This is a genomic window from Novosphingobium sp., from assembly GCF_049240505.1.
Classification (GTDB): domain Bacteria; phylum Pseudomonadota; class Alphaproteobacteria; order Sphingomonadales; family Sphingomonadaceae; genus Novosphingobium.
The window spans coordinates 1-40427 of the sequence record NZ_JBMLSM010000143.1 but is presented as its reverse complement, the minus strand read 5'-3'; the positions used below and the strand labels follow the sequence as shown (position 1 = coordinate 40427).

35 protein-coding genes and 1 pseudogene are annotated in these 40427 nt (G+C 62.7%); 11 read left to right on the top strand and 25 right to left on the bottom strand.

The genetic code is table 11. From position 1 onward, the window contains the following. Positions 1–792, bottom strand: a 792-nt coding sequence (locus tag ACOVQ0_RS12180) for a proline dehydrogenase family protein (protein WP_421884812.1), incomplete at its 3' end; no start/stop codon positions are given. Between the two features lie 95 nt (positions 793–887). Between ACOVQ0_RS12180 and ACOVQ0_RS12175 the strand changes: the two genes are divergently transcribed. Then, complete coding sequence (locus tag ACOVQ0_RS12175) at positions 888–1352, top strand: Lrp/AsnC family transcriptional regulator (protein WP_421884810.1); 465 nt, start codon at positions 888–890, stop codon at positions 1350–1352. Between the two features lie 9 nt (positions 1353–1361). Here ACOVQ0_RS12175 and ACOVQ0_RS12170 read toward each other — a convergent pair whose 3' ends face one another. Further along, positions 1362–2546: an acyl-CoA dehydrogenase gene (locus ACOVQ0_RS12170; RefSeq protein ID WP_421884808.1), complete on the bottom strand. Its 1185-nt coding sequence runs from the start codon at positions 2544–2546 to the stop codon at positions 1362–1364. 133 nt (positions 2547–2679) lie between these two features. Between ACOVQ0_RS12170 and ACOVQ0_RS12165 the strand changes: the two genes are divergently transcribed. Both ACOVQ0_RS12165 and ACOVQ0_RS12160 read left to right on the top strand, forming a co-directional pair. Continuing rightward, positions 2680–3147, top strand: a complete 468-nt coding sequence (locus tag ACOVQ0_RS12165) for a (2Fe-2S)-binding protein (RefSeq protein ID WP_421884806.1) — start codon at positions 2680–2682, stop codon at positions 3145–3147. Next, a complete protein-coding gene (locus tag ACOVQ0_RS12160; RefSeq protein ID WP_421884804.1) occupies positions 3137–5320 on the top strand; it encodes a molybdopterin cofactor-binding domain-containing protein in 2184 nt (727 codons plus the stop codon). Before ACOVQ0_RS12165 ends, ACOVQ0_RS12160 begins: the two co-directional genes overlap by 11 nt. A gap of 419 nt (positions 5321–5739) precedes the next feature. Here the strand turns inward: ACOVQ0_RS12160 and ACOVQ0_RS12155 are convergent, their stop codons facing one another. The 3 genes from ACOVQ0_RS12155 to ACOVQ0_RS12145 form a co-directional block, all read right to left on the bottom strand. Continuing rightward, a complete protein-coding gene (locus ACOVQ0_RS12155; protein WP_421884802.1) occupies positions 5740–6744 on the bottom strand; it encodes a LysR family transcriptional regulator in 1005 nt (334 codons plus the stop codon). A gap of 15 nt (positions 6745–6759) precedes the next feature. Further along, the gene (locus tag ACOVQ0_RS12150) at positions 6760–7677 is read right to left on the bottom strand and encodes an NAD-dependent epimerase/dehydratase family protein (RefSeq protein WP_421884800.1); all 918 of its coding nucleotides are present in this window, start codon (positions 7675–7677) and stop codon (positions 6760–6762) included. Positions 7678–7746: 69 nt separating this feature from the next. After that, on the bottom strand, positions 7747–10047 hold the full coding sequence (locus tag ACOVQ0_RS12145) for a TonB-dependent receptor (RefSeq protein ID WP_421884798.1): 2301 nt from the start codon (positions 10045–10047) through the stop codon (positions 7747–7749). Positions 10048–10392: 345 nt separating this feature from the next. Here ACOVQ0_RS12145 and ACOVQ0_RS12140 point away from each other — a divergent pair, with 345 nt between their 5' ends. Next, on the top strand, positions 10393–11532 hold the full coding sequence (locus ACOVQ0_RS12140; protein WP_421884796.1) for an FAD-dependent monooxygenase: 1140 nt from the start codon (positions 10393–10395) through the stop codon (positions 11530–11532). A gap of 256 nt (positions 11533–11788) precedes the next feature. Here ACOVQ0_RS12140 and ACOVQ0_RS12135 read toward each other — a convergent pair whose 3' ends face one another. The 12 genes from ACOVQ0_RS12135 to ACOVQ0_RS12080 all read right to left on the bottom strand — a co-directional run bounded on the left by ACOVQ0_RS12135 (position 11789) and on the right by ACOVQ0_RS12080 (position 24455). Then, positions 11789–13135 carry a PQQ-binding-like beta-propeller repeat protein gene (locus ACOVQ0_RS12135; RefSeq protein WP_421884794.1) on the bottom strand — a complete coding sequence of 449 codons (1347 nt, stop codon included), beginning with the start codon at positions 13133–13135 and terminating at the stop codon, positions 11789–11791. 414 nt (positions 13136–13549) lie between these two features. After that, positions 13550–14263: an SDR family NAD(P)-dependent oxidoreductase gene (locus tag ACOVQ0_RS12130; RefSeq protein WP_421884792.1), complete on the bottom strand. Its 714-nt coding sequence runs from the start codon at positions 14261–14263 to the stop codon at positions 13550–13552. Continuing rightward, complete coding sequence (locus ACOVQ0_RS12125; protein ID WP_421884790.1) at positions 14256–15446, bottom strand: MFS transporter; 1191 nt, start codon at positions 15444–15446, stop codon at positions 14256–14258. Before ACOVQ0_RS12125 ends, ACOVQ0_RS12130 begins: the two co-directional genes overlap by 8 nt. A 189-nt stretch (positions 15447–15635) precedes the next feature. Next, positions 15636–16787 carry a class I SAM-dependent methyltransferase gene (locus ACOVQ0_RS12120; protein ID WP_421884788.1) on the bottom strand — a complete coding sequence of 384 codons (1152 nt, stop codon included), beginning with the start codon at positions 16785–16787 and terminating at the stop codon, positions 15636–15638. Next, on the bottom strand, positions 16784–17110 hold the full coding sequence (locus tag ACOVQ0_RS12115) for a hypothetical protein (protein WP_421884786.1): 327 nt from the start codon (positions 17108–17110) through the stop codon (positions 16784–16786). The genes ACOVQ0_RS12120 and ACOVQ0_RS12115 overlap by 4 nt, the downstream gene beginning before the upstream one ends. Continuing rightward, on the bottom strand, positions 17110–17592 hold the full coding sequence (locus tag ACOVQ0_RS12110) for a (2Fe-2S)-binding protein (protein WP_421884784.1): 483 nt from the start codon (positions 17590–17592) through the stop codon (positions 17110–17112). Before ACOVQ0_RS12110 ends, ACOVQ0_RS12115 begins: the two co-directional genes overlap by 1 nt. An 11-nt stretch (positions 17593–17603) precedes the next feature. Beyond that, complete coding sequence (locus tag ACOVQ0_RS12105; protein ID WP_421884782.1) at positions 17604–19805, bottom strand: molybdopterin cofactor-binding domain-containing protein; 2202 nt, start codon at positions 19803–19805, stop codon at positions 17604–17606. After that, the gene (locus ACOVQ0_RS12100; protein ID WP_421884781.1) at positions 19802–20782 is read right to left on the bottom strand and encodes a formylglycine-generating enzyme family protein; all 981 of its coding nucleotides are present in this window, start codon (positions 20780–20782) and stop codon (positions 19802–19804) included. Before ACOVQ0_RS12100 ends, ACOVQ0_RS12105 begins: the two co-directional genes overlap by 4 nt. Further along, the gene (locus ACOVQ0_RS12095; RefSeq protein ID WP_421884779.1) at positions 20779–21789 is read right to left on the bottom strand and encodes an alpha/beta hydrolase; all 1011 of its coding nucleotides are present in this window, start codon (positions 21787–21789) and stop codon (positions 20779–20781) included. Before ACOVQ0_RS12095 ends, ACOVQ0_RS12100 begins: the two co-directional genes overlap by 4 nt. Continuing rightward, positions 21786–22079 carry a DUF1330 domain-containing protein gene (locus ACOVQ0_RS12090; RefSeq protein ID WP_421884777.1) on the bottom strand — a complete coding sequence of 98 codons (294 nt, stop codon included), beginning with the start codon at positions 22077–22079 and terminating at the stop codon, positions 21786–21788. The genes ACOVQ0_RS12095 and ACOVQ0_RS12090 overlap by 4 nt, the downstream gene beginning before the upstream one ends. 313 nt (positions 22080–22392) lie before the next feature. Continuing rightward, positions 22393–23139 (bottom strand): maleate cis-trans isomerase family protein, encoded by a 747-nt coding sequence (locus ACOVQ0_RS12085; protein ID WP_421884775.1) that lies wholly within the window; start codon positions 23137–23139, stop codon positions 22393–22395. A gap of 107 nt (positions 23140–23246) precedes the next feature. Beyond that, positions 23247–24455 carry an FAD-dependent oxidoreductase gene (locus tag ACOVQ0_RS12080; protein ID WP_421884773.1) on the bottom strand — a complete coding sequence of 403 codons (1209 nt, stop codon included), beginning with the start codon at positions 24453–24455 and terminating at the stop codon, positions 23247–23249. 317 nt (positions 24456–24772) lie between these two features. Here ACOVQ0_RS12080 and ACOVQ0_RS12075 point away from each other — a divergent pair, with 317 nt between their 5' ends. Continuing rightward, on the top strand, positions 24773–25132 hold the full coding sequence (locus ACOVQ0_RS12075; protein WP_421884771.1) for an endonuclease domain-containing protein: 360 nt from the start codon (positions 24773–24775) through the stop codon (positions 25130–25132). On the opposite strand, the gene ACOVQ0_RS12070 is transcribed toward ACOVQ0_RS12075, so the two are convergent. Next, the gene (locus ACOVQ0_RS12070) at positions 25096–26601 is read right to left on the bottom strand and encodes an aldehyde dehydrogenase family protein (protein WP_421884769.1); all 1506 of its coding nucleotides are present in this window, start codon (positions 26599–26601) and stop codon (positions 25096–25098) included. The two genes, ACOVQ0_RS12075 and ACOVQ0_RS12070, sit on opposite strands and share 37 nt — an antisense overlap. A gap of 258 nt (positions 26602–26859) precedes the next feature. On the opposite strand from ACOVQ0_RS12070, the gene ACOVQ0_RS12065 reads away from it, so the two are divergent. From ACOVQ0_RS12065 to ACOVQ0_RS12045, 5 genes are all read left to right on the top strand, one after another. After that, a complete protein-coding gene (locus ACOVQ0_RS12065; RefSeq protein WP_421884767.1) occupies positions 26860–28908 on the top strand; it encodes a hydantoinase/oxoprolinase family protein in 2049 nt (682 codons plus the stop codon). A gap of 14 nt (positions 28909–28922) precedes the next feature. Then, on the top strand, positions 28923–30782 hold the full coding sequence (locus ACOVQ0_RS12060; protein ID WP_421884765.1) for a hydantoinase B/oxoprolinase family protein: 1860 nt from the start codon (positions 28923–28925) through the stop codon (positions 30780–30782). A 120-nt stretch (positions 30783–30902) separates the two neighbouring features. Further along, positions 30903–31766 (top strand): isocitrate lyase/PEP mutase family protein, encoded by an 864-nt coding sequence (locus ACOVQ0_RS12055; RefSeq protein ID WP_421884763.1) that lies wholly within the window; start codon positions 30903–30905, stop codon positions 31764–31766. After that, on the top strand, positions 31763–32884 hold the full coding sequence (locus ACOVQ0_RS12050) for a zinc-binding dehydrogenase (protein WP_421884761.1): 1122 nt from the start codon (positions 31763–31765) through the stop codon (positions 32882–32884). Before ACOVQ0_RS12055 ends, ACOVQ0_RS12050 begins: the two co-directional genes overlap by 4 nt. Positions 32885–33018: 134 nt before the next feature. Next, positions 33019–33810: an IclR family transcriptional regulator gene (locus tag ACOVQ0_RS12045; RefSeq protein ID WP_421884759.1), complete on the top strand. Its 792-nt coding sequence runs from the start codon at positions 33019–33021 to the stop codon at positions 33808–33810. On the opposite strand, the gene mazF is transcribed toward ACOVQ0_RS12045, so the two are convergent. The 7 genes from mazF to ACOVQ0_RS12010 all read right to left on the bottom strand — a co-directional run bounded on the left by mazF (position 33807) and on the right by ACOVQ0_RS12010 (position 39990). Beyond that, complete coding sequence (gene mazF, locus ACOVQ0_RS12040; RefSeq protein ID WP_421884757.1) at positions 33807–34136, bottom strand: endoribonuclease MazF; 330 nt, start codon at positions 34134–34136, stop codon at positions 33807–33809. The genes ACOVQ0_RS12045 and mazF overlap by 4 nt on opposite strands. Further along, the gene (locus tag ACOVQ0_RS12035; protein WP_421884755.1) at positions 34133–34375 is read right to left on the bottom strand and encodes an AbrB/MazE/SpoVT family DNA-binding domain-containing protein; all 243 of its coding nucleotides are present in this window, start codon (positions 34373–34375) and stop codon (positions 34133–34135) included. The genes mazF and ACOVQ0_RS12035 overlap by 4 nt, the downstream gene beginning before the upstream one ends. 68 nt (positions 34376–34443) lie before the next feature. Next, positions 34444–34785, bottom strand: coding sequence for a hypothetical protein (locus ACOVQ0_RS12030; protein ID WP_421884753.1), 342 nt, complete (start codon positions 34783–34785; stop codon positions 34444–34446). Between the two features lie 35 nt (positions 34786–34820). Next, positions 34821–36329: an aldehyde dehydrogenase family protein gene (locus ACOVQ0_RS12025; protein WP_421884751.1), complete on the bottom strand. Its 1509-nt coding sequence runs from the start codon at positions 36327–36329 to the stop codon at positions 34821–34823. Beyond that, on the bottom strand, positions 36326–37477 hold the full coding sequence (locus ACOVQ0_RS12020; protein WP_421884749.1) for an FAD-dependent monooxygenase: 1152 nt from the start codon (positions 37475–37477) through the stop codon (positions 36326–36328). The genes ACOVQ0_RS12025 and ACOVQ0_RS12020 overlap by 4 nt, the downstream gene beginning before the upstream one ends. Then, positions 37474–38400, bottom strand: coding sequence for a polysaccharide deacetylase (locus ACOVQ0_RS12015; RefSeq protein WP_421884747.1), 927 nt, complete (start codon positions 38398–38400; stop codon positions 37474–37476). The genes ACOVQ0_RS12020 and ACOVQ0_RS12015 overlap by 4 nt, the downstream gene beginning before the upstream one ends. 108 nt (positions 38401–38508) lie before the next feature. Then, on the bottom strand, positions 38509–39990 hold the full coding sequence (locus tag ACOVQ0_RS12010) for a flavin monoamine oxidase family protein (RefSeq protein WP_421884745.1): 1482 nt from the start codon (positions 39988–39990) through the stop codon (positions 38509–38511). 199 nt (positions 39991–40189) lie between these two features. Here ACOVQ0_RS12010 and ACOVQ0_RS12005 point away from each other — a divergent pair. Further along, positions 40190–40427: pseudogene (locus ACOVQ0_RS12005) on the top strand (hypothetical protein); the annotation flags it as partial.

Sequence of the window (40427 nt, the reverse complement as noted above, 5' to 3'; positions counted from 1 at the left end):
GGAATAGCGTGGGTGCAGCGCGGACAGTTTGATCGAGATGCCCGGCCCTTCGACAATGCCGCGCCCGGCAGAGGCCGCGCCGATGGCGTGGATGGCGTTTTCGTAGTCCCGGTAATAGCGGGCGGCGTCCTGCGCGGTGGTGGCCGCTTCGCCCAGCATATCGTAGCTGTAGCGGAAACCCTTGGCTTCAAGCTCCTTTGCGCGGCGCAGGGCTTCCTCGATTGTCTCGCCGGTCACGAACTGTTCGCCCATCATGCGCATGGCAAGGTCGACGCCGCGCCGGATTACCGGTTCGCCCGCGCGCGCCACAAGCCGCGTCAGCGCCGCGCCAAGGCCGCGATCATCCACGCTGCCCACCAGTTTGCCGGTGATCGCCAGCCCCCATGAAGCGGCGTTGACGAACAGCGAACGGCCATTGCCCAGATGCGCGGTCCAATCGCCATCGGCAATCTTGTCGCGGATCAGCGCATCGCGCGTGGGCATATCGGGGATACGCAGCAGCGCTTCGGCAAGGCACATCAGCGCCACGCCCTCTTCGCTCGACAGCGAATATTCCTGCACCAGCCCTTCCACGCCGCTGCCCCGGCTTTCGCCGCGCAGCGCGATAACGAGGCGGCTTGCCGTGCTGCGAATGGCCGCGCGCGTATCGGCAGGCAGGCTTGCGGCATCGATCAGCGGGGCGAGCGCTTCAGCCTCGTCCGTGCGGCAGGCAGCGGTGATTGCCTGCCGCAGCATGGTGGCGGTGCGGATCGGCGGCGCGAAGTGGGCGAAGGGTGCGGGCGTGGCGGTCATGATCTTGACATACCACGGTTCCACAGGTCATTCCGGTCTGAAGTTTCGCGAAATATAGGCAAATCGACTTTTCTATTGGCATTTGGGAGGCTGAATTGCCCGCAGATCATCGCTCAGCAGTTCATCTTGATGACTATGATCGCAAGATCATCGCCGCGCTGCAAATCGATGGCCGCATGGCGATGACGGCGCTGGCCGGAAAGGTCGGTCTTTCCAAAACGCCGTGTCAGGTGCGGCTGAAGCGTTTGCTGGATGCGGGCGTGATCACCGGGTTCGCCGCACTGGTCGATTTCGCAAAGCTGGGGCTTGATCATGTCGCCTTTGCGGAAGTGAAGCTGTCCGACACGCGCGACCGTGCGCTGGCCGAATTCAACGCAGGTGTCCGGCAAATTCCCGAGATCGAGGAATGCCACATGATCGCCAGCAGCTTCGACTACCTGCTCAAAGTCCGCACGCCGGACATCCGCCGCTATCGCACCGTGCTGGGGGAGAAAATCTCCGCCCTGCCCCATGTCGCCAACACATCCACCTTCGTGGCGATGGAAACGGTGAAGGAATAGCCGCCGCCGTCAGAACGCCGCGATCCCCGTGATCGCGCGGCCCAGGATCAGCGCGTGGACATCGTGCGTGCCTTCATAGGTGTTCACCGTTTCAAGGTTCACCATATGGCGGATCACCTGATATTCGCCCGAAATGCCGTTGCCGCCGTGCATGTCGCGCGCCATCCGCGCGATATCCAGCGCCTTGCCCACGTTGTTGCGCTTTACGATGGAGATCATTTCGGGCGCGAACTTGCCCGCATCCATCAGACGGGCCACCTGCAACGATGCGTGCAGGCCCAGCGTGATTTCGGTCAGCATGTCGGCCAGCTTCTTCTGGTAAAGCTGCGTCGCGGCCAGCGGGCGGCCAAACTGCTGCCGGTCCAGCCCATATTGCCGCGCCGCGTGATAGCAGAACTCCGCCGCGCCCAGCGCCCCCCACGAAATGCCATAGCGCGCACGGTTAAGGCAGCCGAACGGGCCTTTCAGCCCCTGCACATTGGGCAGGAGCGCATCTTCGGGCACGAACACGTCGTCCATCACGATCATGCCGGTGATCGAGGCGCGGAGGGATATCTTGTTTTCGATCTTCGGGGCGGAAAGGCCCTTCATCCCCTTCTCCAGCACGAAGCCGCGAATGCCGCCGCCGTGGGCATCGCTCTTGGCCCAGACCACGAAAACGTCTGCAATCGGCGCGTTGGAAATCCACGTCTTTGCGCCGTTGATGATATAACCGCCATCGACCTTGCGCGCGTGGGTGCGCATTCCGCCGGGGTCCGATCCGGCATCAGGTTCGGTCAGGCCGAAGCAGCCGATCCATTCGCCACTGGCCAGCTTGGGCAGGTATTTGCGGCGCTGCTCCTCGCTCCCGTATTCGTAAATCGGGAACATCACGAGGCTGGACTGCACGCTCATCATCGAGCGATAGCCCGAATCCACCCGCTCCACCTCGCGCGCAACAAGGCCGTAGGAGACATAGCCGGCGCCGGTGCAGCCATAATCTTCGGGCAGGGTCACGCCCAGCAGGCCTTGCGCGCCCATTTCGCGGAAGATTTCAGGGTCGGTGTGTTCACTGGCAAAGGCATCGATCACGCGCGGGGCCAGCCGATCCTGAGCAAAGGCGCGTGCGGCATCGCGGATCATGCGTTCGTCATCGGTCAGCAGGCTGTCCAGCCCCAGCGCGTCTTCCCAATCGAACGGAACCATGCCTGCCATTGTGGTAATCTCCTTTGAAACCTCTTTGGCATCCTGCACCCGGCACTTCAACCACGGCGAAAAGGCATTTGTCAGCGGCGTGTCATGCGCATAGTGCAGGCGGCGATAAATCGAAGCGTCCGGGGTGATCGCAATGCCGACAATGCTGAAAGTGAACGGAACCCCAAGGCAGGTGGACGTTCCCGGCGAAAAGCCGTTGCTGTGGGTTCTGCGTGAGGATCTCGGCTATCTCGGGCCGAAGTTCGGCTGCGGCGCGGGGCTGTGCGGGGCCTGCACGGTTCATCTCGATGGGCAGGCAATCCGGTCCTGCATCACCCCGATCAACGCCGTGGGCGAAGGCGCGATCACCACGATCGAAGGCGTTGCCGCAAGCGCCGTTGGCAAGCGCGTGAGCGAGGCCTGGGTGGATATCGACGTGCCGCAGTGCGGATACTGTCAGGCAGGCCAGATCATGAGCGCGGTGGCGCTGCTGGAAAGCAACCCGGCGCCCAACGATGCCGATATCGACGCGGCAATGGCAGGCAACCTGTGCCGCTGCGGAACCTATCACCGCATTCGCGACGCGATAAAGCAGGCCGCAGGAGGCAACAATGCACGCTGATCGTCGTCTTGCGTTGAAGGCTATGCTGGCGGCCGGTGGCACGCTCGCTTTCGATATCCAGATTGCGGCAGCGCAGGGCGCAAAGCCCGGCAGCGCGGCGTCGGCTCGGATCAGCGCCTATGTTGCCATCGCGGCGGACAACACGGTCACGATCACGTCCAAGAATCCGGAGATTGGACAGGGCGTAAAAGCCATGCTGCCGATGCTGATCGCCGAGGAACTGGACGTGGCGTGGAGCGCGGTCAAAGTAGAGCAGGCCGTGGCCGACCAGTCGCGCTTCGGTGAACAGTTCGCGGGCGGGTCCATGTCCACGCCGATGAACTGGATACCGATGCGGCAGGCGGGCGCAACCGCGCGCGCGATGATCGTGGCGGCAGCGGCAAAGCAGTGGGGCGTTCCCGCAGCGGACATCACCACCAGCGCGAGCGAAGTGATCCACGCCGCCAGCAAGCGCCGCGCGCCCTATGCCGCGCTGGCTGCTGCGGCAGCGAAGGAAGCGGTGCCCGATGTGGCGACGCTCAAGCTGAAAGACGCAAGTGCGTTCTCGATCATCGGCAAGCCGGTGCCGGGGCCGGACACCCCGGCCATCGTCGCGGGCAAGCCGTTGTTCGGCGTCGATACCGTCCTGCCAGGCATGGTCCACGCTGCACTGCTCACCGCACCAGTGCGCGGAGCCATGCTGAAAAGCCACGACGCGGCAAAGGCGCTGGCCCTGCCCGGCGTGCGCAAGGTGGTGCCGGTCCGCCAGCTTGGCCATGACGATGCGCCGGTCGATGCGCTGGCGGTGGTTGCCGATAGCTGGTGGACCGCCAGCGAAGCGCGCAAGCTGCTGGAAGTCCGGTGGGACAATGGTGGACGCGAAAAGCACTCCGACGCCACTTTCGCTACTGCCGCCAAGGCTGCCTTCGCGGGCAAGCCTGTGGCCTCGATCCGCAAGGAAGGCGATGCCACCGCAGCCATTGCCAAGGCGGCAAAGGTCGTCAGCGCGGAATATTCCTACCCGTTCCTCGCCCACGCTACGCTGGAGCCGCAGAACTGCACCGCGCAGTTCAAGGACGGCAAGGTTGAGCTATGGGCGCCAAGCCAGATGCCCAGCGAAGGCAAGGATATGGTGGCCAAGGCGCTGGGCCTTGATCCACAGGCGGTCACCGTGAACCTCACCCGCATCGGCGGTGGTTTCGGACGGCGCTTGCAAAGCGATTTCATGATCATCGCCGCCGCTATCGCGCGCGAGGTTCCGGGCGTGCCGGTGAAGCTGATCCTTGAACGCGAAGAGGATTTTCGCCTCGATTTCTTCCGCCCCGCTGGCTTTCACAAGCTGGAGGCTGGGCTGGATGCGCAGGGCAAGCTGACCGCGTTCCGTACGCACCTCGTCTCGTTCGGCGCAAAGGGGCAGCCGGGGCGCGGTGGCGAACTGCCCAATGATCTGGTTCCGGCCAATCTCGTGCCCAACGCCGATCTCGGCCTGACCGTGCTGGACAGCAACGTGCCCTTGGGCTGGCTGCGCGCGCCGGGTTCGAACGCGCTGGCCTTTGCCACGCAGGCCTTCCTTGATGAAGTGGCTACTGCTGCGGGCAAGACGCTGCCTGTGTTCATGCTTGATCTGTTGGGTGAACCCCGCGCGGTTACGCCACCCAAAATTCCCGGCGTGCCTGATATTTTCCAGCCTCCGCCGTTCGATACGGGCCGTGCCGCAGGCGTGATCCGCGAAGTGATGAAGACTGCCGCCTGGCAGGAAAAGCCCGCCAAGGGGCGCGGGTTCGGCTTCTATTTCAGCCACTTGGGTTACTTTGCGGTGGTGGCCGATGTGGCGCAGGTGGATGACACAGTGCGGGTCACAAGGATGTGGGTCGCGGGCGATATCGGCAGCACGGTCATCAATCCGCTGAATGCCGAACAGCAGATCAGAGGCTCGATGATCGAAGGCATCGGCCACGTCATCGGCGGGCTGAAAGTGCCGGTCGAAGGCGGACAGGTGCAGGTGGCAAACTTCGATGCCTATCCCCTGCCCCGGATCGACGTTGTGCCGCCGATCGAAATCGCAATGGTCCGCACCGACAACCCGCCGACCGGCCTTGGCGAACCGGCGCTGCCCCCAGCGGTGGCAGCGGTGGCCAATGCCGTCAGCAGCCTGACGGGCAAGCGCGTGCGGTCGCTACCGTATCAGGCGTGACGGCGATGGGCCGGGGTGGCCTGCCACTCTGACCCCTACCCTTGCTTGGCGTCACCCAGAACTTGTTTCAGGGTCCATCGTGCCGATCAATTCATTGGCCTGAAGCGAAAGACGGATTCTGAGGCAAGTCCAGCGACTGTCTTGTTGGTCGAGTGATTTGCCATGATTTTCGGTTGCTGATGCTGGCGTTGCAGGCGCTGAGGAAGCGTTGGTAGACCGCTTTGAGGACGGTGCGGTCCATGCGACTGTTTGGAGTCGATGATCTTGCGGCAGGACGATCAAGCTGAACTACGGGATCAACGTCCCAAGCATGAAACGACCGTCCCGCCCAAGCCCCCAAACACTCTGTATGCTGCGGGGATGAATGCAAGTTACAGGGATGACGGGGAAATCGAAAGCAGCCTCGTTTAATGCAACCATCACCGCTGCGGGTGGTTCATCCGGTATTCCACCTCGATCTCGCTGCGGCTGATATCGGCCTTGTCCAGCGGCACCACGTTGTCCGTGCCGGACTTGTAAGCAGCAGCGGCGGTGGCGAGCTTTTCCACCACCCAGCGCAGCGCGCGGTCGTTGGTGTTGGCGATGTTCCACTGGATCGATTCGCGGATCGGGGGGATGGCAAAGGGTATCTCGCGCATGACCAGCGGCTGCGTGCGCACCACCATTTCGGCCATGCGGCGGTGCATCGTGGCGATGCGGTTGGTGCCCACCACCAGGCCGGGGAGCGAAAGGAACGATGGGGCGACCACTTCGACCCGGCGCTGCTGCTTTTGCCGCCGCACGAACCAGTCTTCGAACGCAGGCACGCGCGCCTTGCCGAAACGGGCGGTCACATGGCCAAGGCTGAAATAGAGGTCGCGCGTCATCGGTGCGGCCAGCGCCGGATTGTTGCGATCGCCCACCACCACGTAATCGTCTTCGAACAGCAACTGACTGGGGTGATCGGATGAAATCGCATAATCGATGGTCAGCAGCAGATCGATATAGCCGCGCTCGATCGCCTCGATCGGGGTATCGTGCATGGGCTGAATTTCGAAGCGCATGTTGGGCGCGGCCTTTTCCAGATCGGCCAGCACGCCTGTGAGCAGCACTTCGGTGGAATAGTCCGACGCCATGATCCGCACCACGCGATCTGCGGTGGCGGGATCGAACGGCGGGGCGACCGAAACCGTGGTGCGGATCTGTTCGAGCACCGCGCGCACCGGCTCGATCAGTTCCTCGGCCCGCGCGGTCAGGATCATGCTGCGGCCTTTGACCACCAGCAGTTCATCGCCAAAGTATTCGCGCAAGCGGCCCAGCGCGCTCGACGTGGCGGACTGCGAAAGGCACAGCCGATCTGCCGCAAGGCTTACGCTGCGTTCCGTCAGCAGCGCGTCAAGCGCCACCAGCAGGTTGAGGTCCAATCGCCCGAACCGCATCGCCATTTCTCCCGCCGCCTCTCAAATAGTCGAGAGTGCGCTGGCGACCAGTGTAGCAAGATCGCCGTCATGTGCAAAACCGGCGCGTTGTGCCGCAGGCGTTTCCAGCGGCGGCTGCGCGGCAAAGGCCGCTTCCAGCGCGGCATCGGGCGCATAGCTGACAAGGCCCGCAGACACCCCACATTCGCGCGCGATCTGCGCGGCCAGATCGCCCATCGTCACACACAAGGCAGGCAGCGTCACCGCGCGCGTGGGCGGCAGCAGGGACGTGTCCAGCGTCAGCGCATGGATGAAATTGCGTGCGCACTGGCCCACCGATTGCGCCCAGATCGTGCCCGCCGCCGATACCGGGCAGGTAAACGCCTCGCCCGCTTTCAGCGCGTGGAACAGGTCTGACATGAAGGCCGATTTCATGCCCGATGGCCCCTTGGGCCGGGCGAGGATGCCGGGCAGGCGCACCGTCACGCCATCGATCAGCCCGCGATTGGAGAACATCGCCACCGCGTGCTCCATCATCGCCTTGTGCCCGCCATAGATCATCTTGGGGCTAAGCGGCGTGGCATCGTCCACCAGCGCGGGCAACGGATCGCCGAACACCGCGATGGAGCTGGCATAGACCACGCGCAGGCCGGGGTTCACCGCTGCCGCTTCCAGCAGCAGATCGTACATCGCATCCACGTTGATCCGCCGCGATGCCGCAGGGTCCGCCTCTGCCGCGCCGCCCGGCACGGTGGCGAGGTGGATCAGCGCGTCGCACCCACCGGCCAGCGCCGCACCGCGCACCGTGGCGTCGCCCAGATCGCCCGCGATGGCAGTTGCCCCCCCCGGTATGCCGCCCGCCACCGTATCGATGCCGACCACCGCGTCACCGCGCTCCAGCAACAGCGCCACGATCTCGCGCCCGACAAAACCGCCCGCTCCGGTCACGACTACACGCACGGCAGAACTCCTATGTTGCAAACGCAATTCGGGCGGCAATCCCGAAAGACCGCCGCCCGTATTTCAGCTTCAGAAGTTGAAGTCGACCGTCAGGCCCACCACGCGGGTGGTGATGCCTGCCGCCGGCCATGCGCGGATGCCGCCATCGGCAGAACCGGCAAAGTCGCTCGCCAGATAGGCGGTCGGTTCGCGTTCCTTGGTCAGGTTGCGGGCAAAGATCGATGCGCTCCACTTGCCATCGGCATCGCGGATACCGAACCCGGTGTTGATCAGTTCATGCGCCGGGTAACGGAACACGTCGCTGCCATACTGGCCCAGCAGGACCGCGCTCTTGTACACCAGGTTGGCGTTCACGAACGCTTCCAGATTGCCGCTCACCGGGGTCGAATATTCGGTCGAGATGGTGAACTTGTGCTTGGGAGCATTGATGAACTGCTTGCCCGAAAGCGATACGCCATCGTTGCCGACAAAGCCCGTGGGGAAGCGCACATCGTTGAACTGGTAGCCCGCGTTCACGGTCAGGCCGGGAACAACAGTGCCCATCGCGTTCAGTTCGAAGCCCTTCGACACAACCTTGTCGATGTTCTGCGTGACCGAGATCAGCGCGCCTGAAGCGTTGAAAACGCTCGATTGTGTCTGGAAGTTGGCCACCTTGTTCCAGAAGGCGTTGCCCGAAAGCTGCACGCGGCCAACCTGCACCTTGGCACCCAGTTCGATCGCATCGGCCTTTTCAGGCTTCAGCACCACGACGGGATCGGTCGCGATGGTCGGCACCACCACGGCGGGCGGCTTGTAACCACGGGCATAGGACACGAAGATCGTGGAATCCGGGGTCGGCTTGAAGCTCAGGCCAACGCGGCCCGAAACGTCGTTGTCCTTGATTTCCACCGTGCGGGTCGCCGTCAGCGTATCAACGCCCACGCCCGTGGTGTTGCGATAGTTCGAATAGCGCAGGCCGCCGAACAGATCGACCTGATCGGACACCGGAACCGTCACGTCGGTGAACAGCGCGAAGATGCGGTTGCTGGTGTCTTCATAGCTGAACGAGACGGGCACCGGGCAGAAGAAGCCGAGGTTGTGGCACACCGAAAAGCCGGTGCGGTTGCCCAGCGTCGGGTTGCCGAACGTGCTGCCATTGATCGGCGTCGTTTCCAGATCGAACTTCGAATAGAGCGCGCCAACCAACACGTTCAGACCATCGTTCTGGTAATCGAGGCGCAGTTCCTGGCTGAACTGCTTGGATTCGCTTTCGATATTCTCGTTGCGCGCACCCACCGTCAGACGACGCGAGAAGTTCACGGTGTCCGTTTCACGATCCAGCATACGATAAGCTGTGACCGAGGTGAGCGAAAGGTTGTCGTTCAGTTCAAAGTCCACCACGCCCGAAAAGCCCTGTGCGCTGTTGCGCATCGTGGCCTGCGTATCTTCGCAGTAATATTCGGCACGTTCGTTGATCACGGGAATGTCGCAACCGGCGGTGGCCGTGAAGGCACCGGTCGAAGCCGCGCTGTTGGGCCGGCCATTGGGCGCGATGGCGATGGCGAAGAAGTTCCAGCCGTTGACCTTCTGCTCGGTCATTTCAGCCGAAAGGTTGATCGTGACCGTTTCCGAAGGCTTCAGCAGCAGCTTGCCGCGCAGGCCATATTCCTTGGTGCGGTTGTCCAGATCGAGGAAGGTGTTGCGCTGCAACCCGGCTTCACGCTTGTACTGGCCCGCGATGCGCAGGGCCGCCTTTTCGCCCAGCGGCACGTTCACGCCGCCACGCACGGTCAGTTCGCTCACTTCCGAACCGGCGGTGCCCTTGTCGGCCACGTTCACGCCGCCCGAAATACCGAAGGCATCGGTCGAAGGAGCAACCGTGGTGATGTTGATCACGCCTGCCGATGCGCCCTGGCCGAACAGGGTGCCCTGCGGCCCGCGCAGCACTTCTACCTGCGCCAGATCGAACAGCAGCGGGAAGGTGAGGTTGCCCTGCGGCACCTGATCGACGACGAATGCGACCGAAGGCGAAACGCTGGCGTTGAACACGCCGGTGCCAAGGCCGCGCAGACGTGCGCCGCCGTTCACTTCGCCGCCAGAGGTCTGGCTGATTTCCAGCGATGCGGTGGTGCGCTGCAGATCGGTGATCGAATAGACCTGATCGCGCTGAAGCTGGGCCTGCGTTGCCACGGTAACGGGCAGCGGCACGTCGATGAGGTTTTCCTCGCGCTTGCGGGCGGTCACGATGATCGCGGCATCGCCGCCGTTATCGGCCTGAGCCTGCTCTTCGGCGGCAGTGTCTGCTGCAAATGCCTGTGCGGAAAGGCCGAGCGTGGCCACGGCCACGGCACTGGCAGACGCCACAAGGCCAAGGGTTTTTCCGAACTTCATTCTCATTCCTCCCCAAAATCGTTCGCCTGCAACTGCCGGTCGAAACTGTTCTGCTCATGCGCGTCGTGCCTCACGATGCTGCATGAACCCGATAGATCCGGCGCGATTGCGCTGGCGCTGGATCACAGCGTGCAAATTGCTGGGCCAACAAAAAAAGAAAACGCGGATTCTCTCTATGTCTCCATAGCGTTGACCTATGGAACCGGCCCGCCGGACCAGCCCCTCGCTCGTCGCGGTCCATCTCCATTAGTCGGCCCAGCCTTCGAACTCCCGCCGTTTGTATGGATGGGTTCCTATCCATCGTTCGGATTTGTGCGTGGCGTTCCAATCGCTAGGTCATGCAGCATGACTGGGGAGAGCATCAGCAGCATCGCAACGGCGCTTGTCGTGGGCGGAGGGATTGGCGGCATGGCAACGGCGATCAGCCTTGCCACGCGCGGGGTGAAGGTCGACCTGATCGATCTGGACCCGGAATGGCGCGTCTATGGGGCGGGGATCACCATCACCGGTCCCACCTTGCGCGCCTATCGCAGACTGGGCCTGCTCGATGCGATCAAGGCCGAAGGCGCGATTACCAGCAAGACGCGCCTGTTTCGCTATGATGGCACGCACATGCTCGATCTGGATGAACCGGTGATCGAGGAAGGCCTGCCTGCCACAGGCGGCATCATGCGCCCGGTGCTGCACCACATCATGCAGGCCAAAGTGCGCGAACTGGAAATACCCGTGCGCCTCGGCCTCACCGTCACCGCGCTGGAAAATGATGGCGATGGCGTAAATGTCCGCTTTTCCGATGAATCTTCGGGTCGCTACGATCTCGTCGTGGGGGCGGACAGCGTCTATTCCGTGGTGCGCGATATCGCCTTCCCGCACATGGGACCGGCGAAGCCCACCGGCCAGGGCTGCTGGCGCATTTCCATCGCCAAGCCGCCGGGCCTTGATATGGGCGAATTTTTCCTCGGCCACGCCAACCCCTGCGGCATCACCGCCTGCGCGCCGGACAAGGTATACATGTGGATGCTGACCCCGCACGTAGAGCGGGAAAGCTTCATGACCGACGAGGAACTCTACGTCACGCTGAAGGGCCTGCTGGCCGATTTTGGCGGCAACGCAGGCTGGATTCGCGACAATATGACCCGCGAAGACTGGATCAATTACCGCCCGCTGGCCGCCGTGCTGCAACCCAGGAACTGGTTCAACGGGCGCATCGTCCTGCTGGGCGATGCCGTCCACGCCACCACCCCGCACCTTGCATCGGGCGCGGGCATGGCGGTGGAAAGCGGCGTGGTTCTGGCAGAGGAACTGGCCCGCACCGACGATGTGGCCGCCGCCCTGCAGGCCTATCAGGACCGCCGCTACGACCGCTGCCGCGACGTGATCGAAACCAGCGTTGCCGTGGGCAAGCTCCAGCTCGAACACGGTGACCCGAAGGTCCACGCCCATATGCTGGAAGGCGCGTTGGGGCGTCTGAACCAGCCTTTCTGACTCTCCCCGGACGGGAGGAGAAAAGGGAGCGCGGCAAAACCGCCCGCTCCCTTTTTTATGCCCAACATTGCGAGGGTGCGGAGACACGTTTCATCGCTGGTGGAGCGTCAGCTATCCGGGATTTTTGCGTTGCGAACCGACATTCCGGTGACGACGCAATTTCGGACATTTGAAGCGGGGCTACTTATCCGCCAATGCATAGCTTATTGTTTGTTATCGCTCGACGCCTAATCAACCAAATTCATGATCGCAGGCATCATTTCAGTTTCACAGCGTGAAGCCCTTTGGCGGTGGAAATAACCAAATAACCATCCGGGGTGATAGTCAGCTTTCCGCCAAAGGATGTTCTCCACACTACCGGGAAACCGCTATTGCCCAAGTCCACGGCGAACGTCGTAGATGCGCTTGCTACGAACAGATGACTGTTGGACACTACGACGTTGCTTGTTAAGTTTTCCGTCCCACCAACATCGATTGAGCTGACTGCCAGACCGGTGGCTACGTCCACTATGTCAACAATCGTGCTGGAAGAGCGAATGGCGTAAATTCGATCACTTCGAACAGCAGGCTGGCCAGTGTAGCTGAACCCCGATCGCCATAAGGCTTTGTCGCTATAGAGGGAAAAGGCGGCGATGGGGAGCGACTGACCGTCTGAGTAGTTATCAGAAAAGGTAAAAATGCGACCGTTTCCGTCAAGCATTGGAGCGCCAACGTACTCACCGACGTAACTTAGCCCCCTTTGCGAAAAAAATGGGTTTTCGATAGATTTCACTATAGACCCGTCGCGACCCATGACGATAAGCGAGCCCGCCGTGAAGAAATACACGTAATTTTGATCAACAGCTACACTCTCGCCCTGCATGACATAGCCACCAAATTGACCAGTAGCCTCCGTTCTCCACAATCTTGAGCCAGTAACTGCGTTTGCTGCGAAAGCAACATTACCGTAATAGCCCGATGAAAAGAAAAGTTCGTTGCCTACCGGTGTCACGATGCTGCCGAAGCTACCCTGCGTGTCATATGTAGCCGTGCTAATATAAGCTCCGTTATTGGCGTCAATCACAAGCAGTGGAGTGGCAGTTGAATTATTATTCGGTGTCATGGACGCGACCCGATTGTTCGCATAAGAAGGGCCTAATAGGCGCACGCCTGTCCCATTAGTGATCAAGCCCAGATCAAAAGCCCAAAGTGATGACCCGTTAGATGTAGAAATTGCACGCGTAAATGCGCGGCTATTCGCGTCCACGACATTATAAAATATACTGCCCGCTCGTGCCACGACTTCACTTGGAGGGTTCGGCGTTGAAACCGTCCATGCATCAGTAAAACTTGAAGATGTAAAACTGGTCGGAACATAGCCAGTGTGGCCGGGATCGCGCTGAAAAGTGGACCAATTGCCATCGCTAGCTATCGGGGTTGGCGGAAGAAGGGCCCCTGGGGTCGGAGTGGGCGTAGGCGTGGGCGTGGGCGTGGGCGTGGGCGTGGGCGTGGGCGTGGGAGTAGGAATAGTGACCACTGGGCTTGTTCCAGTCGACCCGTCGCCACCACCGCAAGCGCTAACCAACAAAATTAGCGGAAGCGCGAACAGGCTTGATCGTTTCATAAACCCCACTCAATTGCGGTTTTGCAAAATTAACTTTTGACCGCATAGCGTTAGCACAAGACTATTAGCAAACGCTTTTACAGCGTTATATTTCTTTATTGGGTCCATTCTGACCATTCGCATCGAACATCGTGTTGGACAAGGTTGGTGGCCTCGGCTTGCGTCGCAGGTTTTTTCGGTCAGGGTTTCAGGGCAGAAATCGTATGCCAAATGCGAAGATCTTCAGCGGATATGCGATAGCCAGAAAATTTGTTGAGTGCGGCCATAATTAGCGAGGACGCGCAACTTCTCATGGGTGGAAGGCGGCGCAGGTCGCTGCATCGAATTGCGGCAAACCACCCAATTCTTGCCGTTTACCCCGCCGTCAGCAATCAGCACTAGCGGCCACCCATTAGAGCCAGAAATTCCAAAACCTTACCAAGCCGTCGCACCGCCATCTACCGGGATGTCGGCGCCGGTCACATACCGTGTCTCGTCACTCGCCAACCACACCGCGCACCACGCGATGTCTTCGGGTTCGCCCAGCCGCTTGACCATGTTCTTTGCCAGCACCCGGCCTTGCAGATCAGGCACTTCGGCAAGGTGCCGCGCGGTGGCTTCTGTGCGGATGAAGCCGGGCGATATGGTGTTGGCGCGGATGCCGTGGGGTGCGCCTTCCATCGCCAGTTGGCGCGTCATCGCCAGAACCCCGCCCTTCCCCGCGCAATGGGCCAAGGCGGCGGAACCATCCAGCGCGTGGCGCGCATTGGCGCTGGCGAAATTGATCACGCTGGCCGCTCCGCTGGCCTTCAGGCCGGGCCATGCCGCGCGCGTGGGCAGGAACACCGTGTCCAGCTCTCCGGCCAGCGTGTGCCGCCACTGCGCCAGCGTCATCGCCTCGATCCATTCGAACGCGGCAAAGGCGGCGGCATTTACCAGCACATCAATCCGGCCATGTTCCGCGATGATTTGCGAAAACGCCGCGCCGGTTGCCGCTTCATCGGTCAGGTCGGCGTCGATGTCCGCGCCCGAAAGGTCGATGCCGATGACCGTCGATCCTTCTGCGCGGAACGTGTGCGCGCAGCCCTTGCCGATGCCTGCCGCCGCGCCGGTGACGACGGCGATCCTGCCCGCCAGCCGTTCAGCCACGCGCCGCAACCCGCTGCACCATCAGCGCCGCGACAAAGCCCGCTGCCGCCATCCAGCTCAGCATTTCAAAGCCTTTCATCAGGCCGCCCAGCCGCAGCGAAAAGAACGTCACGACCAGCGGGCTGAGCCACTGGCCGAGCGCGAAGGCCGATTGCCAGAAGCCGGTGCCGCGCCCGCGCACTTCAAAGGGCAGGATACTCATCGACCAGACCAGCAATGTGGGCAGCAGCATCCCCGCGCCAAGCTGGTTGACGAAGCACCCGGCAAGAAACCCCGCCACCGACCCGGTGCGCCCCATCAGCATGAAACCGATGGCCAGCAGGCCGAACTCGATCAGCAGCAGACGCCCCACGCCGATCCGCGCCGCGCGGCTGTAGACAAAGGTGCCCAGCGGCACGCCAAGGCTGGCCACCGAGGTGAGGAACCCGATCCGCGCCGCGCTGGAAAGTCCCAGTTCGGCAAGACCTGCCGATGCCTGGATCTGCACGGTATAGAAGAAGATCGAACCGTAGATCGTGATGCCCACGATCACCGCCAGCTTGCCCCACGGAAAGCCCGCCCAACTGAGATTGTGCGGCGCGGCTTGCGTTTGTTCGCTCATCCCGTCGCCCGATGGTTCCCACGTATATTTCACCACCAGCGCGAACATGACCAGCGCCGAGGCATAGACGATGAACGGCGTGCGCCAGCCCGCCTCACCCAACATCCCGCCCACGTTGAAGAACAGCAACGCCGATACCGATGCAAAGGCCGTCTGCCCCGCCAGCCAGCGATCGCGCTGCGCGCCCTTGTAATAATCGCCGATCATCGTGGTCGACAGGACATAGATCAGCGCTTCGGCAATCCCTACGCCCACGCGCGATATCAGGATGTGGGTCAAGTCCTTGAGAAAGAACGGCGCAACGCCCACAACGGCATAGATCACGAACGAGGACAGCAGCAGCCGTCTGCGTCCGAAATAATCGCCCAGCATCCCCGCAAAAGGGCACAGCACCGCCACGCAAAGCGAAGGCAGCGTCAGCACCATCGGCACCAGATATTCTTGGCCGGGCACATGGGCAAATTCGGCCATAAGCTGCGGCAGAACGGGCGCGAGCAGGACGATGGCCATCGTTGTCAGCGTGATCGGCAGCAGCAGCGCTATGCCGGTCATCACGCCGGGTTCGTTGATCCTGCCATCCATGACGCGCCGCTCTCCCAGCCTTTGTCGCGCCCGATGTCGGGCGTCATTCCGCTGGTGTTAGACGCGCTGGCAGCCGTCCTGTCCAATCGATAGCTGCGCGGGAAACCTATTCGCCAAATCGAATTGAGGCGGCCAAACAAGTGCATTTCCGAAGTGCACCTAGATGCACCTAGCTGCACCTAAGCGCGATCAAGCCACGCCTGATGCGACGAACCACGACCGGAAAACGCCTTCACTTTCCGGCCCGAAACGGAACGGCCCGCCACGAGCCGCAGGGCTGGTAGCCTGATAGCCGATTTCCACATCCGTGAACCCGGCAGCCTCGAACAGCGCGCGGTAATCCGCCGTCAGCGCGCCGCGCCAGTTGGGTTCGTTGTTGAACTGCGCTTCCAGTTCGCCCGAAAGTTCTACCCAAGGGTCCGAATTGTCGTGGAGCAGCGGCACTTCCAGATGCACCGCCAATCCGCCGGGGCGGAGCAGGCGGCGGCTTTCTTCGACGATGGCCATCGTGGCGGCCTGCGAGGTTTCGTGGAAGACGACGCAGGAGAAAACGAGGTCGAAGCTGGCGTCTGCGAAATCGGTCTTTTCCGCGCTCTGCTGCGAAAAATGCACTGCTGCGCCAAGGTGTTCGGCCCGCGCGTGGGCATAGCGCAGCATGGATGCGCCAACGTCGATGCCGTGGACTTCGGCTTCGGGGAAGCACATCGCGGCGGGCACGGTGCTGGTACCGATGCCGCAACCCATGTCGAGAATGCGCGCAGGCTTGAAATCGGGGAAGCGGGTGAGGACGTGGGCCATTGCGGTCTGCCCGCGCAGGTCGTTGAGCATCCCGCCGTTGCGGCCCAGCATATAGACCGCCCCGCCCCGGTCCATCACCGCGCCCTGCAGCAGCGAGCCATCATCGTGCGCGTTGCCGCCGGGCATCAGGTGAATATCGCCCCGCGCGATATAGGCGGGTTCGATGAAGGCTGGATCGGTGCGGACCGAGCCTTTGGGGTGTTCGATCCGGGCCAGCGCTTCCAGATCATCGGCCTGCCGTTCCACGCTGCGGGCAACGCCGTGCCAAAGCTGGCGCTGGCTTTCGCGCTTGAGAGCGAGCCATGAGCCGAAACTTTCGTGGGTGGCCATCCGCTCACGCAGCGCGGCGGTGCTGTTGGTTTCGGCACCTTCGAGCACCTTGGCTTCCTGCGCCGCGATCTGGCCCTGCACGGGTTCGATCTGTTGCATCACGTAGAGCTTCAGGTCGCGGACGAAAAGCTGTTCGGCCAGTTCATCGTGGCTGGGCACCGCGATCAGCGGATGGGCAAGGCCCGCGCGATCTTCGGACAGTTGCGTGGTCATGCGGCGTCTCCGGCAGAAGTGGTGGCGGCAAGATCCGCCAGCGCGGCTTCGCGCATCGGGCGGAACACCTTGTCTATCGTGGCCAGCCGCACCGCCTCACGCGCAGCAACGGCTGCGGCATCGGGTTCATAGCCATCAATCGCGCCGGGGGTGAGCGCGCCCGATGCTTCAAGCAACCGCTCTGCCGCATCGAGCCGAGCGCGCAGGATGGTGACTTCAGACGTAAGGCCCACGATCATGGCGAGAAGCTGTTCGTCCATCGGCCGCGCGCCATCGATGGCATCGAGCCGGTTGGGGGTGCGGGGCAGCGGTTGGCGAGACATTATGAGGCTTTCCTGTTGGCGGCGGCAGCCAAAATGGCAGCCTGTCGGACGGCGGCGACTATACGCGGATATGTGCCGCAGCGGCAGATATTGGTGATCTGTTCGCGGATCGTGGCTTCCGAGGGATCAGGATCGCGCGCGAGCAGCGCCGCCACCGCCATGATCATGCCGGGCTGGCAATAGCCGCATTGCGGCACTTGCGCTTCGATCCATGCCTGCTGGACCGGGTGCAAGGCCTGCGCCTGTGCGGGTGACAACGCTTCGATGGTGGTGACCTTCCCCGCCCCGACGTCCGACAGCGGAAGCTGGCAACTGCGCACCGCTTCGCCATCCACATGCACGGTGCAGGCCCCGCACGCGCCCACGCCGCAGCCGAACTTGGTGCCGGTAAGGCCAAGCTCTTCGCGCAGCGCCCAGAGCAGCGGGGTATCGGGATCGGCAGGACAATCGCGCTGCTGGCCGTTGACGGTGATCGTTGCCATGCGGGTGTCCTTCAGATTTCGAAGCTGCGCGCGATAGGCAGCGCGCGAATGCGGGCGGCCCCGGCATCGGCAATGGCATTGCACAGCGCGGGCGCGACGACCGGGGTGGAGGCTTCGCCCACCGGGCCGGGGCGCGTGCCGCCGGGGATCAGGGCGATGTCTATGGGTGGCACATCGGCCAGCAGGGGCATCCGATAATCGCCAAAGTTTTCTGCCGTGGGGCGACCATCGGCAAAGTGAACTTCGCCCCAGAGCGCAGCTTGCAGGCCGAAGACGATGCCGCCCGAAATCTGTCCTTCGGTGCTGACCGGATCAATCGCCAGCCCGCAATCGAACGCGCTGGCGATGCGATCGATCTTGAGCGTCTTGCCCTTTACTGTCACTTCGGCGGCGATGGCGCAGAAGCTGTTGTCGGCATAGCTGAACGCAATGCCGCGCCCCTTGCCTTTACCCATGCCCGGCTTGCGCGGCTTCCACCCGATCATGGCGGCAGCCTTTTCCAGCACGGCACGGATGCGGGGCTGGCTTTCCAGCATGGCGAGGCGGAAGGCGAGTTGATCCTGTCCGGCAGCAAAAGCCAGTTCATCGACGAAGGATTCAGCAAAGAAGGCGTTCTGCGACATGGTGACAGAGCGCCAGAAGCCGACGGGCACGGTCAGATCGGTCTTGTGATATTCGATCAGCTTTTGCGGAACGGCATAAGCACCATAGACAAGCTGCGCCGCCGAATTGGCATCGGCCAGCTTTTCAAAGCCCGGCAGCGGCACCTTCTTGTGATAGGCGTTGATGGATTCGCCCGCGATGCGGCTGTGGATGGCCGTGGGGCGGCCCGCATCGTCCAGCGCGGCGACAGAGCGGACCGCGAAGGCCGGGCGAAACTGGTCCATCGCGAAATCCTGTTCGCGGGTCCACACTGTCTTGACCAATCGGCCCGGCGCGGCTTGCGCGGCCTGCACCGCGATTCCGACGAAATCGGTGCCCCATTTGCGGCCAAAGCCGCCGCCCAGAAAGGTGACTTCGACACGGACTTTTTCAAGTGGCAAGCCGGTGAGCCTTGCGCCCATTTCGCGGCTGAGCGCAGGGTCTTGCAATGGCCCACGGATCAGCAGGCCGGTGCCGTCCACCCGCGCGGCGCAGCAGATGGGCTCCATCGTGGCGTGGGCAAGGTGCGGGACTGCGTAGGCGGCCTCAAACTTGCGCGCCGTGCCGGCTAGCGCTTCGGTGACTTTGGCCTTGTCTGCCCACCCCATCTTGGGCGGGAACGCACCGAGATCGAGATTGGGGAACGCGGCGGGTTCTACCGCATCGAAGGCCGATTGCAGCCCCGCACGCAGGGATTCATCCGATAGCCCCGCGATGGGGCTGGCCGTGACATCGAGCGAGACAGTCTGCGCCGCCTTGTGCGCGCGCCAGAACCGGTCTGCCAGAATGGCGACGCCGCCCGCGACCTGCGCGGTGGCGACAACGCCGGGGAGCTTGCGTGCGTCTTCCAGTCCCTTGGCCGTGAAACTGGCTTCGGGATGCGGGGCGAGGACCAGCGCGGCAATCAGCATGTCGGGTTCGGCAACGTCGATGCCGAATGTGGCGGTGCCGGTGACTTTGGCGTGCAAGTCCTTGCGCGGGGTCTTTCCGCCAATGACGGTGAAGTTTGCCGGGTCTTTCAGCGATGGCTTGGCCGGGACGGGCAGCTTTGCCGCTTCGGCCGCAACATCGGCAAAGGACAGCATTTTTGGCCCGCCGGTGATCTGGCCCTTGCTCACGGTCAGCCCTTCCACCGGTACGGCAAGACGAGCAGCGGCGGCCTGCACCAGCATTGCACGCGCGCCTGCGCCAAGGTTGCGCAAGGTGGCGTAATATCCCGTCACGCTCATCGAATTGGCGGTAAGCTGGCGGCGCGCGGCGGGGTTGGAAAACGCGGGGTCTGCCCACGGCAGCAGCACGGTGACCTTCGCGAAATCGCAGTCCAGCTCTTCGGCCACGATCCGGGCCAAAGCCTCCTGCGTGCCCTGCCCCATTTCCGATGACGGCACGACCAGCGTGATCAGGCCATCGGGGGCAATGGACAGCATCGGGCCGAAGCTGGCGGGGCTTTCACCCGTCGCGGCCAGCAACGCCGAAGGGCCGCCCAGCAGCAGCCCGCCCGCACCGATGCCGAGACCGGCTAGAACGCCACGACGGCTGATGTTGACGAGCGGGACTGCGCTATCGGTCATTTGCTGGACTTTGCCGAGAGATCACGTGCTACACGGAAGCCGAAAATCCACGTCACGAGGTCTTCGGGATCGCGCCCGCGCCATGATGTGCGGTTGCGGAAGGGCGCGCTCATCCAGCTGCCGCCGCGCACCGCGCGCCGGGGGCATTCGCCGCTGACTTCATAGGCTGTGCCATCGGTGGGGACGGCGGCGGGATAGGGCGCGAAATAGCAATCCTGCGTCCATTCCCAAACGTTGCCGGTCATGTCGTAAAGCCCGAACGGGTTGGGCTTGTAACGACCCACGGGCGCGACTTCGGCGTGGCCATCGCTGCACTGCGCATGGGGGACGGTCACCGCGCCTTCTGCGGTTGAGAACACCGGCACCGCGCCGCCTTTTGCGCCATCCTGATCATAGATATTGGCATGGGCGCAGGCATCGTCGATGGAATTGCCCCAGTAGTATTCGCCGGGCTTTCCGGCGCGGGCCGCGTATTCCCATTCGGATTCGGTGGGCAGGCGATAGGGCTGGCCGGTCTTCTTCGACAGCCACGCGACATAGGCCTTCGCATCGCGCCACGATACGCAGACCACCGGGATATCGGCCGCGCCCTTGCCCGCGCCCATGCCGGGGTTCAGGTAATCGCCATCGGGCACGATCTCCACCTTGCCGCCCACCAGTGACCGGCACCCTTTGGACGGAACGTGGCCGCTATCGGCGATGAAGCGCGCATACTGGGCGTTGGTCACTTCATAGACGCCGAGTGCGAATGGGCGCTTGATGGTGATCTGGCGAACGGGGCCTTCGGGGCGGCCCTCCTCGCCCGCATCCGCGCCCATCGTGAACGCGCCCGGCGCAATCGCGATCATATCCGGGCAATCCTTGCCGCAATCGTTGAAGCGCGTGCCCGCAGAGATGGGTTTTGCCGGTTTGGCAGGGGCAGCGGTGGCGGTAAGCGCGAGAGCAAGCGCCATGCCGGACAGGAGCTTTACGATCATTTTGCGGCCTTTGGTTTGAGCATACCTTCGGACGCGATCCATGCGTGGAACTGGTCCATCCACAGGTCGGCGGTGTTGCCCTGCGGCTTCATGCCGAAGCCGTGGCCGCCGGTGGCGTAGATGTGCAGTTCGGGGCGGTAATCAGCGTCGTAAAGCGTCTGGTAGAAGCGGCGGAAGCCTTCACCCGCAGCGGTATCGTTCTGTGCCATAACCATGAACAGCGGTGGTAGACGACCGGGTGCGGGCGTGGCGGCGGGGCGCAGCCAGACCTCTTTGGGCGTGCCGGGGGGATAGGGCAGATTGGCCTGCGGCAGCGGCGGCAGTTTGGTGACAAACGGCATACCATAGATCAGCCCGGCAAAGTTGGGGCGGTCCTTTTCATCGGCTTCCAACGCCATCATGCCCGCTACGTGGCCACCAGCAGAAAAGCCGACGACGCCCACGCGCTGCGGATCGATGCCATATTCGGCGGCCCGCGCGCGGATGTTCTTCAGCGTCCGGGTGCCATCGGCGGCGGCAGGTTCGCCCTTCACGCCATCGTTGAAGCGCGGATCGGCGTTGATGCGGGTGCGCATCGCCTCGACACTTTCCCCCGGCAGGCGGGCGATGGTGCGATAGCGCAGAAGGAAGGCGGCGATGCCATGATCCGCCAGCCAGCGCGCGACGGCGCGGCCTTCCTTTTCAATCGAATGGAAGCGGAAACCGCCGCCGGGCGCGACGATCACCGCCGCGCTATTACCCTTGCCCGCTGCGGGCAGGAACGGCTGATAGGTGGGGACGGTGACATTCCAGAGCTGTTCGCCCCACGGATCGCCGGGAGTGGAGACGGTCTGTTCGGCCACGGGCGCGGGCGGGATGCCCGGCCAATCGGCGGCAAGCGGCGGTGTGCCGGGCCAGACCTTGATCGGCGCAAGTTCGCGCACCGCAGATGCGGCGACAGGGGCCTGTGCATGGGCCGGGCTGCCCGACGCAGCAAGCGCCAACGCGGCAAGCGCCAGACGGATCATGCGCCGACCAGCGTCACGTTGATATCGGCCAACCCGGCGCGCAGGGCCTTGGCTTCGGTATATTCGGGCGAGTTGTAGAAGGCCAGGGCGGCTTCGCGGCTGGGCCATTCGGAAACGACGACCGATGCGCCTTCGGCCCCTTCGCCTTCCAGCACCGTGGCACCGGGCGCACGGATGACATAGCGCCCGCCGTGCTGTTCGAGGATCTGGGCCGCCTTTTGCGAATAGCCGCAGGCCATGAAGGCGTCGCGGTCCTTGAGCGTTGCGGTCACGACGAGCCATGCGGCCATTGGGGTATCTCCTGTGCGGTTGCTTGATGCGCAGTCCACACCGGGGGCGGTGTGCCGAACAGGTCTGTCGTGGGGTTATCCGATGGGCGGATTACCTGCCCGGTTAGAGGCCGGGCAGGCGGTAAGGTGTTGAAATACGGAGATCGGTGTTGGCGCTTGTTCCGTTCGCACGGCTTTCCAAACTTCGTCACCCTGAACTTGTTTCAGGGTCCATTTTGCCAATCAAACCGAGGCTATCGGTCGAGAAATGGACCCTGAAACAAGTTCAGGGTGACGGTTTTGGTCTTTGCATTACCGAACGGGAGACAATCGATCAGTATTCCGCCAGCAGGCGGCCCAGTCCGTCGACCTTGTCATCGATGCCGCAAGCGCGCAGGGCGTGCCAATAGGTGGCGGTGTTGATGGCGATGACCGGCTTGGCCAGCTTTGCTTCGTATTCCGCCGCCAGATCGACCATCGACAGGTTGGTGCCGACCTGAACGATGGCGTCCACATCATCGCCATCGAGTTCGGCAATTACGTCACGCAGGCGGTCGGGCGTGACCTTGGCGATATCGGTCCAGCGCTTGCATTCCAGTGGCACGTCGCGCTTTACGGTGAAGCCCGATTCTTCGAGGAAATTGCGAACTTCGGCGTTGGCCACCGGGTAATAGGGCGACACGAAGCTGACGGTTTTTACGTTGCCATAGGCGCGCAGCGCGGCGGCGACCGATTCCGCGCCGGTCGATGCGCCGACGCCAGCGCATTCCTCTACCTGAGCCTTCCATTTGCGGCTGCCTTCGACGCCGCCGTAGAACGTGATGGCCGACATGCCGAGCACGAGATAATCGGGCCTGCATGTCATCACCGAGCGCACCGCGTCCAGCGTGTTTTCGGCAATGGCGGTGGTGCCCGCGATGAAATCCTCGTTCGACAGGGCGAGCGGGTCTTCGACATAGATGCGCGAGAAATGGTTGGTCACGCCATTGGGGCGCATCCGTTCCATATCGGGCTGAACGACGGTGTTGGTGGACGGGGCGATCACGCCCAGCAGCTTGCGCCAACCGAGAACGTCAACCATTGGTAGTCTCCTGTTGCGCGGCGCCTTTGCACCGCGCGGGGTTGAACAGATTTCTCCCCGGCCTGTCTTGGTGACAGGCGCTTTTCTGGCTGTTCAGTTCTTGCGCGTCAGGTAATCGCGGCGGCGTCCTCAAGGCTTTGATACATCGCCTGACGCAGCATGTAGGCGCGGCGGCGGGTATCGTCCTGCTTGATTTCGAGCATGGCATCACGGCGGCGCTGGTGCGCGTCGTCCTGCCCGCCCTTAATCATGGCCATGTTTTCCTTGGTCTGCGTCTGGGTGAAGCTGTGCGTTACCGTGCGGCGCTGACGATCGTAAAGCGCAAGGCCTTCGTCGTTGGTGGTCTGACCCTTCAGGATCGGCAGCAACTTTTCGAACAGGTTGAAGGCATCGTGGATGCCCGAATTCATGCCGAAGCCGCCCAGCGGGTTGTTGAGGTGCGAGGCATCGCCCGCCAGCAGGACGCGGCCTTCGCGGAACGATTTGGCCACGCGCTGATGCACGCGGTAAAGCGTGCGGTGCTTGGTCACCACATCCGCGCCATTGCCGATAAGGCGATCGAAGATGGCGTTCTTGGTGGCATCGGAGCGCAACACGTCATCGCTTTGCGTGCCGTCGGTGGGCACCAGAATGCGCCAGAGCGAAGGCACGCGCAGCAGCACCAGCCATTCCTGCGGATCGGACACATAGTTCACCAGCGCAAGGTTGGGCAGGTGATCGGCCAGTTCCAGTTCGGTGGACAGGCACAGGAAGCGTTCGGGATAAGTGAAGCCATCGAACTCCACGCCCAGCCACTTGCGCACGATCGAATTGGCCCCGTCGGCACCGATCAGATAATCGGCGCGCAGGCGCTCGATGCCGGTCATGGTTTCGATGGCAATGTCCACGCCCGCGCCATCATCGTTGAAGGTCAACAGACGGCTGGAGAAGCGCACCTTGGCGTTGGGATATTGCGCCAGACCTTCAGCCAGCGCGCGCGACAGGTGGTACTGTTCGCACTGAATGCGGAAGGGGTAGCGGGTGACGTCTGCGATCTCGGCAAGGTCGAAATCGATCACTTCGCCCGACTGCCGGTCGCGCCAATGGTAGACGGGCGCCTTCAGCCCCTTTTCCAGAAGCATCGGGGTGATGCCGATCTGATCGAGCATTTCCAGCGTCGGCGGATGGAACGTGGAGGCACGCAGATCCTGCGCGCAGTCCTCGCCCGATTCGATCACAACCACGTCGATGCCCGCCTGGGCCAGAAGCGTCGCCAGGACCGTGCCAACCGGCCCTGCCCCCGCGATCGCTACCTGACACCGTTCAACTGCTGTCATTCGAGCAGACTCCCAATGAAAACTCAGCAATCGGTATGGACGGGCGATTGCGGGGGAGCGGCGTTCAAGGCGGAACTATCCGACTTGCGGTGATTGAGGTGCGTAACGAGAAAGAGTCCCCTCCGTCAGTCACCATGCGGTAACTGCCACCTCCCCATTTGTGCTGCGCAAAAATGGGGAGGATTTAGTAGAACCAATTTCGCAGGGTTTACTCTTGATCCTCCCTGTTTTTCCGAAGGACAAACGGGGAGGTGGCATTCGCGCCAGCGAATGACGGAGGGGTTTTGCCAAGGATAAAGCAGCAGCGGAACGTCGCTTTGGCGCGCAAACTGCGCAGCCAGATGTCGCTGCCCGAAGTGTTGCTGTGGCAGCGGTTGCGACAGTGCGAAACGGTAAAGTTCCGGCGACAGCATCCAGTCGGGAACTATGTTCTCGACTTCTACTGCCCGTCAGCCCGCACCTGCATCGAAATCGATGGGATCAGCCACAACATGGGCGGCAAGCCCCAGCGCGACACGCTACGCGATGCCTGGCTGAAAGATCAGGGGATCAAGGTTATCCGCATTCCGGCTGCTGATGTGCTGCAAAGCGCGGATGATGTGGCAGACGCTATTTTGCGCGCCTGCCACCTGCTACCCGATCAAACCACCGCGCAGACCGTTTTCCATTCGAGGTAGTTGTCCAGCGCCTGTTTGCCGCTGTCACGCCCCCAGCCCGATTGCTTTACGCCGCCGATGGCGAGCGAGGCATCGTACATGGCGTGGCAGTTGATCCAGACGGTGCCTGCCTTGATCGCGCTCGACATGCGGTGGGCATTGCTGAGGCCTTCGGTCCAGACGCTGGCGGCGAGGCCGTATTCGCTGTCGTTGGCGGCGGCGATGACTTCTTCGGCATCGTCGAACGCCTGCGCGACGAGGACCGGGCCGAACACTTCCTCGCGCACGATTTCCATGTCTGGCTTCACGTCAACGACCACGGTGGGCTGGATGAACGCGCCCGATGCGCCGAAGCGTTCGCCGCCGGTGAGCATCGTTGCGCCATCGGCTTTGGCACGGTTGAGAAAACCTTCGACCCGTTCGGCGTGGCGGGCCGAGACGACCGGGCCCATCTGCGTATCGGGGGCGAGGCCGTGGCCCACTTTCAGGCTTTTGGCATAGGCGGCGACGCCTTCGACCACCTGATCGTGGATCGAGCGGTGCACATAGAGGCGCGATCCGGCGATGCAGACCTGACCGCCGTTGAAGAAGATGGCATTGGCCACGCCCGGAATTGCCAGCGCCAGATCGGCATCGGGCATGACGATGGAGGGCGATTTGCCGCCAAGTTCCAGCGTCACGCGCTTGAAATTGGTCTTTGCCGCATCCAGCACCGCGCGGCCCGTTGCCGTGGAGCCGGTGAACGCGATCTTGTTGACCATCGGGTGCGCGGCCAGCGCCGCGCCGGTCTGTCCGCCAAGCCCGGTCACGACGTTGAGCACGCCTGCCGGGACGCCCGCTTCGATCATCAGTTCGGCAAGGCGCAGGGCAGAGAGCGAGGTATCTTCGGCTGGTTTGAGCACCACGGTGCAGCCTGCGGCCAGCGCCGGTGCCAGCTTCATCGCGGTGAGCACCAGCGGCGAGTTCCACGGCACGATGGCCGCAACCACGCCCACCGGTTCGCGCACGGTCCATGTGCGCATCTGCTTGCCCTGCGGCTGATAGTTGATCGAGCTTTCCAGCGTGCTGCCTTCGATCGCCATCGCCTGCCCCGCAAAGAAGCGGAACTGGGCAGCAGCGCCGGGGATTTCGGCCCACCGCCCGACGAACAGCGGCTTGCCCTGATCGAGCGTTTCGATTTCGGCCAGTTCGTCGATGTTCGCTTCGATCAGATCGGCGATCTTCCACAGGATGCGCGCACGCTCTGCCGGGACCGTGGCTTTCCATCTCGAAAGGGCGGCACTGGCTGAGGCCACGGCGGCGTCGACGTCGGCTGCATCGGCCAATGCGATCCTGCCGGTTTCCACACCAGTAGCCGGGTCGAGCGTGGCAAACGTCTGCCCAGCTGCCGATGCCTGCCACTGTCCGTCAACAAGCAGCCCGGTTCCGGTTGCCCGGCGGGACAGAAAGGCCTTTGTCTGCGGGCTGAGGTTATCAAGTTCGAATGACACAGCGATACTCCCTTTGAAGGCCTTACTGACCCAAAACCCGGCGATGGACCATCGGCAGGGGTGCAAAATTCGCAGGGCGGATAACTTCAACAGTCATGGGCACCGAATTGGTCTGCGCAAGCTAGTCCATCGCAATTGCAGCTTGCCATATTGTTATACGAATATATCAATTGGCCAACCGGAATCGCTTCGCCTGCAAGGCCGAAGCTGGTTGCGGAATCGGATCTACGCCTTGTGCGCAACGCCATTGGGGAACTCATGACCTACCGATTGGGAGTCGACGTCGGCGGCACCTTCACCGACCTTCTGCTGTTCAACCAGGAAACCGGCGCGTTCTGGCGCAACAAGACGCCGTCGACACCGCACGACAGTTCGGAAGGCATCCTGAACGGAGTGACCGCGATCTGCGAAAAGGCGGGCATCAGCCCATCCGACGTGGAGTTCTTCCTGCACGGAACCACCGTGGCCACCAACGCCGTGCTGGAAGGCAAAGGCGCGCGCGTGGGCCTGATCACGTCTGACGGATACCGTCAGGTCATGCAGATCGCCCGCAGCTTTGTTCCCGGCGGTCTTGCCGGGTGGATCGTGTGGCCCAAGCCCGTGCCGCTGGCCGCGCTGGAAGACACCATCGAGGTCAAGGGCCGCATGGATGCGCAAGGCAATGAGATTGCCCCGCTGGATGAAGCGCAAGTGCGCGAAGCGTTGACCGCGTTGAAAGACAGTGGCGTTGAAGCGCTGACCATCAGCCTGATGAACGCCTACCTGAACGGTGCGCACGAAACCCGCATTGGCGAGCTGGCAGCGGAAATCATGCCCGGCGTGCCGATGTCGCTTTCCCACGAAGTCCTGCCCGAAATGCAGGAATACGAACGCACGCTGACGACCGTTGCCAACGCCGCTGTGCGCCCGGTGATGCGCAAATATATCCACAACCTGCGCGATAGCCTGCGCGGTGCGGGCATGGCCGGTTCGCTTTCGCTGCTGCGATCCGACGGCGGGCTGATGTCTTCCGAAAAGTCGGAAGAACATCCCGTGTCGCTGCTGATGTCCGGCCCGGCGGGCGGCGTGACCGGCGCAATCTGGGTGGGCCGCAACAGCGGCATCAAGAACATCCTGACGCTGGACGTTGGCGGCACGTCAACCGACGTGGCGCTGATCGAAAACCTTGAAGCGCGCCGCCAGCGGACGACCGAAGTGGGCCACCTTTCGGTGCGCGCATCGGCGCTGGACGTGAAGACGGTGGGCGCAGGCGGTGGCTCCATCGCCTATGTCCCTGAATTGACGGGCGCACTGCGCGTGGGCCCGCAATCGGCAGGCGCGGTTCCGGGTCCGGTTGCCTATAGCAAGGGCGGCACGCTGCCGACCGTGACCGATGCCAACGTGGTGCTGGGATATCTGCCCGAAAACCTGCTGGGCGGCACGTTCAAGCTGGACCGCGAAGGCGCGAAGAAGGCCGTGCAGACCATTGCCGATGCGCTTGGCATCGGGTTGATGGAAGCTGCGCGCGGCATCATCGACATCGTGAACGAAAACATGTTCGGCGCGCTGCGCATGATCTCGGTCCAGCAGGGCTATGACCCGCGTGACTTTGCCGTGATGGGCTTTGGTGGTGCAGGCCCGCTGCACGTCAATGCCGTGGCCAAGCTTATGGGTTCGTGGCCCGCCGTTTCGCCGGTTTCGCCGGGCGTGCTCTGCGCGCTGGGCGATGCGACGACGCGGATGCGCACCGAAACCGCGCGTTCGTTCAGCCGCCGCGTGGACGAGACGGATGAAGCGCAAGTGCTGGCGCTGCTGGATGAAATGGCCGCGCAGACCCGTTCGGAACTGACCGCAGAAGGCATTTCCGACGCCGACGTGACCAGCCAGTTCGAACTCGACATCCGCTACGAAGGTCAGGCCTTCGAAGTGCCGCTTTCGATCGACGCCGAAGTGCTGCGCCGCGATGGATTGAAGGGCGTGACCGACCGCTTCGACGCCGAACACAAGCGCCTGTTCACGTTCAACATGGATTCGGCGCACGAACTGGTGAACCTGCGCGCCGTGGCAATGGGGCCTGCGCTCGATCTGCCCGCCCCCGCGCTGGAACAGGGCGATGGCAACCCCATTGCCGCCAAGGTCCGCGACCATGAACTGTGGGCCGATGGCGCAATGGTGCCTGCGGTAATCTATGACCGTGCGAAGCTGCGCGCCGGAGACATTATTCCCGGCCCGGCCATCGTGACGGAAATGGATTCGACCACGCTTATCGAAGCCGGTTGCACCGGCACCGTCGACCATGTCGGCAACATCCTGATCAATCTCGCCTGAAGGAGCGCCGCACCATGCCCGCACAGATCATCCAGGCCAATGAAACGCCTTTCAACACCGTAGCCGTCGATCCGGTAACGCTCGACATCATCGAGAACGCGCTGCGCAACGCGCGTATCGAGATGGACGCAACGCTTGTCCGCACCGCGATGTCGCCCGGCATCCGCGAACAGGGGGACGCCTTCCCGCTGATCGCCGATCACACCGGCAAGATGATTGTCGGCCAGTTCGGATCGTACATCGGCCCGTTCCTTGACGGGTACGAAGGCACCGTCGAAGACGGCGACCTGATCTTCCTGTCCGATCCCTATTCGGTGCAGGGCGCCATCAGCCACTCGAACGACTGGCTGGTGCTGCTGCCCGTGTTCAAGGATGGCCGCCTGATCGCCTATACATCGATGTTCGGCCACCAGAGCGACATCGGCGGCATGGTGCCCGGATCGATGCCGATCCACGCCACCTCGATCTTCCAGGAAGGCGTGCGCATTCCGCCGGTGAAGATCTGGAAGAAGGGCGAATACAACGAAGACCTGATCAAGCTGGTGATGCACCAGACCCGCACGCCGGACTGGTGCAAGGCCGACCTGAACGCCCTGATCGCATCGTGCCGCGTGGCTGCGCGCCGCGTCTATGAAATGGCCGTGCGCTTTGGCGACGATGTGTTCACATCGGCCACGACCATGCTGCTGGAACGCAATCACCGCGCGATGAAGCAACTGATCCAAAGCTCGATCAGCGAAGACAAGGTCAGCTTTGAAGACTACATCTGCGATGATGGCATGGGCTATGGCCCCTACAAGATCAAATGCACGATGTGGCGCGAAAACGGGCGCGTGGTGCTGGATTTTGCGGGCACCGATCCGCAGAGCCAGGCCTCGATCAACATGCTGCTGAACGAGAACATGATGCGCATGTTCTTTGGCATCTACATGATCATGATCTTCGATCCGCAGATCCTGTTCAACGATGGCTATTATGACCTGATCGATGTGCGCATCCCCGAAGGATCGCTGCTGAAGCCGAAGTTCCCGGCTGCGCTTTCAGGCCGCACCCACGTTCTGGGCCGTCTGTTCGATATTCTGGGCGGGCTGCTGGGCCAGAAGACGCCGGAGTTCCTGAACGCTGCGGGCTTCTCGTCCAGCCCCCACCTGTTCTATGCGGGCACGGACAAGAACGGAAAGTGGTTCCAACTGTTCCAGATCGGCTTCGGCGGCATTCCGGGCCGTCCGCTGGGCGACGGTCCTGATGGGCACTCGCTGTTCCCCGGCTTTACCAACGTGCCGAACGAGTTCCTTGAACGCTACTTCCCGCTGGTGATCGAACGGTACGAAACCGTGGCCGATAGCGGCGGCGCAGGCTTGCACCGTGGCGGCAACGGGATCGACATGGTCTACAAGTTCCTCGAACCCGGCACCATCGCCATCCACGATGACCGCTGGTTCGTGCCGCCGTGGGGCGTGAACGGTGGTGAACCCGGCGCGCGGGCGCGCAAGGTTCTGGTCAAGGCTGATGGCACCGAAGTGGTCGTCGGCAACAAGATCGAGGACTATCCGGTGGAACCGGGTGACCGCCTGCACTTCATCACCTGGGGCGGCGGTGGCTGGGGCGATCCGCTGGAGCGTGAACCGGAACTGCTGGCCAAGGAACTGGCGCAGGGTCTGGTCACCGAAAAGGGCGCTCTGCGTTATGGCGTGGTTCTGAAGGACGGCGCCGTGGATGCGGCGGCTACAGATGCGCTGCGGGCAAAGATGCGCGCCGAGCGGGGCGACGTGGGCGTGTTCAACTTCGGCCCCGATCTGGAAACACTGCGCGCCAATTGCCTTGCCGAAACCGGCCTGCCTGCCCCCAAGGCTCCGCGCTGGGCTAACGTTTAAGTACAAACGCTGCAAGCCCACCCCCAACCCCTCCCGCTTGCGGGAGGGGAGCGAGACTTATCGAACGCAGTGAGATTAGTCGCAGCGGGGTGGGCATTCCAACACACAAGGACCAAATCAGTGGCCAACCCAATCCTCCGCGAGAAGCTGAACGCGGGCAAATTCTTCGTCATTCCCGGCATTCAGGACATGATCACCGCCGTGATCGCCAACAAGGTCGGGTTCGATATCGTTTATGGCACGGGCTACTGGCTGACGGCCTCGGCCTATGGCCTGCCCGATGCCGGGATCGCCACCTACACCGAAATGCGTGACCGGATGGCCACGCTGGTCCGCACCAGCAATGCCGCCGTAATTGCCGATGGCGACACCGGCTATGGCGGGCTGCTGAACGTGCATCACACGGTGAAGGGCTATGAAGCGGCGGGCGTGACCGCGATTCAGATCGAGGATCAGGAATTCCCCAAGAAGTGCGGCCACACCCCGTTCAAGCGCCTGATCTCCACCGAAGACATGGTGGAGAAAATCCAGGTTGCCGTGGACTCACGGGAAAGCGAAGACTTCGTGGTCATCGCCCGCACCGATGCGCGCGAAAGCGAAGGGCTGGACGGTGTGCTGCGCCGGATGGAAGCCTATTCAAAGGCAGGCGCCGACGTGCTGTTCCCCGAAGCGCTGCACAGCGAAGAGGAAATGCGCAAGGCCTGCTCCGTGCTCGACAAGCCCTGCATGGCCAACATGTCGAACCACGGCAAGACGCCGGTTCCGCCTGCAGAAGTGCTGGCCGAGATCGGTTATGGCTATGCCATCTACCCCTCGCTCACCAGCCTTGCTGCCTGTGCGGCGATGGAAAAGGTGCTGCGCGATCTGAAGGACAATGGCATCGGCCAGCCCGATGGCCTGTTCGATTTCAGCGAGTTCTGTTCGCTGATCGGCTTCGAAGACGTGTGGGCGTTTGAAAAAAAGTGGGGCAAGGTTCCTGCATGACCACCCGCAAGATCGCCGCCGCCGTTCTGAACCAAAGCGGCAATAACCCCGCGCCATATGCGGAAAACAAGCCGCTTGAGGTAAAGACGCTGGACCTTGCCGATCCTAAGCCCGGCGAGGTTCTGGTGCGTATCGATGCGGCGGGATTGTGCCATTCGGACCTTTCCGTGATCAATGGTGACCGCCCGCGCCCCATGCCTATGACGTTGGGGCATGAGGCTGCCGCCACCGTGCTGGCGCTTGGCGATGCGGGCGACGGTTCGTTGGCCGTGGGTGACCGGGTGGTGCTGGTGTTCCTGCCTTCGTGCGGGCACTGCGTGGCCTGCGCATCCGGGCAGGGTTATCTGTGTGCGAACGGTGCCGCCGCCAATGGCAAGGGCGAACTGATGCAGGGCGGATCGCGGCTTTCGTGTGATGGGCAGGACGTTCATCATCACTTGGGCGTGTCGGCCTTTGCCACGCAGGCCGTGGTCGATCGCCGTTCCGTGGTGAAGATCGACAAGGACATTCCGCCCGAAACCGCCGCGCTGTTTGGCTGCGCCGTGCTGACGGGCGTGGGCGCGGTGATGAATACGGCTGCCGTCCGCCCCGGCGAATCGGTGCTGATCTATGGGCTTGGCGGCGTTGGCCTTGCCGCGCTGCTGGGCGCGCTGGCGGCAGGGGCGCAGCCTGTGGTGGCGGTCGACCCTTCGCCCGAAAAGCGCGCGCTGGCGCTGGAACTGGGCGCCGCCGCTGCGGTCGCGCCGGGTGAGGACGAAGCGCTGTTCGGCACCGACGTGGTGATCGAAACCGTGGGCAAGGCCGCCGTGCTGGCCCATGCCTACAAGGCAGCGAAGCGCGGCGGTCGGATTGTTACCGTGGGCCTGCCCAATCCTTCTGAAATGCTTGAAATCAATGCACTTTCTCTTGTGGCAGAGGGCAAGACGCTGATGGGCAGCTATATGGGATCGTCCATCCCGTCGCGCGATATCCCGCGCTATATCGCGCTGTGGCGCGCAGGACGGATGCCGGTGGAAAAGCTGCTGACCTCTGTCAGTCCGCTGGAGGAAATCAACGAGCTGATGGACAAGCTGGCACAAGGCAAGGCCGTGCGGCAGGTGATCGTGCCCGCCTGGTGAGGTCCGGGCATACTGAATGTTCCGTTTTTGAGACCATTTTATCCGACAGGCGGATAATCGCTTGAACAATTCGGTCATATGACATTCTCTTGGCAGTCTGCGTGAAAGCACAGATGCCAAGGGGAGTCGTTGACATGGAAAAAGGCGTTCCGATCCGTTCTATCACGCGGTCCATTGCTGCCCTGAAGGCGATCAACCGCCACGGTTCGCTGTCGATGATGGAAATCGCCAAGTCGGCCGAAGTCCCCTACCCCACCGCCTGCCGCATCGTGCAGACCCTGCTTTACGAAGGGCTGATCGAGCAGGAGCCTTCACGCAAACGCTACCGCGCCACCGCGCTGGTGCAAACGCTGGCCACCGGATTCCAGCATGACGATGAACTGGTCCGCGTCGCCCGCCCCCACATCGTCGGGCTGACCGCGCGCGTTGGCTGGCCCGTCTCGATCGCCATTCGCGTGGGCCGCGAAATGATGTTGCGCGACAGCACCCACGCCAATTCCTCACTCACCTTCGAACACTATTACCCCGGCTTTACCCTGCCCATTCTGGACAGCGCATCGGGCAAAGTCTCGATGGCCTTTGCCGACCCTGATGAGCGCGAGATGATCCTGCGCTTCATGCGCGTTTCGCAGGATATCGATCTGAACTACCTCGCCACCGCCGAAGTCAGCCTTGATGTGGAACGTATCCGCGCCGATGGCTATGCCATGCAGGGCCGCAACCACTTCAACCTGACGCCGGGCAAGACCTCGTCCATCGCGGTTCCCATCTTCCGCAACGGCCACTTCGAAGCGGCGATGACGATGGTGTTCTTCGTGGCCGCGATGAAACTTTCGGCCGCGCTGGAAATGTATCTGGAAGACCTGAAAGCCACCGCCGCCGCCATCAGCCACGATCTATCGAACGCGCCGATGGGGAACGCCTAGAAAATCAGGGTTCTGAGCTTGGCGCGCACTTCGGCGAGGATCGCTTCGGGAACCTTGCCTTTGTGCACTGCCTTGCGCGCGCGCCAGTCCAGTGCCTTGATCTGGTCGGCCAGCACCGCGCTGGGCGGATCGTCGCTGACGACCACCTCGAACGGGTAGCCCTTGATCCGCGATGTCATGGGGCAGCAGAGCATCATGCCCCGCGCCTTGTTATAGCGCTGCGGGGACAGCACCAGCGCTGGCCGGTGGCCTGCCTGTTCATGCCCCGCCTGCGGATCGAACTGCAGCCAAACCACATCGCCTGCAGCCGGAACATAGGCGCTCACCAGGCTTCACCGCCCACTGGCGCGCCAAAATTCACATCGTCAGGGAATGTCTCCGGCGTCATCGCGGACAGCAGATCGTCCAGATCGAATTGCGGTTCGGCAATCGGCTCGATAATCACGCGCCCGCCTTCTTCACGCACATCAACCGCCTGATCGATCCTGAGCGATGCTGCGGCAAGCACAGACGCGGGTATGCGCACCGATGCGCTGTTGCCCCACTTTTTCACCTGCACTTGCATCGCGCCGCTCCATGTATCGACATTTGTGATACATAAGCCTTCAGGGCGTGAAAGTCAAAGCCGCCCGATCACCGCTGCTTTTTTGCAATCGTGGCGGTGAAATCGGGGTCTTTGTTGGCTACCCAATCGACGAATTTGCGCACGGCCGGATTGTCGAGCAGTTTCTGCACGTCCATGCCGATGCGCTGCAGTTCGGAATTGGTGAAGTTCACCGTCAGGGTCTGCTGGCAGATGCCGTGCATCGGCACCGTATCGCGCCCGCCCCGGCTTTTGGGGATCGGGTGATGCCACACGATCGCGCTGCCGGTGGGTCGCCCGCATAGCCAGCACGGCACGGGCGGCGGCGGGGCTTCGTCTTCGGCGGTATCGAAATCGTCGTAACGACCGTGTTTGGAATGCTTGCGGGCCATGTCTTGCGCCTTACAGCAACCTGGCCCGCGCGCAATCAAAGCCGTGCGGTGACGGCTTTGGTTTCCAGATAGGCGTCCAGCCCTTCCTGCCCGAATTCGCGGCCCCAGCCCGATTGGCCATAGCCGCCGAACGGGATGTTGGTGCCCACCGCGCCGTGGCAGTTGATCGAGACGTGGCCGGACCGGATGCGCTTGACCATGCGGTGCGCGGTAGAAAGATCGCGCGTCCACACGCTGCCTGACAGGCCATAGGGCGTATCGTTGGCCAGCGCTGCGATGGCGTCCAGATCGTCGGTCTCGATCTTCTGCACCGCCATGACCGGGCCAAAGATTTCCTCGCGCATCAGCGGCATGGCATTGTCGCAGCCCGTGAAGATCGTGGGCTGGATGAAGTTGCCGGGGCGATCCAGCTTTTCCCCGCCCGCCACCAGCGTCAGTCCATCGGCCTTGGCGCGATCGATATAGCCCATGACCTTGGCGGCGTGGGCATCGGAAATCATCGGTCCTTGCATCGTGGCGAAATCGAGGCCGTGGCCCAGCGTCATCTGCGCGGCGAAAGCAGCAAGGCCTTCCATCAGTTCATCGTGAATGGCTGCGTGCGCGAAGATGCGCGTGCCAGCCATGCAGTTCTGCCCCTGCAGGAAGAACGTGGCCATCGCCACGCCGGGAACGGCCAGCGCCAGATCGGCATCAGGCATGACCACGACCGGGCTTTTGCCGCCGAGTTCGAGGCTGACTTTCTTGAGATTGCCGAGCGCCGCCATCACGATCTTGCGGCCCGTGGCGGTGGAGCCGGTGAACGAGATCTTGTCCACGCCGGGATGTTCGGCCAGTGCCTGCCCCGCTTGCGCACCAAGCCCGTTGACGATGTTGACCACGCCCGCCGGAATGCCCGCTTCAAGGATCATCCGCCCCAGCGCGAGCGCGGACAGCGGCGTCTCTTCCGAAGGCTTCATCACCACGGTGCAGCCAGCGGCCAGCGCCGGCGCCAGCTTGAGGATCGCGGTGGACAGCGGCACGTTCCACGGCACGATCTGGCCTGCGACACCCACAGGTTCGCGCAGGGTATAGGTCAGCGCCTCGGTTTCTGCCGCGATATGGCGCGGGGGGGCGATGGTGGTGCCTTCGATTCGCATGACCGCGCCTGCATAGTAGTCGATCATCTCGACGCAGTTGGCGGTGGTGAGGCCCGCGATGAAGCGCGGCATTCCGTTGTCGATCACATCGAGTTCGGTCAACAGCGTGGCGTTGGCGTCCATCACGCGCGCCAGCCTGTGCAGCAGCGCGGTGCGTTCGGCCACGGTCATGCGGCCCCACGGCCCTTCGAACGCGGTGCGCGCGGCCTGAACCGCGCGGTCGATTTCTGCTGCCCCGCCGGTCTGGAACGTTGCCAAGACAAGACCGGTTGCCGGATCGCGCGTTTCAAGCTGCCCTGAACCTTCGACCCATTCGCCGCCGATCAGCAGACGGTGTGTTTCCCCGAGGAAACGTTCCGTCTCAGGCGCTATCTGGTTGCCGTCAAACGGAATTGGTCGCTCGCTCATACCTCGACAGTCCTCGGATCATAGGTGAAAAGGCCAAGCGATTCCTCGTCCTTCATCTGGCCAAGGCCGAACAGATCGGTATCCTGCCCCTGCATCCGGTCGGCATTGGCATTGGATTCCTGCTGAATGAAGGTGGCGCGTTCGTGGCGTGCCTTTTCATAGCGGGCCAGGCCTTCTGCCGCAGAGTCAGCCGCCACCAGCGCGCGGGTGAGGACGATGGCATCCTCGATCCCGCAAGCCGCGCCGTGGCCAAGGAAAGGCGTCATCGCGTGGGCGGCATCGCCCAGCAGGGTGACGTTGCCGTCCAGCACCCATGTCGGCATCGGTTTGCGCGCGTTGATCGCCCACTTGAACATGGGCTGCTGCACGGCGGCGGCCAGCATTCGCTGCGCATCGTCGCACCAGTGGCCATAGATCGATTGCAGTTCGTCCGGGTCGGCGGGCGTCATCCAGCCTTCCTCGTTCCAGCCTTCCTGGCGGGCGAAGAACACGAAGTTCATCACTTTCGATCCGCGCACGTTATAGCGATTGAGCATCGCGCCGGGGCCGATGATGATGCCGGGGAAGTCTGACAGATCCTGAATTTCGGGCGTGACCGGCACAAGGCAGCGCCATGCCACGTGGCCCGTGAAATGCGGCGCATCATCGCCAAAGCGCTGGCGGATCACGCTTTTCACGCCATCGGCGCCGATCAGCACATCGGCAGAGAACTGGCGGCCATCGGCCAGCGTCACGGTGGTGCCTTCGCTGGAGACGACCTGTGCCCCGGCGATCATTTCCACGCCCGCACGCTCTGCCGCGCTGGTCATCACGCCATGCAGGTCGGCCCGGTGGACGGTGATGTAGGGCGCGCCATATTTCTCGCGCTGGGTAGAGCGGTCCATCGCCACCAGCGTGCGCCCGTCCTGCCAGTGCTGGATGCGCTGGCGCGTGGGTTCCACCGCGACCGCCGCCGCTTCTTCGCAGATGCCGATGAAATCGAGGCCCTTCATCGCGTTGGGCGTCAGCGTCAGCCCTGCGCCGATTTCACCGAACTGCGGTGCGGATTCCAGCAGGGTCACCTTGAAGCCCTGCTGCGCCAGCGCGGCAGAAGCGGTCATCCCCGCAACGCCGCCGCCCACGATCAGGATGGTTTCGGGCTTGCTCACTTCACGCCGCCTTCAAGCTGGCCGGGAATGTGGCTTTCGTGGTTGGCGAGATACCATTCCGCGATCTCCTCGCGCGTGGCCCACCACACGCCGGGAAGCGACTTTGCGTGTTCGATGAATTCGCGCAAGGCACGCACACGATGGGCACGGCCCGATACGTGCGGGTGCAGGCCAAGGTTCATGATGCGGCCCGTCTTTGCCCCTTCGGCATAGAGCACGTCCAGTTCCTCGATCAGCGCATCGCGGTATTCGTTGGTGGTGTAGTTCTTGCGTGTGATAAAGGTGAAGTCGTTGATTTCGTTGCTGTATGGCACCGAAACGATTGGCCCGTTGGGCGTCTTCAGCAGATAGGGCTGATCGTCGTTCATGATGTCGCAGTAGAAGGTGCAGCCATATTCGGCGAGGATGTCTGCCGTCTGCATCGTTCCGCGAAGCGAGGACGAAAGCCAGCCCTTGCTCTTGCGCCCGGTGAACTTTTCGAACTGTTCAAGGCTGCGCAGGATGATGTCGCGCTCTTTTTCGGGCTGGTGCGCAAAGCTGGTCAGCAGTTCGCCCTGTTCCCAGTTGTGGGTCAGCAGTTCCCAGCCGCGTTCCAGCACCGCATCGGTCATCGCCTTGCGCCGTTCGAACGTGACCGCGTTGGTGGTGCAGCTTGCCTTGACGCCCAGTTCGTCGAACAGATCGATCAGCCGCCACAGGCCAACCCGCTGGCCATATTCGCGCCAGGTGAAGTTGGGGAAATCGGGCGTGTTGCCCGGCAGCACGTCGGGCAGAATGGCCGGACCGCCTGCGTAATAGGGTTTGTCGGTGTCCTTGGTCAGATCCCACGTTTCAAGGTTGAACGTCAGGATCAGCGCCACGCGCGCGCCATTCGGCCAGATCAGCGGCTTGCGGTGCGGCAGGGGGATGTAATCGTATTCCATTGACACTCTCGCTTTGTGGCTCGGCAGAACGAGCAATCGATCAGTTATGCTTGCCGCTCATCGGTGACGTGCACTGTCACCGCCATACGCCAAGTCCCGCAGGTTGCCTCAGGCGTCCAGCACTTCCAGCACCGCGCGTTCGGCCGATTCCATCGCGCCTTCAAGCCCACGCGCGTTGGTGGCGGTGTGTTCGCCGCAGAAGTGGATCGCGCCGGCGGGCTTGGCCATATCGTTGGCCAGTTTCACCTGTCCGGGCGCAAGGTAGGACACATCGCCGCCGTTGAAACGTTCCTGCGCCCACGAAAAGAACGAGTGCGCGCGGATCTTGCCCTTGGCAGCAGGGCGCAGCGATTCAATCCGTGAAACGACCATCGCCTTGACCGTTTCCGGGGCCATCGCATCCCAATACTGCGCCAGATTGCCGCGCGCCTGTGCCAGCAGGCCGGTGATCTGCGCCGGATCATCGCCAAAACGCTGGATCATCACGTTGCCGAGCAGGCCATCGGTCCACATCGCGGGTGAAAGGCCGTCCTGCTCCCAAAATGGGGTTTCGGCGGTGACGAAGACCATCGAGATCGACTGATAGCCAAGCTGCGCCACCGCTTCGGCCTGATTTCCGGTAAGGCCGGGTTCGATGGCAACATGGCGCAAGGCGGAAAACGGCAGGGTGCAGATCACCTTACGCGCGGTGTGCGTGGTGCCATCGGCGCAATGGACGGTCACGCCGCTGCCGTTCTGCACGACCCCGCGGACTTCGGTATTCAGGAGGATATCGCCCTTGATCTGCTTGGCCAGCGCCATCGGCAGCAGCAGGTTGCCGCCCTTTACCGCCAGCGATTCAGGCCCCGCAGCCGACATCGTCCTGACGAAACCATCGTTGTATTCCATCATCAACGCCGACAGCCCATAGGCGTTATTGCCGTAATAGGGCGCAATATCGTTGCACAGGTGGATTGCGGCGTCGGACAGGCCCAGTTCGCGCAGGCGCGCGTGGAGCGATATATCGAGCGCGGCGGATTCCGGCGCGTTCCAATCGGTCCAGTCGGCAAGGCGATTGTTCTTGGCGATCAGGGTGAATACCAGTTCGCCCGGCATCATGTTGCGGTACTGTTCAGGGAAAGGATTGCCGGGGAAGCGCGCCCATTCCTCGCGCGTCATGGCCTTGTCCCCGATATAGAGCAGCGGCGGCGGCCCCATGCGCCAGCGCGCGCCCACTTCCTGCAGTTCCACCCCGGCACGGGCAGCGGCATCCATGCCCCGGCCATATCCGGCGGCCATCGAATTGAAGCCCATTTCGGGATAGCCCGGCTGATCCAGCAGCGTCATGACCCGGCCACCAACGCGACCGCGCGCCTCAAGGATGCGAACCTTCTGCCCCTGCTCTTCCAGCAGGTGCGCAGCGTGAAGGCCCGAAATGCCCGCGCCAAGGATGATCACATCAAGCTGGGTCGAGGTTGCGGCAGGCGCGGCTTTGGGCGCCTTCTTCTTGCGCGTGGCGGCGCTTGCGGGCGCGGCGCTGGCAATCCCCGCCACTGCGCCAATCCCGGCAAGAGCCATGCTGCCCGTGAAGCTGCGCCTGTCCATGCCCATGAAGCCGTCCTGCCTTGCTGAATTGCCGTAATCGTTCAGCCCCTTTGATGACCGTCGATCTCCACGCAACCTATCCGTTCACGCGCGCTCGCCACCAGTCGGATAATCGCGCACGGGATTCGGAAAACCTGAGGCGCGCAGATAGTCTGCGCAAGACAAGGATTTGCCACGAAACGAAAGGCTGGCCAGAGCGATGCCGATGGATTCGATTCTGAAGATGGGCCGCGCCGCGCTGGCCGGATGCCTGATGCTGGCTGCAGCCACCGTGCCCCAGATGGCTGTAGCGCAGGCCCAAGCACAGACGGCACCTGCTGCTGTGGCGGCGCCCCCCTATCTTACCGTGGCGCAACTGCGGAAGCTCTATGCCGACAAGCAGAGCCGTTATGTGACCATCGGCGGGCTGAAAATCCATTACAAGGACGAAGGCCCACGCAACG

Excerpts from the sequence above, each read along its gene's own strand:
- ACOVQ0_RS12170 (WP_421884808.1), bottom strand. The coding sequence starts at position 2,546 with ATGGCAGGCATGGTTCCGTTCGATTGGGAAGACGCGCTGGGGCTGGAC.
- ACOVQ0_RS12165 (WP_421884806.1), top strand. The coding sequence starts at position 2,680 with ATGCCGACAATGCTGAAAGTGAACGGAACCCCAAGGCAGGTGGACGTT.
- ACOVQ0_RS12160 (WP_421884804.1), top strand. The coding sequence starts at position 3,137 with ATGCACGCTGATCGTCGTCTTGCGTTGAAGGCTATGCTGGCGGCCGGT.
- ACOVQ0_RS12155 (WP_421884802.1), bottom strand. The coding sequence starts at position 6,744 with ATGGCGATGCGGTTCGGGCGATTGGACCTCAACCTGCTGGTGGCGCTT.
- ACOVQ0_RS12145 (WP_421884798.1), bottom strand. The coding sequence starts at position 10,047 with ATGAAGTTCGGAAAAACCCTTGGCCTTGTGGCGTCTGCCAGTGCCGTG.
- ACOVQ0_RS12140 (WP_421884796.1), top strand. The coding sequence starts at position 10,393 with ATGACTGGGGAGAGCATCAGCAGCATCGCAACGGCGCTTGTCGTGGGC.
- ACOVQ0_RS12135 (WP_421884794.1), bottom strand. The coding sequence starts at position 13,135 with ATGAAACGATCAAGCCTGTTCGCGCTTCCGCTAATTTTGTTGGTTAGC.
- ACOVQ0_RS12125 (WP_421884790.1), bottom strand. The coding sequence starts at position 15,446 with ATGGATGGCAGGATCAACGAACCCGGCGTGATGACCGGCATAGCGCTG.
- ACOVQ0_RS12120 (WP_421884788.1), bottom strand. The coding sequence starts at position 16,787 with ATGACCACGCAACTGTCCGAAGATCGCGCGGGCCTTGCCCATCCGCTG.
- ACOVQ0_RS12115 (WP_421884786.1), bottom strand. The coding sequence starts at position 17,110 with ATGTCTCGCCAACCGCTGCCCCGCACCCCCAACCGGCTCGATGCCATC.
- ACOVQ0_RS12110 (WP_421884784.1), bottom strand. The coding sequence starts at position 17,592 with ATGGCAACGATCACCGTCAACGGCCAGCAGCGCGATTGTCCTGCCGAT.
- ACOVQ0_RS12105 (WP_421884782.1), bottom strand. The coding sequence starts at position 19,805 with ATGACCGATAGCGCAGTCCCGCTCGTCAACATCAGCCGTCGTGGCGTT.
- ACOVQ0_RS12100 (WP_421884781.1), bottom strand. The coding sequence starts at position 20,782 with ATGATCGTAAAGCTCCTGTCCGGCATGGCGCTTGCTCTCGCGCTTACC.
- ACOVQ0_RS12095 (WP_421884779.1), bottom strand. The coding sequence starts at position 21,789 with ATGATCCGTCTGGCGCTTGCCGCGTTGGCGCTTGCTGCGTCGGGCAGC.
- ACOVQ0_RS12090 (WP_421884777.1), bottom strand. The coding sequence starts at position 22,079 with ATGGCCGCATGGCTCGTCGTGACCGCAACGCTCAAGGACCGCGACGCC.
- ACOVQ0_RS12085 (WP_421884775.1), bottom strand. The coding sequence starts at position 23,139 with ATGGTTGACGTTCTCGGTTGGCGCAAGCTGCTGGGCGTGATCGCCCCG.
- ACOVQ0_RS12080 (WP_421884773.1), bottom strand. The coding sequence starts at position 24,455 with ATGACAGCAGTTGAACGGTGTCAGGTAGCGATCGCGGGGGCAGGGCCG.
- ACOVQ0_RS12065 (WP_421884767.1), top strand. The coding sequence starts at position 26,860 with ATGACCTACCGATTGGGAGTCGACGTCGGCGGCACCTTCACCGACCTT.
- ACOVQ0_RS12060 (WP_421884765.1), top strand. The coding sequence starts at position 28,923 with ATGCCCGCACAGATCATCCAGGCCAATGAAACGCCTTTCAACACCGTA.
- ACOVQ0_RS12050 (WP_421884761.1), top strand. The coding sequence starts at position 31,763 with ATGACCACCCGCAAGATCGCCGCCGCCGTTCTGAACCAAAGCGGCAAT.
- ACOVQ0_RS12045 (WP_421884759.1), top strand. The coding sequence starts at position 33,019 with ATGGAAAAAGGCGTTCCGATCCGTTCTATCACGCGGTCCATTGCTGCC.
- ACOVQ0_RS12035 (WP_421884755.1), bottom strand. The coding sequence starts at position 34,375 with ATGCAAGTGCAGGTGAAAAAGTGGGGCAACAGCGCATCGGTGCGCATA.
- ACOVQ0_RS12030 (WP_421884753.1), bottom strand. The coding sequence starts at position 34,785 with ATGGCCCGCAAGCATTCCAAACACGGTCGTTACGACGATTTCGATACC.
- ACOVQ0_RS12025 (WP_421884751.1), bottom strand. The coding sequence starts at position 36,329 with ATGAGCGAGCGACCAATTCCGTTTGACGGCAACCAGATAGCGCCTGAG.
- ACOVQ0_RS12015 (WP_421884747.1), bottom strand. The coding sequence starts at position 38,400 with ATGGAATACGATTACATCCCCCTGCCGCACCGCAAGCCGCTGATCTGG.
- ACOVQ0_RS12010 (WP_421884745.1), bottom strand. The coding sequence starts at position 39,990 with ATGGGCATGGACAGGCGCAGCTTCACGGGCAGCATGGCTCTTGCCGGG.